Annotated in this window: 51 protein-coding genes and 2 riboswitches (1 of these 53 running past the window's edge); of the genes, 43 read left to right on the forward strand and 8 right to left on the reverse strand. The window is 51.1% G+C overall.

Going from position 1 to position 57,671, the window contains the following annotated elements; genetic code table 11:
• The 10 genes from A3844_RS24630 to A3844_RS24670 form a co-directional block, all read left to right on the forward strand.
• Nucleotides 1–773, forward strand: a 773-nt coding sequence (locus A3844_RS24630) for an agmatine deiminase family protein (RefSeq protein ID WP_074108747.1), incomplete at its 5' end; no start/stop codon positions are given.
• 149 nt (nucleotides 774–922) lie between these two features.
• Nucleotides 923–1,309 carry a GntR family transcriptional regulator gene (locus tag A3844_RS24635; protein ID WP_074108748.1) on the forward strand — a complete coding sequence of 129 codons (387 nt, stop codon included), beginning with the start codon at nucleotides 923–925 and terminating at the stop codon, nucleotides 1,307–1,309.
• Nucleotides 1,306–2,208, forward strand: a complete 903-nt coding sequence (locus tag A3844_RS24640; RefSeq protein WP_074101849.1) for an ABC transporter ATP-binding protein — start codon at nucleotides 1,306–1,308, stop codon at nucleotides 2,206–2,208. Before A3844_RS24635 ends, A3844_RS24640 begins: the two co-directional genes overlap by 4 nt.
• Nucleotides 2,183–4,240 (forward strand): DUF6449 domain-containing protein, encoded by a 2,058-nt coding sequence (locus A3844_RS24645; protein WP_074108749.1) that lies wholly within the window; start codon nucleotides 2,183–2,185, stop codon nucleotides 4,238–4,240. Before A3844_RS24640 ends, A3844_RS24645 begins: the two co-directional genes overlap by 26 nt.
• Before the next feature lie 118 nt (nucleotides 4,241–4,358).
• Complete coding sequence (locus tag A3844_RS32875; RefSeq protein ID WP_167374734.1) at nucleotides 4,359–4,499, forward strand: hypothetical protein; 141 nt, start codon at nucleotides 4,359–4,361, stop codon at nucleotides 4,497–4,499.
• A gap of 99 nt (nucleotides 4,500–4,598) precedes the next feature.
• Nucleotides 4,599–5,402, forward strand: a complete 804-nt coding sequence (locus A3844_RS24650) for a nucleotidyltransferase domain-containing protein (RefSeq protein ID WP_074108750.1) — start codon at nucleotides 4,599–4,601, stop codon at nucleotides 5,400–5,402.
• Nucleotides 5,403–5,440: 38 nt separating this feature from the next.
• Nucleotides 5,441–6,892 carry a 3' terminal RNA ribose 2'-O-methyltransferase Hen1 gene (locus A3844_RS24655; RefSeq protein ID WP_074101847.1) on the forward strand — a complete coding sequence of 484 codons (1,452 nt, stop codon included), beginning with the start codon at nucleotides 5,441–5,443 and terminating at the stop codon, nucleotides 6,890–6,892.
• Nucleotides 6,892–9,507, forward strand: coding sequence for a polynucleotide kinase-phosphatase (locus A3844_RS24660; protein WP_074108751.1), 2,616 nt, complete (start codon nucleotides 6,892–6,894; stop codon nucleotides 9,505–9,507). Before A3844_RS24655 ends, A3844_RS24660 begins: the two co-directional genes overlap by 1 nt.
• A 46-nt stretch (nucleotides 9,508–9,553) precedes the next feature.
• Nucleotides 9,554–10,111 (forward strand): RNA 2'-phosphotransferase, encoded by a 558-nt coding sequence (locus A3844_RS24665; protein WP_074108752.1) that lies wholly within the window; start codon nucleotides 9,554–9,556, stop codon nucleotides 10,109–10,111.
• Between the two features lie 40 nt (nucleotides 10,112–10,151).
• Nucleotides 10,152–10,670, forward strand: a complete 519-nt coding sequence (locus A3844_RS24670) for a mismatch-specific DNA-glycosylase (RefSeq protein WP_074082993.1) — start codon at nucleotides 10,152–10,154, stop codon at nucleotides 10,668–10,670.
• Between the two features lie 214 nt (nucleotides 10,671–10,884).
• Here the strand turns inward: A3844_RS24670 and A3844_RS24675 are convergent, their stop codons facing one another.
• Entirely contained in the window at nucleotides 10,885–11,844 is a 960-nt protein-coding gene (locus tag A3844_RS24675; protein WP_371916002.1) for an MraY family glycosyltransferase, read from the reverse strand.
• A gap of 102 nt (nucleotides 11,845–11,946) precedes the next feature.
• Between A3844_RS24675 and A3844_RS24680 the strand changes: the two genes are divergently transcribed.
• Nucleotides 11,947–12,630: a YjjG family noncanonical pyrimidine nucleotidase gene (locus A3844_RS24680; RefSeq protein ID WP_074108753.1), complete on the forward strand. Its 684-nt coding sequence runs from the start codon at nucleotides 11,947–11,949 to the stop codon at nucleotides 12,628–12,630.
• Nucleotides 12,631–12,732: 102 nt separating this feature from the next.
• On the forward strand, nucleotides 12,733–13,401 hold the full coding sequence (locus A3844_RS33190) for a hypothetical protein (protein ID WP_074101844.1): 669 nt from the start codon (nucleotides 12,733–12,735) through the stop codon (nucleotides 13,399–13,401).
• Between the two features lie 183 nt (nucleotides 13,402–13,584).
• On the opposite strand, the gene A3844_RS24690 is transcribed toward A3844_RS33190, so the two are convergent.
• Nucleotides 13,585–14,568, reverse strand: coding sequence for a ring-cleaving dioxygenase (locus tag A3844_RS24690; protein WP_074108754.1), 984 nt, complete (start codon nucleotides 14,566–14,568; stop codon nucleotides 13,585–13,587).
• A 262-nt stretch (nucleotides 14,569–14,830) separates the two neighbouring features.
• Here A3844_RS24690 and A3844_RS24695 point away from each other — a divergent pair, with 262 nt between their 5' ends.
• The 7 genes from A3844_RS24695 (at nucleotide 14,831) to A3844_RS24725 (ending at nucleotide 20,731) form a co-directional block, all read left to right on the forward strand.
• Nucleotides 14,831–15,640: an AAC(3) family N-acetyltransferase gene (locus A3844_RS24695; protein WP_074108755.1), complete on the forward strand. Its 810-nt coding sequence runs from the start codon at nucleotides 14,831–14,833 to the stop codon at nucleotides 15,638–15,640.
• A 131-nt stretch (nucleotides 15,641–15,771) separates the two neighbouring features.
• A complete protein-coding gene (locus A3844_RS24700; RefSeq protein ID WP_074101841.1) occupies nucleotides 15,772–16,704 on the forward strand; it encodes a manganese-dependent inorganic pyrophosphatase in 933 nt (310 codons plus the stop codon).
• Between the two features lie 329 nt (nucleotides 16,705–17,033).
• A complete protein-coding gene (locus A3844_RS24705; protein ID WP_074083005.1) occupies nucleotides 17,034–17,474 on the forward strand; it encodes an RrF2 family transcriptional regulator in 441 nt (146 codons plus the stop codon).
• A gap of 91 nt (nucleotides 17,475–17,565) precedes the next feature.
• Nucleotides 17,566–18,213 carry a nitroreductase family protein gene (locus tag A3844_RS24710; RefSeq protein ID WP_074101840.1) on the forward strand — a complete coding sequence of 216 codons (648 nt, stop codon included), beginning with the start codon at nucleotides 17,566–17,568 and terminating at the stop codon, nucleotides 18,211–18,213.
• Between the two features lie 250 nt (nucleotides 18,214–18,463).
• Nucleotides 18,464–19,165 (forward strand): pirin family protein, encoded by a 702-nt coding sequence (locus tag A3844_RS24715; protein WP_074101839.1) that lies wholly within the window; start codon nucleotides 18,464–18,466, stop codon nucleotides 19,163–19,165.
• Between the two features lie 32 nt (nucleotides 19,166–19,197).
• Nucleotides 19,198–19,524, forward strand: coding sequence for a hypothetical protein (locus A3844_RS24720; protein ID WP_074101838.1), 327 nt, complete (start codon nucleotides 19,198–19,200; stop codon nucleotides 19,522–19,524).
• A gap of 112 nt (nucleotides 19,525–19,636) precedes the next feature.
• The gene (locus A3844_RS24725) at nucleotides 19,637–20,731 is read left to right on the forward strand and encodes a Glu/Leu/Phe/Val family dehydrogenase (RefSeq protein WP_074083012.1); all 1,095 of its coding nucleotides are present in this window, start codon (nucleotides 19,637–19,639) and stop codon (nucleotides 20,729–20,731) included.
• Nucleotides 20,732–20,827: 96 nt separating this feature from the next.
• On the opposite strand, the gene A3844_RS24730 is transcribed toward A3844_RS24725, so the two are convergent.
• The gene (locus tag A3844_RS24730; RefSeq protein ID WP_074108830.1) at nucleotides 20,828–21,526 is read right to left on the reverse strand and encodes a peptidylprolyl isomerase; all 699 of its coding nucleotides are present in this window, start codon (nucleotides 21,524–21,526) and stop codon (nucleotides 20,828–20,830) included.
• Nucleotides 21,527–21,736: 210 nt separating this feature from the next.
• On the opposite strand from A3844_RS24730, the gene A3844_RS24735 reads away from it, so the two are divergent.
• Nucleotides 21,737–22,966 (forward strand): MFS transporter, encoded by a 1,230-nt coding sequence (locus tag A3844_RS24735; RefSeq protein ID WP_074101836.1) that lies wholly within the window; start codon nucleotides 21,737–21,739, stop codon nucleotides 22,964–22,966.
• A 72-nt stretch (nucleotides 22,967–23,038) separates the two neighbouring features.
• On the opposite strand, the gene A3844_RS24740 is transcribed toward A3844_RS24735, so the two are convergent.
• Nucleotides 23,039–24,373 (reverse strand): voltage-gated chloride channel family protein, encoded by a 1,335-nt coding sequence (locus A3844_RS24740; protein ID WP_074108756.1) that lies wholly within the window; start codon nucleotides 24,371–24,373, stop codon nucleotides 23,039–23,041.
• Nucleotides 24,374–24,448: 75 nt separating this feature from the next.
• A riboswitch (Fluoride riboswitch) is annotated at nucleotides 24,449–24,511 on the reverse strand.
• Nucleotides 24,512–24,565: 54 nt separating this feature from the next.
• Nucleotides 24,566–25,081, reverse strand: a complete 516-nt coding sequence (locus A3844_RS32880) for a hypothetical protein (protein ID WP_074108757.1) — start codon at nucleotides 25,079–25,081, stop codon at nucleotides 24,566–24,568.
• Nucleotides 25,082–25,369: 288 nt separating this feature from the next.
• Here A3844_RS32880 and A3844_RS24750 point away from each other — a divergent pair, with 288 nt between their 5' ends.
• On the forward strand, nucleotides 25,370–27,265 hold the full coding sequence (locus tag A3844_RS24750; RefSeq protein ID WP_074108758.1) for a sensor histidine kinase: 1,896 nt from the start codon (nucleotides 25,370–25,372) through the stop codon (nucleotides 27,263–27,265).
• A 108-nt stretch (nucleotides 27,266–27,373) separates the two neighbouring features.
• A complete protein-coding gene (locus A3844_RS24755; RefSeq protein WP_074108759.1) occupies nucleotides 27,374–29,308 on the forward strand; it encodes a sensor histidine kinase in 1,935 nt (644 codons plus the stop codon).
• 42 nt (nucleotides 29,309–29,350) lie between these two features.
• Here A3844_RS24755 and A3844_RS24760 read toward each other — a convergent pair whose 3' ends face one another.
• Entirely contained in the window at nucleotides 29,351–29,590 is a 240-nt protein-coding gene (locus A3844_RS24760; protein ID WP_371916000.1) for an NHLP leader peptide family RiPP precursor, read from the reverse strand.
• Between the two features lie 83 nt (nucleotides 29,591–29,673).
• Nucleotides 29,674–30,609 (reverse strand): hypothetical protein, encoded by a 936-nt coding sequence (locus tag A3844_RS24765; RefSeq protein ID WP_074108760.1) that lies wholly within the window; start codon nucleotides 30,607–30,609, stop codon nucleotides 29,674–29,676.
• Between the two features lie 131 nt (nucleotides 30,610–30,740).
• On the opposite strand from A3844_RS24765, the gene A3844_RS24770 reads away from it, so the two are divergent.
• The gene (locus A3844_RS24770) at nucleotides 30,741–31,055 is read left to right on the forward strand and encodes a hypothetical protein (protein WP_074108761.1); all 315 of its coding nucleotides are present in this window, start codon (nucleotides 30,741–30,743) and stop codon (nucleotides 31,053–31,055) included.
• Between the two features lie 49 nt (nucleotides 31,056–31,104).
• Entirely contained in the window at nucleotides 31,105–32,181 is a 1,077-nt protein-coding gene (locus A3844_RS24775; RefSeq protein ID WP_074108762.1) for a Gfo/Idh/MocA family protein, read from the forward strand.
• A gap of 169 nt (nucleotides 32,182–32,350) precedes the next feature.
• On the opposite strand, the gene A3844_RS24780 is transcribed toward A3844_RS24775, so the two are convergent.
• The gene (locus tag A3844_RS24780; RefSeq protein ID WP_074108763.1) at nucleotides 32,351–34,282 is read right to left on the reverse strand and encodes a beta-N-acetylhexosaminidase; all 1,932 of its coding nucleotides are present in this window, start codon (nucleotides 34,280–34,282) and stop codon (nucleotides 32,351–32,353) included.
• Between the two features lie 84 nt (nucleotides 34,283–34,366).
• Between A3844_RS24780 and A3844_RS24785 the strand changes: the two genes are divergently transcribed.
• The 19 genes from A3844_RS24785 to A3844_RS32040 form a co-directional block, all read left to right on the forward strand.
• Nucleotides 34,367–35,221, forward strand: a complete 855-nt coding sequence (locus A3844_RS24785) for a helix-turn-helix domain-containing protein (RefSeq protein ID WP_074108764.1) — start codon at nucleotides 34,367–34,369, stop codon at nucleotides 35,219–35,221.
• 638 nt (nucleotides 35,222–35,859) lie between these two features.
• Nucleotides 35,860–37,506 (forward strand): sensor histidine kinase, encoded by a 1,647-nt coding sequence (locus A3844_RS24790; protein ID WP_074101827.1) that lies wholly within the window; start codon nucleotides 35,860–35,862, stop codon nucleotides 37,504–37,506.
• Between the two features lie 23 nt (nucleotides 37,507–37,529).
• Entirely contained in the window at nucleotides 37,530–38,165 is a 636-nt protein-coding gene (locus A3844_RS24795) for a response regulator (protein WP_074083036.1), read from the forward strand.
• 382 nt (nucleotides 38,166–38,547) lie between these two features.
• Nucleotides 38,548–39,288 carry a YveK family protein gene (locus A3844_RS24800; protein ID WP_074083038.1) on the forward strand — a complete coding sequence of 247 codons (741 nt, stop codon included), beginning with the start codon at nucleotides 38,548–38,550 and terminating at the stop codon, nucleotides 39,286–39,288.
• Nucleotides 39,272–39,913 (forward strand): CpsD/CapB family tyrosine-protein kinase, encoded by a 642-nt coding sequence (locus tag A3844_RS24805; RefSeq protein WP_074083040.1) that lies wholly within the window; start codon nucleotides 39,272–39,274, stop codon nucleotides 39,911–39,913. Before A3844_RS24800 ends, A3844_RS24805 begins: the two co-directional genes overlap by 17 nt.
• Before the next feature lie 142 nt (nucleotides 39,914–40,055).
• Nucleotides 40,056–40,943: a UTP--glucose-1-phosphate uridylyltransferase GalU gene (galU, locus tag A3844_RS24810; protein WP_074083042.1), complete on the forward strand. Its 888-nt coding sequence runs from the start codon at nucleotides 40,056–40,058 to the stop codon at nucleotides 40,941–40,943.
• Between the two features lie 53 nt (nucleotides 40,944–40,996).
• Nucleotides 40,997–41,689: a sugar transferase gene (locus tag A3844_RS24815; protein WP_074083044.1), complete on the forward strand. Its 693-nt coding sequence runs from the start codon at nucleotides 40,997–40,999 to the stop codon at nucleotides 41,687–41,689.
• Nucleotides 41,690–41,708: 19 nt separating this feature from the next.
• Complete coding sequence (locus tag A3844_RS24820) at nucleotides 41,709–42,650, forward strand: glycosyltransferase (RefSeq protein WP_244169847.1); 942 nt, start codon at nucleotides 41,709–41,711, stop codon at nucleotides 42,648–42,650.
• 8 nt (nucleotides 42,651–42,658) lie between these two features.
• Nucleotides 42,659–44,005 carry an O-antigen ligase family protein gene (locus A3844_RS24825; RefSeq protein ID WP_074083046.1) on the forward strand — a complete coding sequence of 449 codons (1,347 nt, stop codon included), beginning with the start codon at nucleotides 42,659–42,661 and terminating at the stop codon, nucleotides 44,003–44,005.
• Entirely contained in the window at nucleotides 44,002–44,775 is a 774-nt protein-coding gene (locus A3844_RS24830; protein ID WP_074083048.1) for a WecB/TagA/CpsF family glycosyltransferase, read from the forward strand. Before A3844_RS24825 ends, A3844_RS24830 begins: the two co-directional genes overlap by 4 nt.
• A gap of 17 nt (nucleotides 44,776–44,792) precedes the next feature.
• Entirely contained in the window at nucleotides 44,793–46,238 is a 1,446-nt protein-coding gene (locus A3844_RS24835) for an O-antigen ligase family protein (RefSeq protein WP_371916073.1), read from the forward strand.
• The gene (locus A3844_RS24840; RefSeq protein ID WP_074083052.1) at nucleotides 46,204–47,583 is read left to right on the forward strand and encodes an oligosaccharide flippase family protein; all 1,380 of its coding nucleotides are present in this window, start codon (nucleotides 46,204–46,206) and stop codon (nucleotides 47,581–47,583) included. Before A3844_RS24835 ends, A3844_RS24840 begins: the two co-directional genes overlap by 35 nt.
• 232 nt (nucleotides 47,584–47,815) lie before the next feature.
• Complete coding sequence (locus A3844_RS24845; RefSeq protein WP_074083054.1) at nucleotides 47,816–48,670, forward strand: glycosyltransferase family 2 protein; 855 nt, start codon at nucleotides 47,816–47,818, stop codon at nucleotides 48,668–48,670.
• On the forward strand, nucleotides 48,657–49,850 hold the full coding sequence (locus A3844_RS24850) for a glycosyltransferase family 4 protein (protein ID WP_074083058.1): 1,194 nt from the start codon (nucleotides 48,657–48,659) through the stop codon (nucleotides 49,848–49,850). The genes A3844_RS24845 and A3844_RS24850 overlap by 14 nt, the downstream gene beginning before the upstream one ends.
• Nucleotides 49,844–50,983, forward strand: coding sequence for a glycosyltransferase family 4 protein (locus A3844_RS24855; RefSeq protein ID WP_074108765.1), 1,140 nt, complete (start codon nucleotides 49,844–49,846; stop codon nucleotides 50,981–50,983). The genes A3844_RS24850 and A3844_RS24855 overlap by 7 nt, the downstream gene beginning before the upstream one ends.
• Nucleotides 50,984–51,083: 100 nt before the next feature.
• Nucleotides 51,084–52,184 carry a glycosyltransferase gene (locus tag A3844_RS24860; protein WP_074083064.1) on the forward strand — a complete coding sequence of 367 codons (1,101 nt, stop codon included), beginning with the start codon at nucleotides 51,084–51,086 and terminating at the stop codon, nucleotides 52,182–52,184.
• A 4-nt stretch (nucleotides 52,185–52,188) separates the two neighbouring features.
• Nucleotides 52,189–53,529, forward strand: coding sequence for a UDP-glucose dehydrogenase family protein (locus A3844_RS24865; protein ID WP_074083066.1), 1,341 nt, complete (start codon nucleotides 52,189–52,191; stop codon nucleotides 53,527–53,529).
• A 445-nt stretch (nucleotides 53,530–53,974) separates the two neighbouring features.
• Nucleotides 53,975–55,348, forward strand: a complete 1,374-nt coding sequence (locus A3844_RS24870) for a sugar phosphate nucleotidyltransferase (protein ID WP_074083068.1) — start codon at nucleotides 53,975–53,977, stop codon at nucleotides 55,346–55,348.
• Nucleotides 55,349–55,560: 212 nt separating this feature from the next.
• A riboswitch (cyclic di-GMP riboswitch) is annotated at nucleotides 55,561–55,641 on the forward strand.
• 13 nt (nucleotides 55,642–55,654) lie between these two features.
• Nucleotides 55,655–57,671 carry the 5' portion of a glycosyl hydrolase gene (locus A3844_RS32040; protein WP_244169848.1) on the forward strand. Its footprint extends 368 nt past the window's final position, so only the first 2,017 of its 2,385 coding nucleotides appear in the window; the start codon lies at nucleotides 55,655–55,657; its stop codon lies beyond the right edge, outside the window.

Genomic DNA, 57,671 nt, shown 5'->3' on the forward strand with positions numbered 1-57,671 from the left:
GGATCGATTGGGGGTTCAATGCCTGGGGCGGCCTTCACGGGGGATTGTATTTTCCCTGGGATCTCGACATGCTGGTGAAACAAAAAGTGCTGGAGATCGAGCGTATGGACCGCTATGATCTTCAGCATTTTATTTTGGAGGGCGGTGCAGTCCATGTGGATGGTGAAGGCACACTGCTGACCACCAGTCAGTGCCTGCTGCACAAGAACCGCAATCCGCATCTGACGAAGCGGCAGATGGAGAAGCTTTTACGGGATCACCTGAATATTACAAAAATCATCTGGCTGCCCCAGGGCCTGCATAGCGACGAGACAGATGGTCATATTGATGAGGTGGCGGCTTTTGTGAAGCCTGGAGAAGTAGTGATGAGCTGGACGGATGACCCGGATGACCCGCAGTATGCGGTGCTGGGCAGGGCCTATGAAATGTTGAGCCGGGAGAGGGACGCCAGGGGCCGCAGACTGGAGATTCATCGGCTGCATCTCCCGGACCGGCTGATAATAACGGACGAAGAAGCGCGGCGGATTGACACGGCCCATCACAGCTACTACCGGGGAGCAGGCACTGTTTTTGCAGCAACCTATGTAAATTTCTATATCTGCAACGGCGGTGTGATCATTCCCGCTTTTGGCGACCCGAGGGATGCAGAGGCACTGCGTACACTCCGTGGTTTATTCAAGGACCGCAGGGTGGTGCAGATCAATACGCGGGAAATCGCCCTCGGCGGCGGCAATATTCACTGCATCACCCAGCAGCAGCCAAGAGGGTGGTGAAGCTCTGCTGCTTAGCTATAGTAGAACTCTGAACGGCCCTGTTGGCCGTTTCTTTGTGTTGACATCCCTATCTGACTGTATTAATAATAGTAGTACAGTTAATACACTGAGATGCTTGCCAGAAGACAGCATACGAAAGGAGGACTGTCATGTTCGAATTGGACGTCCGCAGCCGCAAGCCGATCTATGAGCAGTTGACCGATAAGGTCAAAGAGATGATCATGCACGGAATTCTGCGGGCAGATGACCAGCTTCCGTCCGTAAGAACCTTATCCTCACAGCTTACAGTGAACCCCAACACGATTCAAAAGGCCTACCGGGAGCTGGAGCGTGAAGGCTATATCTATTCTTTGCAGGGCAAAGGGAGCTTTATAACACCTTCGCAGCAAGGGCAGAACGAGAGCAAAAGAGCGGAGCTTCGGGAGGAATTGCTGCGCCTGATGGCGGAAGCAGTCTATCTGGGATTCACCGAAAGTGAGATAGGAGCGCTGTACCGCCAGGTGCTGGAGCAAAGAGAGGGAGGGGAGAAACCATGATCGAGATTCGCGGAGTCAGCAAGAGCTTTCAAGGTGAAAAGGCTGTGGACAGCCTGTCGCTGACTGTACATAAAGCAGCTATTTATGGACTGCTGGGCTCCAATGGTGCCGGAAAAACCACGCTGCTGAAGACACTTGCGGGCATCTACCGGCCTGACGAGGGAACGGTCCGCATTGGGAACAAACCGGTGTTTGAGAACCCGGAGGTGAAGCAAAGCCTAATCTTTATGCCGGACAGCCCTTACTTCTTCCCGCAGGCGTCGGTCAACAGCATGGCGGCCTACTACCGCTCGATTTATCCGGGGTGGAGTGACAAGCGTTTTGAGGAGCTGGGGACAGTGTTCCGGCTGGATACGGCACGCAAGCTAAGCCGCTTCTCGAAGGGGATGCAGCGCCAGGCGGCGTTCTGGCTCGCGCTAAGCTGTACACCTGATGTGCTCATCATGGATGAGCCGATTGACGGGCTGGACCCGGTGATGCGTCGGCAGATCAAAAATCTGCTGTTTCAGGAAGTCGCTGAGCGGGAGCTCACTGTGCTAATCTCTTCACATAATCTGCGGGAGATTGAGGATCTGTGCGATCATGTCGGCATTATGCACGGCGGCCGGATGCTGGTTGAGAAGGATCTCGATGACCTGAAGGCGGACACGCACAAGATTCAGGTGGCTTTCCGGGATGAGCGTCATGCGGCGGCACTGGCGGCCAAGCTGCAAATTCTCCATCAAGAGCAGCGGGGCAGCGTGAATCTCTATATCGTAAAAGGCGACCGGGAGCGGATTTCGCAAGCTTTTCATGTCTATGAGCCGTATGTGTTCGATCTGCTTCCCTTGACGCTGGAGGAAATCTTTATTTATGAAATGGGGGATGCCGGGTATGACGCACAGCCGATACTTCTTTAACAGCGGTGTAATCCGCCAGAATGTGCGCCAGCACGGCTGGATTGGAATCATCTATACCCTGGGCCTGTTATTTTCACTCCCGTTGCAGCTGTTCATGAGCGGTAATTCCGGTACACAGCCCCAGAAGGTGGATAATCTGTTCCGCGTAGCAGGAGATATTCAGGTGCTGTTCATCGTCGTTCTTCCTGTAGCTGCAGGCTTGTTCGTGTTCCGCTACCTGCAGTCCAAAATGGCCTCCGATCTGTGGCATAGCCTTCCGCTGCGGAGGGAGCATCTGCTTACTGCCCATATGGCGAGCGGACTCGGCCTTCTGCTGCTTCCGGTCTGGCTGACGGCAGCGGTTACCGCAATCGTGACTCCGCTGGGCGGCAATATGTACATCTATTCTGGTGCAGATATTTGGAATTGGTGCCTGATCGTCAGTGTTCTTACCCTGTTCCTTTTTGTGTTCAGCACCTTTGTTGGCATATGCACGGGGCAAACGGTGCTCCAGGGAATAATCATTTATATTCTGCTCATTCTTCCGGCAGCATTGTTTCAGCTGGTCAATTTACATTTGAGCACGTACCTGTATGGCTACCCGCAATGGTCCGGGTCCAGCGACAGTCTGTATATCTGGTCACCGCTGCTGCGTCTTATCACTTATACAAATGACATCTTTAGCGTAGCAGAGCTATGCATTTACGCGGCACTGTCGGTTGTATTCATCGCCTTATCCTTTGTGCTGTATCGAAATCGCCATGGGGAGAAGACAGGGCAGGCCATTGCCTTCGCCTATTTCAATCCACTGTTCAAAGCGGGTGTCATGCTCTGTGCCATGCTTCTCTCGGGAACTTATTTTACCTCAGTGAAACCTCATCAGCTGGGCTGGATGATCTTCGGTTATATTACCGGGGCTATACTGGGCTATATTGCTTCTGAGATGATTATCCGTAAAACCTGGCAGATCCTAACGCGTAAAGTGCCAATGGAGTTTGCAGTGTATGGTATTCTGCTGGGTTTGCTGCTCTACATTCCGGTATCCGGATTAACCGGATATGAGAACCGGGTGCCTGCGGGGGAACACGTCACGGGGGTGTATGCAGGGAGCAAATACCAGATGTACAATGACGATTCCTATCCGCGGATATACAGTTTCAGTGCAAGCGTAGATTCGTCCGGCGTGGATCAAGATCCTCCTTTGGCTAAGCCGGATTTCTACACTACCGATAAACAGTACATCGAAGCTGTCCGCAGCCTTCATCATGCGCTTGTAACGATGCGGCCAACGAATCAGGATTCAGTGAGACACGATTCTCCTGGAGCCAGAATGTTCACTCTTGCCTATCAACTGGACAACGGGCGCAAGCTGGTGCGGCAGTACTGGATTCCGGGTGAGGGATTTGAGCCGGAGATGAAGTCGGTGATGGAAAGCAAGGGCTTCAAACAGAATGAATATACGCTTTATCAACTGGATGAGGACATAGAAAGCATCCGCCTTGGCTCCAATTATACAAATAAAGCTGTTAGCATCTCTGATCCACAGGAGGTTAAGGAATTTACCGGGCTATTGAAGCAGGAAATTTTGAACATGAGCTATGAAGATCAGACTGGCGACCAGAAGTCGATCGCTACTATGCAGATGAACAGTAAGCCGAAGCATATAGGGTATGGTTTTTATTATGACTTCGATTGGAAGCCTTCCTTTCATGAGCTGGAGAACTGGCTCGTTCAGAAGGGATATGCGGATAAGGTCCGTTCTACAGCACAAGATGTCATCTCCGCTGAACTGATCCAAGATGATTATGCCGGCAAGCTCCCTGAAGAGACTAGGTTTGACGCTGAACAACATGTGAAGCTGGCACGCAGTGAGAACCGTGCTGTTATCGTTAAGGGTGCGACAGAGATTAACGATATTCTGAGCCGCCAGCGCAATTTTACAGGCAAGAATGGCGATTATATGGTAAAGCTGGTCTATAAAGGCGGATTCATAGATTATGCTTCGCTGCATGAAGAAGACTTAACGCCAGGCCTTAAAGCACTTATTCCCTAGAACTGGGTTGACAGAACCTGGAACCGTGGATTATGCTTTTGGAAATATTATGATGCCCACATCGCTAAGCGTATGCTTACGAAGTAATGCTAACCAAACTTTTAGGAGGTCAGGACAGATGAATGAACAAGGAAAACTATCGTACCCGAATCTTATCCATTTGCTTCCCATTTATCTGTCCGCCTCGTTCGGCAGGCTGGCCCTAGCAGCGGTTGATTCATTTCCGGCAGCAGCAAGTGATCTTGTTCACGGGAAGTAATTTGCCTGAATATGCATGAGGCGAAAGCATGGCCATGGACGATGGAGTCCATGGCCTTTTTTGACTTTTTATCTTGAAAAAGATTGGGGGAGATACATCATGTCTGAAATTCATGAATCCATTATCCGCGAGCTTCACGCCATCGAATCCGAGGAGGATGTCCGTATCCTGTACGCTTGTGAGTCCGGCAGCAGGGCCTGGGGCTTCCCCTCCAAAGACAGCGACTATGATGTGCGGTTCCTTTACCTGCGCCGCCCGGAAGCTTATCTCTCGATCTTCGGGCAGCGGGATGTCATTGAGCGTCCAATCAGTGACTTGCTGGATATTAACGGATGGGATCTGAAGAAAGGGCTGACCCTTTTCCGCAAATCCAACCCGCCGCTCCTGGAGTGGCTGCAATCCCCGATTCGTTATGAAGAGAACTATACCGTAGCAGACAGAATCCGTCGCTTGTCGCCGCTTGGATTTTCGCCCAAATCCTGCATTTACCATTATCTGAATATGGCCCGCGGGAATTACCGGACTTACCTTCAGGGCAGCGAGGTTAAGATCAAGAAGTATTTTTACGTTCTCCGGCCAATGCTGGCATGTGCATGGATTGAGAAGTATCAGGAGGTGCCCCCTCTGGAGTTCACAGTGCTGGTAAAAGACCTGATTCCGGAAGGAACGGAGCTGAGAGAAAAGGTCGATAGGCTGCTGGTCCGAAAAATGTCAGGCGATGAACTGAACCTGGAGCCTCGGCTTGAGTGTATTAACAAGTATCTGGAGCAGCAGATCAGCCATTTTGAAGAAGCGGCGGCCCGGTTTGGATCAGGAAACGGGGTAGAGGACCACGTGCTGGACGAACTGTTCCGTTCCGCACTGCTTGAGGTGTGGGGCGGAGAAAGCCGCTGGACCCCGTAGAGAGAAAATCAAGTAACGTAGAAGGAGAGATGGGCGCTATGCATTTAACAATCAGAGCAACGGGTGCGGGTGCGGGCATGCTGTCCCACCTGCTGGCCAAGAACCCCAGTAACCTGTATGAACGGATGGAAAAAGATTCGCGCGTGCGAATCGTCTTTACCGCCTCTTCCGAGGAGGAAGCCGAGGCAGTCATTTATGTCACGCCGGACCCGGTTGAGCTGGTAAAAGGCGATTCTTCGGCGCACAATGATATTACACAGTATATTAATGATCGTGAATTTGTGGTGAGCAGCCTGTTCTGTACTTACATCCGTTCCGCGCTGGGTACTGCACTGAACGGCAAGACGAAGGAAGCTTATGTGCCGTGGGTGGGACGGAAGCTGAATCTGGAGCTGGCCTTAGGCCCTGTAGCATCCAATTTACCGGACCGGACGCTTACGGAGCTGTTCACCGCTCTTGGCTATGAGGTGCTGCTGGAACGGGGCGATGCCGATTATGCCTTTGATCTGAAGAGCCGAAGCTCTGTCCGGTATATCCGGCTGAAAGGCATGCAGACGCTGCAAACAGCGCTCCGGCAGCTGTTCGTGCTGATCCCTGCGCTGGATGACTACAAGCATTACTATATCAGTGATGATGAGGTAGACAAAATCAGGCGCTACGGAGAGGGGTGGCTGGAGGATCACCCGCAGCGCGGGCTGATTCTGAAGCGCACTCTGCGCTTTGCCGGCGCGATCAAGCAGTATGAAGGATGGATGACCAGGGATGACAAGCAGATAGAGAATCGTACGCCGAACATAGCCTTAGCCGCGGGGACAGCGGGCGCCGGATTCCCGGTTGCCCTGGGATCAGACCCCTCTATGGAAACCGCAGAAGCGCCCAAAGTCAGACTGAATGATCTGCGTTATGCTGCGATCGCAGAGATCGTCGAGGGCCTTGTATCCAGGCGCAGAATCGTTGATTTCGGTTCCGGTGAAGGGAAGCTCTCGGCGAGGCTGGGAAGTGTGCCTGGGGTGCATGAGATCAAGGCGGTGGAGCCCTCTGCCTCAGCGCAGCTGCGGGCGATGGACCGCTTCGCCAAGATGGAAGGTAAGTCCGGTGTTACTGTGCCTGAGCCGGTGACAGGATCACTTTTTTATTACGATGAATCGCTGCGGGGCAAGGATGTGATGATTCTCTGCGAGGTCATCGAGCATATCGATGAATACCGGCTTGGCCGGGTGATGGATACGATTTTTCACGAATATGCCCCCGGTACATTGATTATTACTACACCGAACAAGGAATACAACGCAGTGTATGAGATGGATCAGGAGGAGATGCGCCATGGGGATCACCGCTTTGAGTGGAGCCGGGAGGCTTTTGCCGCTTGGTGTTCCCGCTGGACCCCGATCTATAATTATTCTGCAGAACTAAAGGGTATAGGCGAGTTCGATCCGAATTATGGTTACCCGACGCAGATGGCCATATTTACGAAGGGGGAAGCGTTGTAATGACGGACAGACAAGAAGGGCAGCGGGTGATTCCGTTCCCGCATGGAGGCATTGTTGTGCTCGTCGGGCCTTCAAACAGCGGCAAAACTACTCTGCTCCGCAGACTTGTGCAAGAAGACGTGCTACTGCAGACGGAGATCGTCTCTTCCGATGAATACCGGACACTTGTAGGTGATGTTGAATATATCGACTGGAAAGGACGCTCCCGGGAGGAGGCGGATATCCTCTACAATGATTACCAGCTGCTGTCGAAGCTGGCTTTTGAGGCGATGAATACTGTTGTGTCCATGCGCTCCCGCCTGGGCAAGCTGACAGTGGTGGATGCGACACATCTGCAGCCCGAATACCGCAGGAAATATATCGATTTGGCAGCAGCCTATGATATCCCTTGCGCCGCCTGGATTTTGGATCTTCCGGAGCAGACGCTGCTTGAGCGGGACCGAGATCGGGACCAGCCGCGCGGCAGACAGCGTGTGAAGCAGCAGTTCGTCCAGTTCAAACGTTCACTCCGGGGATTGCGTGATGAAGGCTTCGACTTCACTTATATGCTCAAAGAAACGGAAACTGTGCAGTTTACCCGCAAAACGAACCCGCTGGTCGCTGAAATTGGCAATGGGATCGATGTGATCGGAGATATTCACGGCTGTTATGACGAAATGATGGAGCTGCTGGGACAGCTGGGCTATGTACCGGATGATGCCGGACTCTACCGGCATCCTGATGGCAGGATGCTGATTTCCGTAGGGGATGTGATGAGCCGGGGGCCGAAATCGCTGGATACGATGAGATTCTGGAAAAGGCACTGCGATGCCGGAATCGCCCGCATGATCGACAGCAACCATGGCTGGAAGATTGCCCGCTACCTCAGCGGTCGTAATGTAACCCTGAGCCATGGTGATGAGAATGTTGCGGTGGAGCTTGCGCAGCTAGCAAGTGAATCCGGTGAAAAAGCAGCCGATATGCTGAGGGAAGAGCTGAAGCAATTTCTGCTGTCTGCACCGAGCCATCTGGTCTTGTGCCATGAGGGTGTACGTCGTGTAGTGGTTGCCCATGCCGGAATCCGGGATGAATATATCGGCAAGCAGTCCAGGCGGATACAGGATTTCTGCCGCTATGGAGATACTGACGGCATGGATGCTTCAGGCGCCCCTGTCCGCAAGGAGTGGTATGTAGAGCACAAGTCGGGAGAGCTAATTATCTGGGGACATGACCCAAGGCCATACCCGGCAGTGGTGAAAGATACGGTCAACATTGATCAAGGTGCGGTATTTGGAGGCTCTTTAACGGCCTACCGCTACCCTGAGCAGCAGTTTGTCGGCGTCAAGGCATATAGGGATTATGCGCAGGACCCGGACAGTCCCCTGATCCGCTGGGAACGCGGGAGATTCTCACCCCCTAATCTGCGCAAGCTTGTGGAAGGTTATTCTGTCATGACAGAGGCTTATGGCGAAATTTCTGTGCGCGGTGAATTTGTAAAAGCCGCAATAGACACGGTATCACATTTTACTGTTCCTATGGAGGAACTCATCTACATTCCGCCAACGATGAGTCCGTCACCGGCAGTGTCTGCCGATGAAGCTTACCTGGAGCACCCGCGTGAAGCGATCGCCTACTTCCGCTCGCAGGGCGTGGGGACAATGGTTGCCGAGAAAAAACACATGGGCAGCCGCGCAGTTCTGCTGCTGTTCCGGGATGAAGCCGCTGCTGTGCCTTATGTGGGACGTGAAGTACTCGGTACGATTTACACCCGTACCGGCAGGGCCTTCTTTGACAAGGATACCGAAGCGGTAGTACTGTCCCGGCTGAATGCAGATTTGCACCAAGCAGATTATTGGGCCTGCCATAATACGGACCTGCTGCTGCTCGATGCCGAAATTATCCCTTGGAATCTGAAGGCGCGTGAGCTGATCGCCACCCAGTATGCCCATGTCGCCGAAGCTGCTGCCATGGACCGCGAGCATGTTCTGGAGAAGCTGCGCGAAGCTGAGATTGCCGGACGTGATGTGTCAGGCTGGGTGCAGGAGATGGAGGGTAAGCTGAAGAACGCCCGTGTATTCCGCGAAGCTTTTCAGCAGTACTGCTGGGATACAAGCGGCCTTGCTGGCGTCCGGATTGCCCCGTTCCATACGCTGGCGCACAGCGGGCAGAGCTTTTTTGACCATAGCCATATCTGGCACATGGAGCATAGCCGCGAGCTTGCCGGGTTGTCGCCGCTTTTTATGGAGACGGAATACCGGACGATCACCAGTGAAGCAGACGAAGCAGACGTCATCCGCTGGTGGGAGGAGCTGACAGAGGATGGACATGAAGGCATCGTGATCAAGCCGGAGACCTTCATTGCCCGCAACGGCAGATCGATCATTCAGCCAGCCATCAAGGTCAGGGGCCGCAAATACCTGCACATTATCTATGGCATCGATTATCTGCAGCCGGACAATCTGTCCCGGCTCAAGCTGCGCAAAACCAGCAAAAAAGAGCGCCACGCCCTAATGGAATGTGCTCTGAGCGTAGAATCTGTGGAACGTTTCATCCGCAAGGAGCCGCTGGAGCGCGTGCATGAATGTGTGCTTGCCGCCCTTTCACTCGAATCCGATCCGGTGGACCCGCGGCTCTAAGCGTAGAACAGTGAAGATAGACCAAAGACCAAATGAGGTGTAACAAATGTTGAACCCAGCTGCTGAGGTTTCACTCAGCAAATTCATGACCAAGCTGCTTCGGCACACCCCGTCAGAGTATGGCCTGCTCCTTGATCCTGAGGACGGCTCCTGCCTGCTGGGGGATCTGCTGAGTGTCATCCATGCCGCCCCAAAATGGGCCGGCATCACTGTAGAGGACATCTGTCAGGTTGTCCGAAACAGCGAGAAGCAGCGCTTTGCCATTGAAGGTGAGCGTATAAAAGCGCGGTATGGGCACAGTCATGCCAAGCTTACATATGAGCCGGGAACCCCGCCTCCTGTGCTGTATCATGGCACTAATCAATCTGCATTGTCCGCGATCCTGAAAGAAGGGCTGAAGCCGATGGGGAGGCAGTATGTACACTTGTCAGAGGGGCTCCATTTTGCCAGCTTGGCCGGGAGCCGCAGAGGCAGGCTGGTTCTGCTGAGCGTGGATACGGTTAGGGCTGTGCATTTGGGAGTAACCTTCTATTATGCGGGTAATGAGGTATGGCTGGCGGAGCCGGTTCCACCTGCTTGTATTGCCTTACGGGAAGAAGAGTAGCCGGGTACCGCCAGCTTCCAGCTTACAGGAGGGATGTCCCATGGATGAAGTGCCGGATCACCTCGATCACGGCTTGCAGATTGTATTTATCGGCTTCAATCCCAGTCTCCGTTCCGGAGAGCTGGGGCATCATTACGCCAATCCGCGCAATCATTTCTGGCGCATTCTCGAACACTCCGGCCTGACGCCCCGCCTCTATGATGCCTCAGAGGACGGAGAACTGCTCCGGCTAGGCTTGGGCTTCACCAACATCGTTGCCCGCCCGACACGTGGAGCGGAGGACATTACCCGTGGGGAATATGCGGAGGGACGGCAGATTCTCCGGGACAAGCTTACCCGCTACCGCCCGGAGATCGCCTGTTTTGTAGGCAAGGGGGTCTATACGGAATTCACCCGCAGAGCAAAGGCGGACTGGGGGTTTCAGGAGGAGCAGCCCCCGATCGTAGATGGCGTGAGGGAATTCGTGGCTCCTTCGTCCAGCGGCTTGGTACGAATGCCGATGCCGGAGATCGTGGCTATTTACCACAGGCTGTATGAGTATATTCAGGAAAATACTTGATTCCGCCCCACTGGCCGGATACGGGGCTGTAGCTGTATAAGCAAAGTTTCATGGACTATAGCGGTCCGGTAAAATTGTGTTTGCACTACATAGGTCGCTTTTTCTACTGGTAGTGCTCATAGGGTAGGCCTACACTCAACGCAAAAACACCCTTGAACATCAAGGGTGTTTTGCTGTAATACTGTGCCCTTACCCCTACCATTCCCAGTCTGCGTCAGGTCTGGATCAGCAGCAGAATAATTGAGGAGAGCGACAGGCAGACGCTGGCCAGATAGAGGACGGCAACAACCTGCTTCTGGTTCAATCCGGCTTTGAGCAGACGGTAATGGACCTGGGTTGCATCGGCTTGATAAATCGACTTGCCTTGCACGAACCGTTTGATGACGACAAATAAATTGTCGAAGATCGGCACGCCCAGTGCGAGAATCGGGATGAACAGCGACAAGACCGTTGCCTGCTTGAATGCACCATCCAGTGCAATTACAGCCAGGATATAGCCGAGAAAGGTGGCGCCTGCATCACCCATGAAAATTTTGGCCGGGGCCTTGTTGTACCGCAGATAGGCAATGGTGACACCCACGAGAGTGATGGCCATCATGGCTGAGGCAGATTGACCTTTGGCCAAAGCGACCACAAATAGGGTTACTGCGGAAATGGCCGTCAGCCCTCCCGCCAGACCGTCCATACCGTCCGAGAAATTTATCACAGTCGTCACGCCGAAGATCCAGAGAATGGTAAGCACAAATTGCAGGATGACCGGCAGCGAGATATAATCCCCGGAGAAGGGGTTGAAGAATCCGGTGAACGCATTGCCCGACAGAAAGACCAGAATCGCAGCCGCGATCTGAACAATGAACTTCGGCAGCGCCGGGAAGTCCTTGCCCTTGGTTTTGTACCAGTCATCGATGGTGCCTATGGTCAGCAGGAGCACACCGCCAATGAACAGGGCGAGTGTACCCAGCGAGAGATCACGGGTAAACAGCAGGTATGTAATGAAAAATCCGATGAATATCGCATAGCTGGCTGTCAGCGGAATGGGCTCCCTATGTATTTTTCGCTCGACGTCCTGCCGGGGTTTGTCCACAAAATCGAGCCGGAAAGCAAGCCTGCCAAGCGGAGGAATAAGCAAATAGACGATGCAGAAGGACACCAGAAACGCTAGAACGTAAAAAATGACAATCACCGCCGTTACTTTTTTTGAAAGAGCCTCTCTGAATTATAACGCAGATGGCAGGTGATTGTCGACGAGACTCGAAATGGGAGGGAATATGGGAATATGAAATACGAAGTCATTTTATTTGATGCCGATGATACCCTGTTTGACTATGGAATGGCTGAGAGCAAGGCGCTGTACAATGCTTTTGTCCATTTTGGCTTGCCTACGGGCGCCGAGGATTATGCTGCAAGCTACCAAGAAATTAATAGGGCACTGTGGAAAGATCTGGAGCAAGGACGGACCACGTCTGCTGTGCTGCGGGTTGAACGGTTCAACCGGCTGTTTGCTGCGCATAAGCTCGAACTGAGTCCTGAAGCATTCAGTGAAGCCTATTTAAAGTTTCTGGGTGAAGGGACGTACCTGATTGAGGGGGCAATGGAGCTGTGTCAGGAACTGAGCGGATACAGACTTGCGGTTATCACCAATGGGATCAAGGATGTACAGCTGTCCAGAATTCAGGGCTCGCCGCTAAGTGATACCTTTGAGCAGATCATTATTTCCGAAGAGACAGGCTATCAGAAGCCGGAAGCGGGGATTTTTGATTATGCTTTTGACAAGCTGGGGATCTCTGACCGGAGCAAAGTGCTGATTGTCGGTGATTCGTTGACCTCGGATATTCAGGGTGGAATGGGCTATGGCATCGACACTTGCTGGTTCAACCCGCTGGGCAAAGAAGGCGCTCCGGGCATTCATCCAACCTATGAGATCCGGGAGCTGTCCGGGCTTTTGGAGATTATCCGATAGTCCGGCTATATGGCCCTGAGATTGAAAACTTTCCCAGGTGTTAAATATATTAAGATACAATACTCATACTCTATTATTTAATTCTAATGGGAGAGGATCAACTTGAACAAAAAGTGGCTAATTGCCGCTGTCGCTGCAGGCATGACAATCACCGGATCGGCAGGTGTCTATGCAGGAGCCAAGCTGGAGCAGATCAAGGCCTATCTGAATCACAGTATTGGTGTGGTGGTGGATGGCACCCCTTATTGGCTGAAAGATGGCAATGGTAAAACCTTAACACCGATCACCTACGAAGGTATTACGTATTTGCCGGTCCGTTCAGTCGCCGATGCCCTGAAAGTACCGATAACTTATGATGCCGCGAACTATAAAGTGAGAATTGGGAGCGGCGCCGAGACTGGAGGAGCCACGGGAACAGGCGCTGGGACAACAACCCCCCCGGTGGAGAGCACAGTGCGGCCGGTGAACCTGCCGAAGGATTTTCCGATTCCGGAGGATGCCCTGATTGCGACTACACTGGATACGGACGCCGATGGGGTGAAGAAGGTGGCTTTTACCTACTCCACGCAGGAGACGTTGGAAACGATGGGTTTTGTGTACAGTGAATATGTGCGGATCAAACGGCTGGAGAATGCTTCCCAGACCGTAAGCGCCACTACAGTCAAAATCTCAGGCAGACTGGGCGGGACTAGCCCGCTGTCCATCACCGCCAAAGCTTCAACTGCGCGTCCGGGCTTCAATATCTTCACCATCACTTTCTCGGAGAGCTGATTATCCCTATTGTTTACAAAAAACAGCTGCGCCTTCAAAAGGTCGCAGCTGTTCAGCAGTAATTCCCTTTGCTGAGTTGGTCTTCCAGAACCGCAGCGGAGTGCAGCCGCCTTGTAAGCTGTGCAGGTTCCAGCCCAATCACTGGATTATGCCTGCTGCCGTGCATCCGGCCGAATCACTGGATTAAGCTTGCTGCCGAGTATCCAGCGGCTTCAGGTGCGCTTCAATCTGCTCGCGCTTCGCTTCGAGGAAAGGCGGCAGGGCCAGGGACTCGCCCAGATGCTCAATATCCTCATCCGTGGCAAAGCCCGGGCCGTCCGTTGCCAGCTCGAACAGGATACCGCTCGGCTCACGGAAATACAGGGAGCGGAAATAAAAACGGTCCACGAAACCCGAGTTCGGGAGCTGGTAGCTGCCGATCCGCTCGATCCATTGCTTCAGCTCGTCGGCGTTGTCTACGCGGAAGGCCACGTGATGAACACCGCCGCGTCCGAGCCGTTCCTGAGGCAGATCTTTGCGTTCTTCCAGATGGATCTCCGAGCCGGAGCCGCCTTCGCCGGTCTCGAATACAATGACATCCGGCTGCCCGACAACCGGGGAAGGATAGCTGCCTTTACGGCGGAACCCGAGCAGATCCACAAGTACTTTTGCGGAAGACTCTGCCGTCTCAACGGTCAAATGGACCGGACCCAGACCGAGGATGCTGTAAGCCGCCGGAACCGGACTTTTAGCCCAAGGCTTGCCGCCTGCAACACCCTGATTATGCTCATCCGATACAAGAATCAGGCGCTGCCCCTCGTGATCCCGGAAGGATAGCGTTTGGCGTCCTCCGCGATCTGTGATCTCGTCATGCTCCACCTGGAACTGCTCGAACCGCTGGGTCCAATACTCAAGTGACTTATCGTCCGGCACCCGGAGCGACAGTGCGGAAATACTGTTATTACCGTCACGGTTGCGCCCTGCGTTCGGAATCTCGAAGAAGGTGACTTCCGTACCAGGATTGCCTACTTCGTCCCCGTAGAACAGATGGTAGACGGAGACGTCATCCTGGTTGACTGTTTTTTTGATCAGGCGCAGTCCAAGCACCTCCGTATAGAATTTGAAGTTTTCCGGGGCTCTGGCGGTCAGGGCTGATACATGGTGAAGACCTTTTAATGTTAAACTCATGATAGTTCCTCCTCAAAGGCATGGGATTGAAGTGCTGAAAAACAGGTTTATTATGAATGCGAAGTAAAGTATATAGTTATTATTAAGTTACTTACATTTTAATAGTAAAATGAATAATTGGCAAGTAAGAATTTCATTACCTTGAAATACAAGGATCTGCAGGGTTTCAACTATAAACGATCCTTCTATACTTGGAGATTAAGGAAGCTGCCTCTTTCAGGGACAGTTAACCCTTCTCTTCTTATCTGCAAAGGAGAGCGATATGATACATACACAAATTAGCTTGATGGAGCAGCTGAAAGGAATGGGGATTGATCCGCAGGGGACATTACTCGTCCATTCTTCGCTGAAGAGTATCGGGGAAGTCCAAGGAGGTGCAGACACGGTACTGGATGCGCTCTCTGCCTATATGCAACCAGGCCTTTTGGTCCTCCCTACGCATACCTGGTCTTATATCCATGCGGATAATCCGCGATTCTCCGTCCAAGAGTCCCCTTCTTGTGTCGGCATTCTGCCTGAGCTCTTCCGGAGACGGGCGGACGTTATCCGCTCGTGGCATCCGACCCATTCTGTAGCAGCATTAGGTAAGGATGCGGCTGCATTCACCGCCGGTGATGAGCGCTGGGACACGCCATGTGCCCGCGGTTCCGTCTATGGCAAACTTCTGGACCGCCAGGCGGACATTATGCTGCTTGGTGTAGATTTGCGGCGGAATACCTTCATCCACGGAATTGAAGAATGGCTCGATATTCCCGGCAGAATGACGGATGAGCCTGAGCAACTGTATACCGTGACACCTGGCGGGGAAGAGGTCCCAGTTCCTTCACGCAGGCACTGCAGCTCCTGGTCGCAGCATTTCTGGAAGGTAGAGCGGGTACTTGAGCAAGGCGGGGCATTGCGCAGAGGCCGTTTTGGAGATGCGCCTGTGATGATCTGCGGGACAGTGGCAACAACGGATATTCTAAGCCGTATGCTGCGCAGCAATCCGGATCTCTTCTCGGACAATGAACCATTGGATGGTTTAGAGGTGCCCGAGCCGCTGCCCAAGACCAAGCGGGCTGTTCCGGATTGACTGCGCACCAGATGTGCCTCCTTGGCTTAGTCAAATAGGTAATGAATTTCAGGTTCTTGTCCGCAATCTGGCGGGCAGCTATCAATGTATGGTATATTATTCTCACAAAAAACATAGTAAGGAGATTGGAAATGGAAAAAACTTTGATTTTTGGACACAAAAATCCGGATACGGATACTATCTGTTCGGCTATCGCTTATGCGGCATTGAAGAAGGAACTGGGCTGGGATGCTGAGCCGGTTCGTCTCGGCGAAGTCAGCGGCGAAACTCAGTATGCGCTGGACCACTTCGGCGTGCAGGCTCCGCGCCTGGTTGAGAATGTAGCAAGCGAAGCTAAACAGGTCATTCTGGTTGACCATAACGAACGCCAGCAAAGTGCGAATGATATCGATCAGGTCCGTGTGGTCGAGGTTATTGACCACCACCGGATCGCTAATTTTGAAACGGCTCATCCGCTGTACTACCGTGCTGAACCCGTAGGCTGCACAGCAACGATCCTTAACAAGCTGTACAAAGAAAACGGAGTAGCTGTTCCAAAGGATATCGCCGGTCTGATGCTGTCCGCCATCATTTCCGACTCCCTGCTGTTCAAATCGCCTACCTGCACCGAGCAGGATGTGGCGGCTGCGCGCGAGCTGGCGGCCATCGCCGGTGTTGACGCTGACAGCTACGGTCTTGCCATGCTCAAGGCGGGTGCCGATCTAAGCGACAAGAGTATCGCCCAACTGATCTCCCTGGATGCCAAGGAATTCAAAATGGGTGAATACAAAGTGGAGATTGCCCAGGTAAACGCTGTAGATGTGAACGATGTGCTCTCCAAACAAGCTGAACTGGAAGCAGCCTTGACTGCAATCATTGATGACAAAGGCCTGGATCTTTTCCTGTTCGTAGTTACAGATATCCTGAACAATGATTCCGTAGGTTTGGCCCTGGGCCGTGTGGCAGGTGCGGTTGAGCAGGCTTACAATGTGAAGCTGGACGACAACAAAGCTGTTCTGAAGGGTATCGTTTCCCGTAAATCACAGATCGTTCCAGTTCTGACTGAAACCATTGCCAAGCTGTAACAGACAGGCCCGGTAAGCGGAGTTATTCAGCAATTCATTGGATAGAGTTATGACACAGCCCGGCTGTGTGCCTTCTTTATGGGAGGCCCGCAGCCGGTTTTTGTATATATAGGCTATCTCAGCAACTTATTTCCGAAAAGAAGGGAAGCTTCTGGTTCAACTCCGTGGAATACTCCTATATGTTTAATGAGAAAGGTAATCGTTTCTAAAATGCAGATTTCCATGGTTTAGCGGACAGCATAATTACAGCAGAAGGTGAATCCTTTTGCCAAAAGGACCCGCAGACTCTATACTTAAGCTTACATCGAAGTGTAAAGGAGCGGAGGAATATGACTAGAACACGAAACAGCGGAGCTCTTCAATATAAATCGTTTGGTCTGGTTCTGCAGGCACTTGTGATTATGGCCCGTAAAGAGGGCAATACCTGTTCCAGCTGTGAAATTGCCGGGCATTTGTCGTCCGAACCCACCGTTCTGAGAAAAGCTCTGGCCAAGCTGACCAAGGAACACATTCTGGTGACCCGTGAAGGGCGGGATGGCGGCTACATGCTGAACCGTTCCCCGGAAGACCTGACGCTGGCTGAAATATACAGCGCCATGGAGGCCTGCGGGGTGCGCAGCAATACTGTGAATGAGACGATGTGCGAGAACGCTTTTGGGCGGCAGATGAAAGGCGCATGCGGAGACATTCTGGAAGAGATGGATCAGAGTGCAGTAGCTGTTCTGCAGAAGTATACCCTGGCAGATCTTGTGCGCCGAACGGAATGTTGACAGGGTGCTTTTTTATGAATTATACTGTGCTTATTAAATCACAGTTAAACGCATGACAATAAAACAGGGATAGGAAGAGGAGGAATAAGTTATGGCAGCAGAACTGAAAGTAGAACAGGAATTCAGCAAGGTGATTCGGGAACGGCGTTCGGTGCGGAAGTATGATCCTTCCTGGAAGATTTCAGATGAGGAGATCAAGGAGCTTCTTGCAGAGGCTACCCTGGCTCCATCTTCCTCCAATCTTCAGCCATGGCGGTTCATCGTCATTACTGATCAGGAAATTAAGGGGAAGTTACTGCCTGTCGCGTTCAATCAGGCGCAAGTAACGGAGGCTTCGGCGGTGATCGCTGTACTTGGAGATACGGAAGCTTACAGCAACGCGGAAGCAATCTATGGTCATGCCAGTGCTAACGGGCTTATGCCGGAGGATGTTGCTGCCGCTATGGCCAAACGCAGCCGTGAAGGCTATTCCAGCCTGCCGAAGGAAAAGCTGGAGGACATAGCCCTGGTAGACGGCGGGCTGGTATCCATGCAGCTGATGCTTGCAGCCAGAGCCAGAGGCTATGACACGGTGCCGATGGGTGGTTTTGACCCTGCGGGTCTCAAAGAGTTGTTCCAGATCTCTGACCGTTATATTCCGGTGATGCTGATTGCGCTTGGCAAGGCTTCAGTGGAAGGACGGCCAACAGGCCGCTTGCCGCTGGAAGAGATTGCTTACTGGAACGGCTTCCAGGCATAAGCCGGACGGACATCCTCTTATTTACGGATATCTCAGTTTTACTGCAAGACGCTCTAAACCCCGGTTTCGCTGTCCCTATGGGGATGGTGAGGCCGGTTCTTTTGGAGATCAGGTATCTTCCTTGATCGAGGACGATGCCTTTTTTGTTGGTCGGAATCTTGTGGGCTGCTGTTCATTTCTGGTTTCCGGCGCTTTCTGCTACACTAGGATTAGCTGGATTGATCCATGAATTATCTCAGGAGGGGATCACATGATACGAGTATACCCGGCGGAATCCGCCCATCATTTTGACCATGGCTGGCTGAAAGGGATGCACAGCTTTTCGTTCGGTGATTATTATGATCCTGCCAACACGGCTTTTGGGCCCATGCGCGTCTGCAATGATGATATCATCGCTCCGGGAAGAGGCTTTGGTGCTCACCCGCACAGCGATATGGAGATTGTCTCCATTGTGCTGTCCGGCACGCTCCGGCATGAGGACAACCTCGGCAATGTGGTTGAGACAACTTTTGGCGGCATCCAGCGGATGTCGGCAGGTACGGGGGCTATCCATACCGAGCATAATCCCTCGGAGTCGGAACCGGTAAGGCTGCTCCAGTTATGGTTCATGCCGCGTACCCGGGGTACAGCACCTTCCTACGGTACTGGCCGTTTTGATCCCGCGAAGCTTGAGGGAAAACTGCTGCCTGTAGTAGCGGCTGTGAGTACAGAAGAGGTTGTGGGGATCGCTCAGGATATGACGATCTATCTGGGCCGGGTGAAAGCCGGAGAGCAGCTGAAACATCAGCAAAATCCCGGACGGCGGATATATGTTTACTTAATAGAGGGGCAGATTGAGCTGGGCGGAAATGTGCTTCGTCATTCCGGAGATTCTGCTCGGATCGAAGAGGTTAGCGGGCTGAGTCTTGTCGCGAGTGAAGATGCTTTTGTCATGCTGATTGATCTGCCCTAATATTTGTATATTCGCACAAGGAGGGAACAGCGATGGAACAGGAGAGAGTTCTAATAAAACATTCTGTAACCGGACGTATGCTGGTCAACAGCACAGAAGGAGTGTCCTACACCTTTGACCAACAGGGAGGTCTGACCCTGATCACTCTGTGTGGGGTATCTGCCGAGAAAGGACAAGCGGTTGTGGAGCTGAAGAGCGAACTGAATGTTTTCCGTTTCGAAGAACCGGAAGCTGGCCCTGCCATCAAACATTGGTATTATGTCGGGGATAATCCAGTGAACTATGATAGCTCTTCCAGATGTCTGAAGATCACTGTGCAGTCGGAAATCGAATATCGTCCGGATCAATACTGGAAATAAGTTTATTTTCATGGGATGAAAAGGATAAAACACATTGACAATATTCTCTAAAAGTACTAGCTTTGTTATGAAACATAACATGAAAAAAGTAGAGATAGGAGTAATGAGACCAATGGAATTGTTTGCAGCAATGGAGCGGGACGATTACGAGGAACTGTTGTTTTGTCAGGACAAGGCATCGGGACTAAAAGCCATTATCGCCATTCATGATACAACACTGGGTCCCGCACTGGGTGGAACAAGAATGTGGACCTATGCTTCGGAGGAGGACGCGATTGTAGATGCGCTCCGGCTGTCCAAAGGAATGACCTACAAGAATGCTGTAGCCGGGCTCAATCTGGGCGGCGGCAAGACGGTAATCATCGGGGACCCCAAAAAAGACAAAAACGAGGCGATGTTCCGTGCCTTCGGCAGATACATACAAGGTTTGAACGGCCGCTATATTACAGCCGAGGATGTGGGCACCACGGAAGCGGACATGGATATCATCCATCAGGAAACGGATTATGTGACCGGGATTTCGGCAACCTATGGTTCTTCCGGCAATCCGTCCCCGGCCACAGCTTTTGGTGTATACCAAGGGATGAAGGCAGCGGCGAAGGCGGCTTTTGGCAGCGATTCTCTGGAAGGGAAGACCGTTGCAGTGCAAGGTGTCGGCAATGTATCCTTCACACTGTGTAAGTATTTGCATGAGGAAGGCGCGCAGCTGATCGTAACCGATATTAACAAAGAAGCGGTGAAGCGGGCGGTAGAGGCCTACGGGGCCAAAGCGGTTGATCCTGCAGACATCATCTCTGTCAAAAGTGATATTTATGCGCCCTGCGCCCTCGGCGCAACAATCAATGATGACTCGATTCCGCTTTTGCAGGCGAAGGTTGTCGCCGGTGCTGCCAACAATCAGCTGAAAGAACCGCGTCATGGAGACACCTTACATGAGATGGGAATCGTATACGCTCCTGACTACGTCATTAATGCGGGCGGTGTAATCAATGTGGCGGATGAATTGAACGGATACAACAAGGAACGCGCCTTCAAGCAGATTGCCAAAATCTATGACAGTATTTCGCGGGTGCTGGAAATCTCCTCTACCAGTGGAATACCTGCTTATGCGGCGGCAGATCATCTGGCGCAGGAGCGCATCAACCTGCTGCGGAACAGCCGCAGCACCTTTCTGCGTGACAGTCACCATGTGCTCAGCAGAAGATAACAGCTGCGGATATAGTAAAAAGCCTCTTTTCCGGGATAGGAAAAGAGGCTTTTTATATGTGCCGTAGATTCAAGAGTAGATCAGCCTGGAAAATGTCTACTTTACCTTTTCCGGTTCCGGATAAGTTACACCTAGCGTATCTACGGTAACCTTCTTCATGACCGGCGGTTGTTCCGGACGGTCTGAGCTGTCACGGGGCAGATTCACGATGGCATCTACCACATCCTGGCCTTCAGTAACCTTCCCGAAAGCAGCATATTGACCGTCCAGGCTTGGATACGCAGCAGCCATAATGAAGAACTGGGAGCCGCCGGAGTTCATATCCTGGCTTCTTGCCATGGACAGTACGCCCTGCGTATGCGCCAGATTGTTGGTGAAGCCGTTCGCTGTGAATTCACCTGGGATGCCGTAGCCTGGTCCACCCGTGCCCGTGCCATCCGGATCTCCGCCCTGAATCATGAAGCCTGGAATGACGCGGTGGAAGATTGTTCCGTCATAGAAGCCTTTTTGAATCAAAGAGATGAAGTTATTGACGGTATTAGGAGCGACCTCAGGGTACAGCTCGGCCTTAATGATGCCGCCGTTATCCATCTCTATCGTGACTACCGGATGGCTGGCGGTTGCCACAGGCACACCTTCAGTCGGTGCCGCAGCGCTCTCTTGAGGAGCAGGACTCGCTGCATTGCCCGATGTATTACCCGCTGCACTGCTGCTGTTTCCGCTATTGGCTGAACTGTTGTTATTCCCGGGCTTGTTACCGCAGCCAGTGGCAATCACCAGCAGGAGGCTCATCATCAGCAGCAGGATGACGGGATTTCTTCTTGTACGCTTCACGTTCTTAATCGCTCCTTTGATCTATAATTATCGTAGTTCATCTACCCTATCATACCCCGTTTGTCCTGCTCCTTGCAAAATGAAGGGACGGTATTGGTTGGCACATCCCTGTATGAGAGTTACAATGAAAGGATGATGCTTCCAAGAATACTCAGAAGGGACGTGTGCAGCATGCGTTTTTCATGGAAGCGGAACCTGATCGTGCTTTGGGTAGGGGTGTTTTTTTGCAGTACAGCATATTCGATCTCGATTCCGTTCCTCTCGATCTTTCTGAGCGACCAGCTGGGTGTTACGAATCATTTGGAAATCTGGTCAGGGTTCAGCTTTGGCATTACCTTTCTCGCCAGTGCGCTGATCTCACCTTACTGGGGGTCGCTCGCCGACAAATACGGGCGCAAGCCGATGCTGATCCGGTCGGGCTTCAGCCTGGCGGCGCTGTATTTGATCAATTTTTTCGTGCATGATCCATATGTGTTTATTATCGTGCGTATTTTTCAGGGACTTTTGGCGGGTTTTGTTCCGGCAGCCATTGCGATGGTCGCCACCAATACCCCGGAAGACAAGACAGGTTATGCGCTCAGTATTATGTCTACAGCGGGGGCTACCGGAAGCATTATTGGCCCGCTGATCGGCGGCGTAGTCAGCTATTATTCCAGCAACCGCAGCGCATTTCTGTTCTCGGCAGTGATTGTGCTGGTATCGGCGCTGATCGCCACCTTTTTTGCAAAGGAAGAGAATTATGACCGGTCGGCACCAAGATCGCATGTACGTGATGATATCCGGGAGGCGCGGGCGAATCCTGCGTTTATGACGCTGCTGCTGCTGGCAGGGCTGGCGACCTTTTCCGTGATGATCCTGGAACCGCTGCTGCCGATCTATCTGCTCGACATGGGGGTTTCAAGGAACAGCGCCACCCTAAGCTCCGGCATCGTCTTCTCTGCTGTAGGGATTGCCACAGTAATTATGGCTCCGCAGTGGGGGCGTATCGGCAGCCGCAAGGGCTTTGGATTCATTCTGTTCATCGGCCTGGTCGGCGGAGGTATCGGCAATATTCTGCAGTATTTTGTATCGGGCTATGTAGAGTTTGCCATCCTGCGATTTGCTTACGGCTTGTTCTATGCTGGTGTGCTACCTTCGGTGAACGCGATGATTGTGCAGGTGATAGACCCTGGCTTCCGCGGCCGGGCCTTCGGTCTGAATCAGGCAGCCACCCAGCTGGCAACCATGGCCGGACCGATTATCGGTGGACTGCTGGGTGCGTTTCTTCCAATCCGCTGGATATTTGTTATTAACGGTGTGATGCTCCTCATGGCGGCAGTGCTGGTCAAGACCCGCAAGCTGGAGGCGAAAGTCGCAGCCACCCACCACGGCACCGGACAAATGGTGATACTGGACAATTAATAACAGAAGCTGTTGACAGACGTCTGCCTGAAGGCAACTCTTCAGCGGACGGTGTTTTTGATGCTATCCTTTTTAAGGACCATCGTAGCCTTTTTTATTTGCCTGGCGCAGCTGCTTGACGGTTCCCAGTGTGGTACCTTCAGGAATGCGGACCCACTCACTTTTGGATATTCCTATCTGCTGGGACGTATAGATGCCTGAATGTCCGGAGAACAGGTAGCTTACCAGGCAAGCGATGAACATATAGACTGCCCCACCGGAGCCGAACAGTTCAATTCCCATTAGAAAACAGGCGATCGGTGTATTGGTCGCTCCGCAGAAGACGGCAATGAATCCCAGCGAGGCCAGAAAAGGCGCATATAGATGAAGAAACCCGGCTAAGCTGTTCCCCAACGTGGCACCTATGGCAAAGAGCGGAGTCACTTCTCCCCCCTGAAATCCGGTTCCCAGGGTAAATGAGGTGAAAATCAGCTTCCATAGAAAGGCGAAGGGGGCAACATCCGTCTGAAACGAATCCTGAATCAGAGGAATCCCGAGACCCAGATAATCTCTGGTGCCGGCAATATAGACCAGGGCAATGATGATGAACCCGCCGAGCGCGCTTTTGAACATAGGATTCTTCACTAATCGGGTGAAGGTTCTTTTCAGATAATGGGTCAGCTCACTGAATGCGATACTGGCAAGCCCGAACAGGACGGAGGCCAGGATGACTTTGAGCAGTACAATCATGGAAAGCGCCGGAAAGACATCTACCTGATAATGGATGTGATGTACGTTCCATAGACGGGTAGTCACGATATCTCCGACAAAGCTGGCTGTGAAGCAGGGGAGCAGTGCCTTATGGCTGATCAGACCGATGGCGATGACCTCCAGACCAAACAGTGTCCCAGCCAAAGGTGTTCCAAAAATGGAGCCGAACCCGCCGCTGATTCCGCACATAAGCAGAATTTGACGGTCAAGGGAATTGATGCGGATCAGCCTGCCGAAGGCTTCCGCCAGACTTCCGCCCATTTGCACAGCCGTTCCTTCCCGTCCCGCAGAACCTCCGAATAGATGGGTAACGAGTGTTCCGAACAGGACCAGGGGAGCCATCCGCAGCGGAATCGTCTCATTTCCTTGCTGAATCTGCTCAAGAATCAGATTATTCCCCTTACCGCTGTTTTTGCCGTACCGCATGTACAGATAGCTTACCAAAGCTCCGCCCAGCGGGAGCAAATACAGCAGCCAGGCGTGATTCAAGCGTACTTCTGTCACTGCATCCAAGCTCTTCAGGAAAATGGCTGAGGCTGTACCGGACAGCATACCGACAACGCCGCCAAGTACAATCCATTTCATAAAAGTACCCCATAGGGCCCAATAACTGCTCCTTTCTATAAGCTTCTGCCACCGTGCGTACACTGCTCTCATCTTCCTAGCCCCCAATAAATAATGATGCCACAACATGGTTCCCTAAAATCAAACAGACTCCTACCAGCGAATGGACTGCTGGTAGGAGTCATTAGTCTCTAGAGACGGTTAATGGCGAACTCCATCGCCGTATTGAATTACAACCAATATTAAGGACATCATGTGAAAAAGTCAATGCGAAAAATAACGGTGTTATTCATCCTCACCATTTGAGCCATTCAGAACATCTGTACCCGGCATGACATCGATTGGCGGGGAGACCGGATCAATGGCTGTTCCAGGTTCAATCTCATCGGCATCGGGAATATCTTCAAGCGGAAGCTCTTCATCATCGTCATCTATAAGCTCTTCATCATCGTCATAATCAATCGCATTGCCGGCCAGTCCGGTAGCTTCAGCAGCAAATATGGCATCCGATTCCAGCACCTCGTCCCGCTCGGATGGCGGAGGAGAAGTCATGCTGGTGACTCTGTCTGCCCGGCGTCCAAGTGCGGGTTCAGGAGCATTGAGGTCGATATCGGCAGCAAGAATAGGATCACCCTCCAAGACGGGATCGGAGCCGTCATCTACCACACCATCCCAATCGACAGGCTTCTCGTGGACCGGGGGTTCCTCAAGCGGGATATCCTGCTCGGATGAAGCTCCGCCCATTTTACTATAACGCTCATATACAAAGTCGGCTTCAGTCTTATTAAATTCATTACCCATCGCAGTTCAGCTCCTTTTGGCGTGATTACTTTTGGCCTCATGTACTATAGTAATTCTATACCCTAATCTCTTGCGGCGAATCTTCATGCCTTCCCCTGCCTATGCTTAATATAATCATTCTGCTGATGGATTAACCATTATTGAAGGGCGCGTTCATTTTATAAGCTGAGATATAACGTCTTTTTTCGAGGTTTTTTGCAAGAATAGGCAGGTAAAATGCGAAGGTTGTCGAAAATAAGAGTTGTATGGACTACATAAATCCAACTAAAGATTTACTGAGGTGCCACAATGAAGTTTTCATCAACAAAGGCAGCGGCAGTTATTCTCACAATGCTGCTGCTGATTGTTATAGTGCCTACGGCTATTGCCTCACAGTGGAGCGGCAAGGCGGGAACCTTATTGCCAGGCTGGGAGTTGAAATGGGAAGACTCAGCTGTGTGCAATCCTGCTGCAGCAGCTTCGGCCCCTGACAGGGATTGGATCTCAATTGCCGGGCAATCTGCCAGACCCCTGGCTCCAGCAGGGGCTACAGCCGTCTGGCTTCGCTTTTCTCTCCCGGAGACCGGGGCAAACCCGGCCCTTTTGATTGATAAGGTCTATGGGAATAATCTCAGGGCTTATATGGATAATAAGCTCATTTATGATTCTCAGGATGTAGTGAATTATAATGGGAGCAAGGTGTTGATCCCTTTGTCTGGCGCCGGGGAGCCTTCCCGGCTTTATCTGTGGAGCAGCGGAACCGGTCAGGACTTTGGGGTTGATGGCACAATCACAGCAGGAAGCTACGGCAAACTGCTGGCTGTTTATGTGAAGCAGGATTTGGCGGATATTGTAATTGGTGTTGCTTTTTTATTTATGGGTGCGGCATTGATGGTTTGTTTGCTGTTTCTCAAGCTGGATTTCTTCAAGGGCGGTTTTTTTCTGGTTCTGGTCATTGTTTGCTTTGGCATACTGTTCATCACCTATTCGCCGTTTTTGCCGATTATTTTGCACACCCGGGGACATTGGATAGAGATCTGCTTCGATCTGGCGTTATTGACACTGTTGCCGTCGTTTACATTTTACTTTGAGCAAATCTTTGGTCCAGGCCGGCATGGACTGATTATGCGGCTGCGTCAATTTCAGCTGGGCTACTCTCTAATCTGTGTACTATTTCTGGTTATCAACGCTCTGATGTCTTACCGGTTAGACGGAATCTATAGAATCTTCACCGTAAATATTCTGGGTCTATTGATGATGATGCAAGTGATCTATTTGTTGTACGTGGCTGTTCTGGCTGCATTCCGGGGGAATAGCGATGCGGTGATCTTCTCGGTCGGGTTCTCGGTATTTGCTCTATTGACACTAACGGAGCTGGTTCTGTACTATGCCAACGGCAGCTATCACTTGCAATGGTGGAAGTGGGGGGTTATTGTGTTTGTCCTTTCGCTTATTATCATTCTGGGCAGAAGATTCGCCAGCAATCATGAACAAGCACTGGAATATTCCCGGGAGCTGGAGAGATTCAATGATGATCTGCAGCGGTCGGAGAAAATGGAGATTATTAGCGAACTCGCGGCCTCGGTGGCTCATGAGGTACGTAACCCCCTGCAGGTTACCCGCGGATTTTTGCAGATTCTGGGGGAACGCTCCGGCAAGAAGGAGAAGGAATACCTGCAAATGGCCTTAGAAGAGCTGGACAGAGCTTCGCTTATCATCACGGACTTTCTGACCTTTGCCAAGCCTGGACCTGATTCACTGGACAGCTTTGAAGTAGCGGAGGAGCTTAAGCATATCTCGGGCATTCTGGTACCGCTGGCCAACATGCAGGGAGGGGCCATCAAGCTTCAGCTGCAGAGCGGACTCCAGGTACTGGGCAGTACCTCCAAGTTCAAGCAGGCTTTTATCAATCTGATCAAAAACGCCATTGAATCCCTTGAGGAAGATGGGCTGATTACTATTGCTGCATGGAAGTCTGGCGAGCATGTCATTATCAGTGTGCAGGACAACGGGGAAGGGATGAAAGTGAGCGAGCTGGCGCATCTGGGTGAACCGTATTATTCGAATAAAAAGAAGGGGACCGGGCTTGGCCTAATGGTGACGTTCCGGATTATTGAAGCTATGAACGGCTCCATTCAATTTGAGAGCCGTAAAGGTGAAGGCACCCAGGTGATTGTTAAATTACCATCGTCCGCAAATAAATAGGAATTATTTTGGTTAATTCCGTTTTTTTGAAGGGATGGACTGTAGATGGGGCGAAGTACTAACAATAACAGAACAATAGCTTCTGAAATTTACTTCTGAGGTGCTCGCATGCGCTTGTTCGCTAGAATTCTACATCTATCGGTAGTTCTATTCGTACTTTGTATGGCTTGTGGTGTGCTTCAGGCATCGGCAGAAGGTCGGTATGGCTCCACAGAAATCACAAACTGGCAGATGAAATGGGGAAGCCCGGACGGGGAGACAGGACGGGAGGTTCCGCTTGCGGACGAGCAGGGATGGATGGAGGTCCACGCTCTGCAAGGTACACCTGAGCTTCCCAAGGGAATTTCCTCCGCGTGGACGCGGATAACGTTACCGGAGAACGGGTATACTTCGCCTGCGGTCTACATTAATACGTTATACGCGCTGCATGTTAAGGTGTATGCAGGGGACCGTCTCATTCTGGAGGGCGACCGCAGCTTCATCCATGACAATTATTCATTGCTTATCCCCCTTAGTACCCAAGACAACGGCAAAACCTTATACATATGGACGGAGACCCTGCAAGACCGCATCGGAATCAAAGATAAAGTGCTGCTGGGTGAGCATAGTCTCCTGATTAAGGATTATTCAAAAAACGGACTGGTCGATGTAGTCTTGGGCGGCGCTTTTCTGTTCGTGGCTATCGTTCTTTTTGTTTGCTCATTTTACTTGAACAAGGAATATTTCCCTATCGCGGCTTCCCTGTCCATAGTTATCGCCTCCACCGGGATTCTATCCATTACTTATTCTCCCTTTACCTACACCTTCTTCAGTTATTTAGGCCCGCTTAGCGTCGTGCTTTTCGATTTGGCACTGCTGTCGCTTCTGCCTGCATTAACCTTTTTATTCGAGAAAATTTTTGGCAGCGGCAAGCGTGGAATCATCCGCCGTTTTCGTAAATTTCAGGTGGTGTACTCCATGTTCTGCATGGTCTGTCTGATTGTGAATTACCTGTCGGGCAACCGGCTGGTGGAATTTTATTATTTTGTGTCTGCCTCCGTGATCGGCATTATCATGATTCTGCAGTTTATCCTTCTGACCGCCTGTGTCGTCCTGTTCTCTCTGCGGGGGAACAAGGATGCAATCACCTTTGCCGTCGGGTTTGGTACTGCTGCCGTGACCGGGGCGGGTGAGCTGGTGTGGTATTACATCCGGCAGGGCAATTATGATCTGATCTACTGGAAGTGGGCGCTGGTGGTGTTCATTCTCTCACTGATCATCATCCTTGGGCGCCGTCTCGCTTTGAACCATCAACAGGTTGTCAAATATTCACGGGAGCTGGAGCTGTTCAACAACGAATTGCAGCGGTCCGAAAAAATGGAGATTATCAGCGAGCTGGCTGCATCGGTAGCGCATGAGGTGCGCAATCCCCTGCAGGTGACAAGAGGGTTTCTGCAGCTTCTAAGCGAAAAGTCGAGCGGTGATGAGAGACGGTATTTATTCATGGCCCTCAGCGAGCTGGATCGCGCATCCAATATCATTACGGATTTTCTTACATTTGCCAAACCCGAATTCGAGAAGATCTCCCTGCTCAGTGTCCAGGATGAATGTAAGCATATCGAGAGTATCCTGCTGCCGCTATGCCATTTGAACGGAGGCAAGATGGTACTTGAGGTCGCCGGCAATTTATGGGTGAAGGGCAATTCCTCCAAGTTCAAGCAGGCATTCATTAATATTATCAAGAACAGTATTGAGTCACTGGGAGAGGATGGGAGCATTCATATTACGGCCTATGCCAAAGGGGATAAAGCATTCATTCATATCAAGGACAACGGGTCGGGGATGGATCCATGGGTTCTGAGCCGGTTGGGAGAGCCTTATTTCTCTTCTAACAAGACCAAAGGAACGGGACTCGGACTGATGGTGACGTTCCGGATTATTGAGGCGATGGGGGGCGAAGTCCGCTTCATAAGCACAAAAGGAGCCGGAACCGAATCCATTACCACTCTGCCTTTGGCAGAAGCGCCGGATGGTTCTGGCTCCTATGAAGCTAAGCTTGTTTAGGCTTACCAGGTGCTGTGTAGGCTTACCAGGTGCTGTGTAGTATTACCAGGTGCTAAGTGTGTTAAAGTCCGTTTTCATTACACCTGATGCCGGACTAGGCGGGATAACCAGGTAGAACTCGTTGGATCCTTCTTCAACGGTCTTAAGTGTAATATCATCGGGAAGTTGAATGCCTAGCGCTTCTTGGAGGGCTGCTTTTGGATCTGTGAGTAATCTTTGCTTGAAACCCGGATCTTCCCATGCCTTCTGAATCACTTGATTTCGGAGAATTGCTTCTGACAAAATAATCACCCTTCCCAAAATGGTTATATTTTCCTGATCAGTATAGCATAGCCCAATCTATTATTCTACATCCTATTTCCTATTTACAGATTAATATGTTTGGATAACCAGTAGCTGAGACCCCCGTGCTGCAAAAGCTGTTTTTCGGCTTCAATGGCTGCGGCCATGTGCTGCAGATTCTTAACCATCATCTGGTGGAAGGATATGAGATGAGGGGCGTTGAGCTGGCAATGCTCCAGCTTTCTGTGATTGGATAATGCCGTCTCGGCATACTCGGCAAGTCCGCCTGTGGTATAAATATAATCCTTGACCTGTGTTTTGGTAAGCGCTTCCCTTTGGGTGTTGAAATGACAGCAGACCAGTGACAGCAGACAGTTGTAGCTCCCCCCGGCAAGATCCTGCTCCCAATCCTCGTAGTCGTCCAGCATTTGCAGCGTCAGCAGTATCGTGTGGAGTACATCTTCCGCTTCCGTAATCAATGAAGCATTGCCGGAATACAACAGGACAGCTGTACTGGTAAGCTTCAGCGGACTGGCTTTGTGAGAAATCTTCAGGCGGTCATTCAGAAAATAATCCCCATGCGCCTCACCGGCCATACTGTCAGCCCACTCCAGGATATAACGGTTGAAGCAGAGCCAGAAGAGTGAGTCCGACGGGAATAGCGGTCTGTATCTGTTGAGAAATTCAACATACAGCAGATTGGCAAGCGGGAGCTTGCGGGCTGCACTGTCCTCGCTGCTGTCAATCAAGTCATCCTGAATGAAGAAATACAGCATACAAAAGACATTGCCCACCGACAGTTGCCGGACTTCCGCATCCGTAAGACCATAGCCGTCCCTAAGCCAGAAGGGAAGCAGATAACAGATGTAATTTTTGTGGCTTCCTGTACTAAACACGTTAAACTGTTCGAGATAGGATAGTCCTTGGGCACGAATCGGTTCAGGGAATCCTGAAATAATGATGCTGCAGTCCTTAAATACCAAACGGAGCTCTTCATCGAAATCATGCAGCCAATCCATAGTTTTGTCTCCTGTCATCAGCTTTTTTGAAAGATTTATGGTTCGCATTTACAGGTAATAAATGGTTATTTAAGATGATTATAGTCTTCCCGTCAGGTGTTTTCAATCTAAATTCGAGGGGGAATTCTACTATGGAATGGTATACGTTCGGGCAAATGCTGATGCATATCCGCTTGGGACAAAAGGCGGCCACTCCTGATGGGCGTATAGTGCTTCGGACCTCTGCCGGATTGCTCTGGCAAGGGGGAAGGATGGATGGGGTTTTCGTAGAAATTAAGGATTATCTGTTCTCCGATCTATGGAGGATTTACGAGGATGAAGCGAGCTTGAAGGAGAGCCATAACCGGGATTTTTTGGAGCGGAGAGAGCGGGAAATGTTGGAGAACCAATATGAAGAACAGCGCTGGAATCATATGAAGGAACAAGGAGGGAAGAGAGGAGAATAATTCTACTGCGTGGGTTGACCAAGATATTAAGGGTGAAGGGGAATTAGGTATGGATAAAGTAGTATTTGGACTGGTGGGCGGGGGCTGGCGTGCGGAGTTCTATTTAAGGATCGCCCGAGAACTGCCGGAGCGGTTTACCGTTGGGGCCATGTTTGTCAGGAATAAGGAAAAGGCAGCAGCTCTTAGCAGAACTTGGGGTGTAAAGGTGTTCACCACCATCGAGGAATATATCTCATCGGGAGCTTTTTCATTCACCGTAGTGAGTTTGAAAAAAGATATCAGTACAGCCTACGTGATCCGATTGGCCGAGGATGGGATTCCGGTGCTGGCTGAGACGCCTCCCGCTTCAGACCTGGCACAGCTCAAGGAGCTATGGAACCGAGTGGGCCGCTCCGCGAAGATTCAGATTGCTGAGCAGTACTTGTTCCAGCCGATGCACGCCGCAAGAATTAGACTCGCTGCATCAGGCAGGCTTGGAGCCGTCAGCCAGGCTCAGGTATCCGCTGCGCATGGTTATCACGGAATCAGTCTGATCCGCCAACTGCTCGGCATGGGCTTCGAGGATGTCAGAATCCGTGCTCAGAATTTCCGCTCCCCGATCATTCAAGGACCGCAGCGGAGCGGTCCACCTTCCGCCGAAGTACCGGTGCAGGCTGTCCAGACCCTGGCAACGCTGGATTTTGGGGATATGCTGGGTGTATTCGATTTCACCGGTGAGCAGTATTTTTCCTGGATCCGCGGCAACCGTGTCCTCGTTCGCGGGGAGCGTGGGGAGATAAGGGATCATGACGTATCCTGGCTGCAGGCCTATGACACGCCGCTGTACAGCAAGCTCCGCCGGATCGATGCTGGGCATGGCGGGAATCTGGAGGGCTTTTACCTCAAGGGAATTATGGCCGATGGAGAATGGCTGTACAAGAATCCATATGGACCTGCGCGTCTGTCGGATGATGAGCTTGCCATCGCAGAGAGCCTTACCCGGATGCAGCAATATATCCAAGGCGGGCCATCATTCTATAGCCTGGCTGAAGGAAGCCAGGACCAATATTTGGCGCTGCTGCTGGAACAGGCAGCCGGGAGCGGCGAGACGGTAGTCTCGCAGCGTCAGCCTTGGGCGGTGGAATGAGCCTGCGCCGCGGGGAACCGGGTTTGGCCCATTTAACTACGGCAGCAATGCCGTTGTTTGCCCAAAAAAGCTGCCCGTTCGCAGTAATACATGCGGCAGGGCAGCTTTTCGGCTTTTTAACGGTTAGTTTCTTTTTACAGTTACTTGTTCTTACAGGTTAGATGAGGAGTTATAATGCTGCCGAACCGGTTAACTCAGCAGCCAGCCCGATGTACTCGGAGCGGAGCCGGACCAGCTTCGAGACACTTTGCTCCAAACCGCCGGGCCGGTTACGCTGAATCCACAGCTGGCGGTAGTGGTGAAGCAGAAGGTCAAGGTCTTTGATCTGCCGGTGGATCAGGGACGGGTCTAATGTGCCGGCACCCTGTGCCAGATGTTTCTTAATTCGGGCCAGCTGCACTGCATGCTGTACAAAATGAATGCCATTCCGCAGCTCCTCCAGGACAAGACGGGCATCGCCGCATCCAAGCTCCAACTGCTCAAGCTGTGCTTCTATTCCTTCTATATAATGCTCCAATTGATCGAAGTGCCCGTCCGTCAGGTTGGTGACAAGCTGCACCTGATGCAACGGGGTACGCATCAGCATGGACATTTCCGTATCATTGGGACGGACAACCCCAGATTCATACTTGTAATAGTTGCCCAGATCAAGCAGCAGCTGACCGATTTTGCCCGAGCGGTCATGGAAGACAGCTGTATTCAGATAAGCGGCAACATCTGCTTCAAGATTATTCTCCACGTTCCAGGCTACTGCCGCACCATAGGCGAATCCGGCATAGCTGACGGGCAGGTGCTGCCAATGTCCGAAATCACCCCAGTCGGTGATCAGGTAGCCGATGGCACCATTATTTTTGCCATGCACTGCAGCGCTGCGCAGATTGGCCAGCATGTTATCGCTGCGGCCCGTGAGTGAATTCCAGGAGCTGGTTCCGGGGCATACGTAGAACGGAATCCCCGCTTCCCGGAATTTCAGCGTATCTGCCTCAAACGGGTGGGCTGCGCTGTAGCCCCATTCCATAGCAATGATATCTTTGGGCAGCTGGGGGATAAGCTCGGGGTGCTGGATGATAATATCTCCCCAGAACTGCATCGTTTTGCCGCGCTCCAGGACAAGCTTATGAATCTTCTGTAGGAAAGACAAATACAGCTGACCTTTGCCTGCGGCCCCGGCCGACGCTTTGCTTTTGCCAAGACCCAGTTCATACGTCTCATCACAGCCTACATTGAACTGCTTCGATGTGAAATAAGGAAGGAGGTCGTCATACATGGTTCCTAACAGTTCGAGGACTTCGGGATCTTCGGTATGGAAGGTACCGGGGTGCATGAACAGTCCTTCCGGGTACATTTCGCTGTCGTACATATTCTCCGGGAGCATGAAGCCTTCCGGAATTTCGGCCAGGGTATTGAACTCCGGACGGGTCAGCCAGCCTTCCATGTGCCCGAAGCTGTTTTGATTCGGAACCAGCTCGATATAACGTTCCTTGCAATAGGCGTCCAGCAGCAGAATTTCCTCCCCGGTGATGGGCGTTTCCAGCTCCCAGACCTGTGGAAAGGACTCGTAAGCGAATGGAGAACCTTCTATATATAACTGTAGCTGGTTCAGCTTCAGATCCGCCATGAAATCAATAATGTGGTAAAGGGTTTCGAGCCTCGGGATTTTGTTGCGGCTGATATCGATCATCAGTCCTCTGGCGGCAAAGTCAGGCTGGTCCATAATCTGCAGATACGGGATGCTCCTGCCGAATTGCTGCAAAATTTGTTTTAGCGTGGCTGTAGCGTAATAGGCTCCTTCTGGAGAACCGTAAATGACGGCAATTCCGCTCGAATCGATGCGGATTTCATAGCCCTGTGCGGGTAGCAGGGGACTATAACTAAAGTGATAGACGGAACGGGTAGCTGAACGTGTGCCTACAGACAAGGAAAGACTGAGCTGCAGGACCTGCGACAGGATGAGCTGAAGCCTGCGCGCGGCAGGAAGAACGGAACCCTCTGCTTCTCCCGCAAGAACTATGCTTCCTGCGGAGGGATGCTGGAACCGGCCTTCGGACCTGACCAGCACATGTGGCTTAGGAAACAGCTGCAATGGATGATTATCAGACATAGCGTGGACACCTCTTGTTCATGTAGAATATGATCATCTTCAGATTAACCATATCACTCCTGGATAGAGGGAGGAATGCACATCATGTCCGAGGTCATGGATTATATGATCAGTCCATACCCCATAAGGATTATTGATCCCAAAGTAGAGTCTTCCAGGCTCAGGCTGAAGGCGATACAGATAGGTCAAGCGGGTCATCTTCCGGGAAGAATATTGTTTCGTACAAACGTTGTATTCGAACATTGGGCACTTGTATATATTTTATCCGGGAACGGTACCTATAGGGAGAACGGCGGCAAGATACAGCAGGTGCGTGTCGGAAGCCTGTTTTTCTTCCGTCCGGGCTGCAATTACAGCTTCGGACCTCCGCAGGGAGGAAGCTGGGACGAATACTATGTTAATTTCACAGGTACCCGTGTGACCGAATGGCTGGAAGCGGGACTTATTGAAGGGGGGACGGTATTCGAGGCTGCTGCATTTCAGGGGCTCACTTCCCTATTCGAGCAGGTGCTCGGACTGATGGAAGGCGGTGTACCTGCAGATGCGGACAGAGCGGCAGCTATGCTGGAGGGGATATTGCTGGAGTGCTCGCTAATCACTCAAGGCTTTGCCTGGACACGGGAGGCCGACATTATGCCCCAAATCCGCGAAGCGTTGAACGCCTGCATCTACGGAACGCCGGATCTTTCGGACATTGCTGCCAGACATCATATTTCCATGTCAACCCTTCGCCGCCTTGTGCGGCACAGCAGCGGATACCCTTTGCATGAGTATATCCACCGGCTCAAAATGGCTGAAGCGAAGCATCTGCTGCTTAACACCTCCCTTCAGGTAAAAGCGATAGCCGGGATGCTGCATTACGCCGATTGTTTTTATTTTTCAAGGTTATTCAAGAAATATATGGGCATGTCTCCGCTCAACTGCCGCAAAAGCTTATAATTACCGACAAATTTCTACTTCATATGACGTAGATATGTCGGAATTTGCGGTTTTTTCATTGACATCGGCAAAAATTAAATGTTATTATTTAGGGAATATTTGCAGAATCACGATAGTTCTTATAGACTATGCCGGAGATGAAGCCATGAAGGAATTTTACTGCATCAGCTGCCGCAGTCTCCATAAGGTGGATATACACAACCACACCGTACGTATTTTATCCACTGGTTATCATATCGTTGGCGAACAACGCTATCAGATTTGCATTTGTAATTCATCCAAGTTGCCCAAAGCTTTGCCGTCGGTGACCGAGTAGACTTCGAAAGACTGGAACGATTACCACAACCATAGATTTCAGCTGACAAAACAGTCTGTCCCATTTTTAAGGGCAGGCTGTTTTTAGTTAAATGCATGCTGGAATATATTACTTATTAATGAATTCGCTATCATTAGAAAAGATGGATTGGATTTGATGATCCTTTGAAAAAAAAAGCCCTATTTAATGCAAAAATCATCAAATGTAAACGTTATCAACGAAAACAGGAACTTGTTATTGTGATTTTTCTCATGTATGATGCTTTTAAACAAAGCTTAGAAAAAGCTCGCATTTTCCAAAAACTGGAGAATAGGGTGGTGGGATGAAAATTAAAGCAACCGCGGAAGACAGAATGATTACACTTTACAGAAACATTTCTTTGTCCCTCACATCATTGATGTACCTCCTGGATCATACGGGACCTTCCGTCTTTTATAAATCCCTATTAATCATGCTGTTATTTTTATTTGCCCTAGTATTCACTGTTTATTACCGGAGGCTGCGTAAATGGCCGCGTGTTCTTATGCTTGCAGTGAGCATTGAGATCGCTGGAATCATTGTACTGGCGTTGTGTACTGGCGGATATGACAGTCCGTTTAAACTATACGTGCTTAATCCAGTACTCATCGCAGCAGGTTCCCTGTCCTTTTACTTCAGTTGGAGCCTGTTGTTTGGATATTTTGGGATATTCGCTGTATTTTGTTACTTTTTCATGAACTCATCCGGTAAAACATTTGCAGAAGCAGTGCTTGATAACGGCAACCTGTTTCTAGTCCTGGTACTTACGGTTATAATTATGCAAATGGTCAATCGGATCAAGCGGCAGCGGGAAGCGGCAAACGCACGGACGAACGAAACCATGGAGCATATTAAATCGCTCTATCACATTGTAGAGACTTCAAGTCAGCATGATTTTATGAACATCGGGCAAGTCATTACGGATTATGTGGTGAAGCTTACTAAGCTGGACAAAGCATTGTTCTGGTTTGCAAAGAAGAGTGGGGAGCCTGCCCCTGAGAGCCGTCAGACCGGCTGGCAGCAGGAGGAGGAATGGTTCCTGTTTGCAGAGCTGGAAAAGCATGAGCATGAATGGAGATTGCAGCGCGAACCTGTATTTAAAAGCCTACCCGGACTCGGAGACTTTCTGCTCATGCCTGTGAGAATGAGTACACGTTTTGTGGGCATGATTGGCGTCAAGCTGGAAGCATCGGAGGGGCTGGAAGGCCGCAGATGGTACATCCAGCAGTTAATGTTTCTTTCGGAGCTGAGCGCCATTATTCTGGAGCGTCATGAGCTTGGCGTTATTGAGAACCGGCTGATCATCACCAATGAGCAGAACCGGATTGCCGATGAAATGCATGATAGCGTGTCGCAGAGCCTTTTCGGCATTGTCTACGCTACTCATTCTCTGAAGCAGGCCTGGCGGAAGATGTCCGAATCCGAGCTGGAGGAGCAAATCGAGTTGATCCATGATTCAGCTACCAAGGTTGCAAAGGAGCTACGCATTACCATTTACAGCCTCAGCTCCAAAAAGAGCGGCGGTCCTACATGGCTGGGCATGGTTAGATCACATTTAAAAAGCTTATCCAGGTTGAATGATGTGGAAATTGAGTTAAAAATAACGGGGGATGATTTCAGTCTTCCTTATCCTTACCACAAGGCGCTCTTCCGGATTATATCCGAAGCGACAGGCAATGCCATACGTCATGGTGCTGCCAGCCGGGTGGATGTCGAACTGTCACTTAAGCCGAAATGGATCAGACTTTCGATAAGCGACGATGGCGTTGGTTTCGATACTGATCTGCTCTGGACCGAATCCGAGGATAATACCGGCGGACTAGGCATGAAGAATATGCAGTATCTGGCACAATCCCTAGGCGGTGACTTCCAGTTGTCCAGCAGTGAGAATGCAGGCACCAGAATATTAATTTCGATACCTGTCGGCGTGGCTGAACTAAAAAATGCATAAACTTTAGGCAGGAGGTCGTTCTAGTGAAAATCGTCATTGTTGATGATCACCCATTGGTTAGAAGAGGACTCGCGGCGGTCATTTCCATGCAGTCGAATCTGCATTTCGCCGGCGAAGCAACGAATGGCCAAGAAGCTCTTCTGATCATAGAAGAGACGCAGCCTGATCTTGTGCTTATTGATCTCAAGCTGGCCGATGAATCAGGTCTGGATGTCATCAAAGCAGCGCGTTCACGTGGGGTGATCAGCAAGTTCATCCTATTGACCTCATCGGCGAGCCGGGAGGATTTCCTGAAGGCGGAAGAAGTACTGGTTGACGGGTATGTTCTCAAAGAAGCGCTGCCTGAGGAACTGCTGTTTGCCATTCAGCTGGTTCACAAAGGCCGAAAGTATTATGACCCCGGACTGATGGAAGATAAGATGCGGATGAACGGCAACAGTCCAACAGACGAATTGACTCCGAAAGAAAAAGAGGTGCTCATTGAGCTTGGACAGGGGGCAAGCAACCGGGAAATCGCCTCAAGGCTGTTCATCAGTGAGTTCACGGTGAAAAAGCATGTTAGCCAGATTCTGGCGAAGCTTCAAGTGGCTGACCGGACACAGGCAGCACTATACGCGAACGCGGTGGGGCTCACCAAGTATGAAATGTCATACGATTAACTTCCATTAAATTTAAATTATGTAAGAACACGGACGTAATAGTCTGTGTTTTTTTTTGCCTTCAGGAGGTTTTTTCGTACGATTTTTGTATTTCCTCTGATGTTAGAAAAGCCATCTGAACAGAATCTGAACAGGATGTACATGCCCATATGCCTGCGGACGTAGCTATTCATGCCACGGCTTGTCAGGCTTTTCCAGTCTTATGGTACTAAAGTATACCATGCGGTCCCTCTTTTGTAGTAAACCTCCTCACACGAAAGTGAAGATTAAAGTGATGGTATGACCCATGTGGGGATTCCCGGAGATTGATAAAATAAAAGCAAGATATCTGAAACTTTCATGATTGCTTTCAGAATGCAACGAATGCGGAAGGAGGGTTACTGTGGAAAAGACGATTTTAGATTACATTAACCTGATAAAGAAGAGGTTATGGTTAATCACACTGTTTGTATTAATCTCCTGTGCCACCACCTTCTATGTCAGCAAGAACTTCGTCGTGCCTGTCTACTCAGCCTCCGGACAGCTGCTCGTCAACAACGCCGCGAATGTCCCCGAGAGCAACAATCTTAATAATCTGAACTTCAGTCTCAACCTCATCGAGAGCTATAAGGAAATTATGAAGTCGCCAACGATTATGAAGAGCGTAGTAGCAGAACATCCGGAGTTCAATCTGACAGAACAGCAATTGGCTGGTAAGCTGCAGATTAAGTCTTCGGAAAAAAGCCAGGTGATCAACCTGAGCGTACAGGATGAGAGCTACACCAAAGCGGCTACGATAGTCAACGCGGTCTCACAAACATTCATCCGCAGTTTGCCGGCACTGATGAATCTGGACAATGTGGCATTCCTGACACCGGCAGATCCTACTGATGTTCCTGGACCCGTTAACGGCGGATCCACAATGAACATTATCATCAGTTTTGTAGTCTCGCTGATGGCAGCAATCGGAATTATTCTGCTGATGGAAACTCTCAACGGTACACTCCGGACAGAGAAGGAAGCAGAGTTCGATCTCGGACTTCCGGTGATCGCCAGCATTCCTGCGATCCGCAAACGGGACTTAGGAAAGTCGGCAAACGCTAAAGCAAGAGTAGGGGAGGGTGCTTATGTTACGGCTGAATAAAAGTCTGATTGCGGACATCAATCCATCCTCGCATATCTCCGAATCCTTCCGCTCGCTGCGCACTTACATTAGGCAGCTTGGGCTGCTGAAGGGCAGTGGAGGGCAAGTGCTCCTCTTCACTTCTGCTGAACGCGGGGAAGGCAAGACGACGATATTGTCGAATCTTGCAGTTTCCTTTGTACAGGACGGTAAAAAGGTGGCGGTTGTAGACTGCAACCTGAGACGTCCGGGGCTGCACAATGTGTTCGAGGTTGAAGGCAGTCAAGGACTTGCCGCATATCTCGGGGGCATGGAAGAAGCGAAGGACATTGCCGTTTACGGCAATCTGGCCAATCTGGCTGTAATCCCGGCGGGAATTACCAGCGTGAGTCCTCCGGACCTGTTGGGCAGTGAGAGAATGGCAGCCTTGCTGGAGGAACTGAAGGCGAACTTTGATCTGGTGCTGCTTGATTCGCCACAGGCGGTTGAATTCAGCGATGCACGCATCCTGGCTCCCCTGTCTGATGGACTGATTATCGTTGCCAGACACGGCAAGACCAAACGCGAGTCGCTCAAAAAGCTGAAAGGCCTGATGGAGCAGACAGGCGTGAAAATTCTCGGAATTGCTATGAATCAGACCAGATAGTACTTCCAAGCGGGTTTTGTTCTAAAGAGAAAATGAGTGGAGCTAATACTTACAAAACCTGGTGTATGCTTCCGAAGCAAGTTTTGTACGAAGAATATTCGGATGAGGCATATGCTTACAAAACTCTTAGGAGGTAAGTGCGATGAAGAAGGTAAAAAAGGTGATTATCCCCGCAGCAGGACTAGGAACGCGCTTCCTTCCGGCGACGAAAGCAATGCCTAAGGAAATGCTGCCAATCATTAACAAACCCACTATTCAGTACATTGTGGAAGAAGCGATCGCTTCCGGCATCGAAGACATCATCATCGTTACAGGTAAAGGGAAACGCGCAATTGAGGATCACTTCGACAACGCTTTTGAACTAGAGTCCAGACTGCTGGAAGACGGCAAGCTGGAGCTGCTGAAAGAGGTTCAGCGTTCATCGAAAGTTGAAATTCACTATATTCGTCAAAAAGAACCCAAAGGTCTGGGTCATGCAGTATGGTGCGCTAGACGCTTCATCGGAGACGAGCCCTTTGGCGTAATGCTGGGTGACGACATCGTAACCGGCAAAGTTCCCTGCCTGAAGCAGCTGATCGACCAATACGAGGAAACGCAGAATTCAGTCATCGGAGTCCAGGAAATTCCTGATGAATTCACCAACCGTTACGGCATCATTGAACCCGATTTGCAGGATGGACGATTGTACCGGGTTAATAATTTTGTCGAAAAACCGGCGATTGGCACCGCGCCATCCAATCTGGCGATCATGGGACGTTACGTGTTCACTCCAAAGATCTTCAAATACCTGGACCTTCAGGAAAAAGGCGCAGGCGGTGAAATTCAGCTCACGGATGCCATTCAGAAGCTGAATCAGAGCGAGCGGGTATATGCTTATAACTTTGATGGTACGAGATACGATGTCGGTGAACGGCTGGGATATATTTTGACTACACTTGAATTTGCACTGCAAAGCGAGGATCTGCGGTATCCGGTGATGGATGCGATGGCTGAATGGCTCAGCAAAGAGGGATTAACTCTGAATAGTTGAAAGCCAAGTTTATACTTTCGAAAAGAGCAAACTTTTAGGAGGAATGAGGAGAAATGAGCATGCAAAAACTGCCGGAAGACTATGAGGCCGTCCTGCCGAAACTTTACATGCTACATGCCAAAGAAGGAAGTAAAGAAATGGATTCCTATCTGGTGATGAAGCGGATTATCGACATTTTTTTCTCCGCTCTTGGCCTTCTCGTGCTGCTGCCGCTGTTCATCGTGGTGGCGATCCTGATTAAGCTGGAAGATCCGAAAGGAAAAGTGTTCTTCCGTCAGAACCGGGTTGGCAAGGATGAGAAGCTGTTTCCAATGTATAAATTCAGATCCATGGTCTCCAATGCCGAGGAGCTGAAAGCGAATCTTTTGGCCTACAACGAGGTCAGCGGCGCGATGTTCAAGATCAAAAATGATCCCCGCATTACCCGTACAGGAAGATTCCTGCGCAAGACCAGCATTGATGAATTGCCACAGCTCTGGAATGTGCTGATGGGTCATATGAGTCTGGTGGGTCCCCGTCCTCCGCTAGTGGAGGAAGTTGCCCAATACACGGAATATGACAAGCAGCGGTTAATGGTTACACCAGGCTGCACGGGCTATTGGCAGGTAAATGCGAGAAACAGTGTCGGGTTTGATGAAATGGTTCAGCTGGATCTGACCTACATCCATATCCGCAGCACGATGCTGGATCTCAAAATCATCTTCAAGACAGGCCTGATGCTGCTCGGCTCTAAAGATGCGTATTAATAAAATGGGAATTGGGTGAATGCCGATGCTTGTATACGGAGACGTTCCTAAGATTTCCATAATCATCTGTACCTACAACCGGGCAGCTTTGCTGCTTAAGACGCTTCAGTCGCTGTTGCCGCTGGAGAATCTGGATCAGGCCGAAGTCATTCTGGTGGATAACAGCTCCAAGGATGATACGGCAGCAGTGGTCAAGCGGTTTATGGATACGGAAGGTACAGATATGGATATCCGTTACATTCTGGAGCCGGTACAAGGGTTATCGGCGGCCCGGAATACAGGGATTCTGGCTTCCAAATCGCCGCTCATCGCTTTTCTGGATGATGATGCGATTCCTTGCCGGAATTGGATAACGACAATTGTAGACACGTTTGATCAAAAGCCTGAGGTCATGGCCATGGGCGGCAAGATTGCTCCGATCTTCGAAAGCAAGCGTCCGGATTGGCTGATCAAGCCGTTCGAGCTGCCTTACACCATCGTCGATTTGGGCAACCGCATTAAGGAATATCCGAAACGGCTTCATCCCTGCGGCGCGAATATGGCGATGCGCAAGGTGGCCTTTGATATCAGCTTGTTTCCACTGGAGCTCGGAAGAAAAGGAGATTCACTTCTCTCCGGTGAAGAGACCTGGCTATTCAATCAGATTGAAAGTCAGGGACATTCGATTCTTTATCATCCGCAGATGGCTGTCGATCATTTCGTACCGGCCAACCGTTTGACGGAGGATTGGATAATGAAAAGATATTACAGTCAAGGCATATCCAACGCGATGAAAAGCGCTGGTGTGAAGGATAATCTGCTCCTGCTGGGTAAGACGGCCGCCAAAATCATCTATGTGATGGCTGACTCGATCCTCTCCAGAAGCCAGGGAAGAAAACTTCTGAACAAATGCCGGTTGGAGAGTATTCGCGGAACTCTTCATATGATCTGGAACCGGAAGAGGGAATCTGCAGCGGGGTGAGGGAGACAATGACGAATTTTGAGTGGGGCTCCAAAATAAATGCTTTACCATACGGAATGCTCTATCTCATGTCCGCACTGTTCCTAGGAACAGCGGTCATCTATCAGCCGGTAATAGCGATAGCAGCCGTACTCCTGATTATATTGCTGGTTGTCTCGATCACTCGTCCTGAACTCATCAGCTATTTCGTCCTGCTCACGACAGCGGTCTCCATCAACTTTCTGTATCCCGGCAGCATGTTCGGCGTTGAGATTCTCTCGCTTTACAAGCTGGTGATCCTGATGCTGCTGGTACCCTGCATTCTGGTGAACGGATTGAAGTTCCGTTTGAGCCCGCCCCTTTGGGCGATGGTGGGGCTGCTATTCATCACCTTTGGCACCTCCATATGGCTGCCGGAGATGAACGGGTCCATTGCAATCAAGGCATTTATCGGTTTGTCCCTTCCTTTTGTCTTCCTCCTGATTAACTGGAAGAGGGAAGTAGCTGAACGGCAAATCCGTATTATCGCTTCGCTCCCACTAATGAGTGTGCTGGCCGGAATCGCCCTGCAAGTCGCACATCTTCACTCATTCCTCGATGTGGAGTTCACAGGCGCTGTACGGGTTCAGGGAGCGAACATTCCGGCGCATCTGGCGATGCTGGCCTTCATGGGCGTGGGAATTGCCTTCATTGAGATCAAGCGCAGTCCGCAGCATGCACGTTATTTCTATACCATGCTGGCGCTGAACTTCCTGATTCTCATCGGAACTGGGACACGCGGACCGATATTGGCACTGGTGTTAATGGCTCTGTACTATTTCTACGATATTTCGCGGCAGTACCTGAAGGGCAGAACACAATTTCTGATTCCGCTCCTGTGCTCGGTTATTCTGATCTTCTCGGCGGTATATCTGCAGCTCGACAACATCAAGAAGCGTTCCTTCGAACGCACGACGGAGACGACGGTTGACTTATCGGGACGTGCAGAAGCCTGGGAGTACTTCCTGAACAAGGCGGCAGATTCTCCGTGGTCGGGCAGAGGACTTGGAGCCGTTACGGTGGCGAACGACGGGACACTGTATAAAGGATTCGTGGTTCCCCACAACGAGTATATCCGCTTTTACTTTGATGGAGGGTATATCGGAGCCATACTGCTTCTCATTTCATTATTGGCTGTGTTTACTCTGGTGTACAGAGCTTTGGCAAAGCCAGTCAAACCATATTATCTGTTCTTCATAGCAGGGTTTATGATTTATTCGTTTTCCGACAACACGCTGTCGACGGTCCAATCGATTATTCCATTTTGTTGGTACCTGAACTGCCTGTATCGATCTTCACAGCCAACCGATTCCCCACAAAAAGAAGTGATACGATGAACCAAGTGAACATGTTCGATGTCAATTTCGATAACTATGATTTCATGGACCTGCTTGATTACATTGATAAGACTATTCAGGAGCGGTCACAATCGTACATCCTGACCTGCAATGTCGATCATGTGATCAAGCTTCGCAAGGACAAAGAGTTCCAGACCGTCTATTCCGAAGCAGGTGCTGTAGTGGCAGACGGAATGCCGCTCATCTGGGCCTCAAAAATGCTTGGTAAGCCGCTGAAGCAAAAGGTATCGGGAGCAGACCTTTTCAGCCGCCTAGGCAATGCCTTTGAGCAAAGGAAGTACCGGCTGTTCTTCCTCGGCTCTGCACAAGGTGTGCCGGAGCAGGCAACCAAGAATCTTAAAGCGGCCTATCCCGGCATGAATATTGTCGGCTGCTATTCTCCTTCCTACGGCTTTGAGCACAACGATGAAGAGAACCAGCGTATTATCGAAATGCTGACAGAGAGTCAGCCGGATATTGTGTTCGTAGGCGTGGGAGCGCCGAAGCAGGAGAAGTGGATTTACCGGCATTACAACTCTTACGGGGCGCCGATCTCCATTGGCGTGGGAGCGACCTTTGACTTTTTGTCAGGATCGGTGAAGCGGGCGCCGGATTTCATGCAGAAAACAGGGCTCGAATGGTTCTGGAGACTCAGCCAGGAACCGGGCCGGCTCTGGAAAAGATATCTTGTCGATGACGCTCAATTCCTGGTTCTGCTGCTCAAGGAGCTGCGCAAACGGGATAAAGCAAAGGGAGGCAGGCTGGAATGAATGTAAGTCTTCCGTCCATGAAGTCAGCAGGAACGCTGCTGCTGATCTGCGGTATATGTCTTGGGCTTCCGCTGATGATCGGGTTTGCCAGTGCGAAGCTCAGCTCTTCCAATAGTCTTCAGGGGATTATCCTGGCGGGAATCCTGTTTCCGGCCTTCCTGCTGGCATTGCTGAAGCCGAAGGCGCTAATCGCCTATACCTTGCTGGTCTGGGCGGTTGCTCCAGAGCTGCGGCGGATCGCTGATTGGTCGGAGGGAGTCTATCATTCTGTATCACTGCTCAGTCTGGCGCCGCTGCTCACAGGTGCTACCCTGGCAATTCCGGTGCTGGGGGAGATTCACCGCATCCGCAAATCCTCCACCCGGATTATCCTGTTGTTCTCGGTGGCACTCGCTTACGGAGCGCTGATTGGCCTGGCGAAGAACGGCATAGGCTCAGTGTACGATCTGGCCAATTATATCGTACCCTTGCTGCTGATTCCCTTCTTCGCGGTAACCCGCTTTAGACCGAAAGACATTGACCGGTTGCTGTATGCTTTTGCGAACATCGCTGTTCTCGTAGCCATTTACGGAATCGTCCAGTATTTGACCGTTCCGCCTTGGGACGCCTTCTGGATGAAGAATGCCGATATGATGTCCATTGGCACACCGTATCCTTTGGAAATCCGGGTTTTCTCCACGCTGAATTCACCCGGACCTGCAGCGACCTTCCTGGTCTTTGCCCTGGTACCGATGATTCTGGAGAAAAGATGGCAGGGTACCCTGCGCTGGATTGGCGTTATGCTCGTTGTCGTCTGCCTCCTGACCACATTGGTGCGTTCAGCCTGGCTGGTCATGCTGGTCATGCTGCTGGTATACATCGCTTCCTCCCCGTCAAAGGGCAAATGGAAGGCGCTGCTCCAACTGGTCTTCGTCGCTGCCGTACTGTTCTGGATTGTCCCTAAGCTTCCGGGCGCGGAAGGGCTGGTCGCCCGTATGGAGACACTGACCTCTGTGCAGGAAGACCACTCCTATAATGAACGCCTGAGTCTATGGCAGAACATGCTTCCGATGGTGGCGTCCAATCCGATCGGCCAAGGCATAGGCAGTGTAGGCCAGGGTACCAAGATCGGCAACGGTGGAGAACTTGGCGAATACGGAAATATGGACAACGGTGTGATCGCCTTACTGCTCACCTTCGGGGTCCTGGGCGCATTGTTCTTCTTTGGTGCCCTGGGCGCAGTCATTAAACAAATTATAGTCAGAGTGACCAGCAGAGACAGTCTTCAGCCATATGCCCGGTTATCACTGGCAGCATGGATGGGAGCAGTGGTCAGTCTGGTATCGGACAACGGTTTTCCCGGACTCAAGGGCTACCTGATCTGGATGCTGATCGGACTAGGGCTTGGGGCCAAAGAGATTATTGATAGCAGAAAGAAGGGAACACCACATGCAGCCATTGAACGCGAAATCACTTCCCACTAGCACCGTCTGGTCCTCGCTTCGGCGGTTTACCAAGAGCAAGGACAACAGCTCCGCAGCTGTGAAGACTATGTTCGTCAGCGTGCTGATCCTGCTGGTGAATATGCTGACCGGTGTGCTGACCGCCCGCTACCTGGGTCCTACAGGACGCGGAGAACAGACAGCTATGGTGAACTGGTCACAGTTTCTGGCGTTCAGCATGAGCTTCGGGATTCCTTCGGCGCTGATCTACAACGCCAAGAAGAATCCGGATGAAGCAGGCGTACTCTATCGGGTGGCCTTGCTAATCGCACTGGCATTCGGGACAGCAGCCATGATTGTGGGGATTGTGATCCTTCCATATTGGCTGAAATCCTTCAGCCCGAATGTCGTACTGTTTGCGCAATGGTCAATGATCCTGTGCCCGCTGATCGTGGTCTCACAGATCAACAATGCAGCTTTCCAGTTCAGAGGTGATTACAAGACCTTCAACTGGCTGCGGTATCTGCTCCCGCTGTTGACGCTGGTAGCCATCGGAATTCTGATCCTCACCCATTCGATGAATCCTTTTACAACTGCAGTTGCATATCTGGTACCTTCAGTGCCGGTCTTCATCTGGATGACGGTTACCCTGCTCCGTACCTACAGAGTGAAGATGAAGGATGCTTACAAGAATTTCAAAAGACTGTTCACCTATGGACTCGGTTCCTACGGAAATGATCTGCTCGGACAGTTCTCCTTCTATATCGACCAGATCATTATCGCCGGCCTGCTGCGGCCAGCCGATCTGGGATTATATGCGGTAGCGGTAAGCCTCTCGCGGATGGTCAACTTCTTCTCGAATTCGATCACCGTGGTGCTCTTTCCAAAAGCTTCCGAGCTGTCCAAGGATGAGGCCATTTCCCTTACCTTCAAAGCCTTTCGGATCAGCACAACGTTCACCCTGCTGGGCTCCCTGTTCCTGATGCTGGTTGCACCATTCGTGATTCCGCTGCTGTACGGCAAAGATTTCAACACAGCTCTGACAGTGTTCCGGCTGCTGCTGCTGGAAGTTACGATCAGCGGAGGCACATTGATACTGGCCCAGGTGTTTATGGCGCTCGGCAAACCGAAGTTCGTATCGATCCTGCAAGGGGTCGGATTGATCCTGGTGATTCCGCTGCTGTTCCTGCTGGTGCCGAAATTCGGATTGTTCGGGGCAGGGGTAGCGATGCTCTCCTCGGCAGTGCTGCGGTTCTTATTTATTATCCTGAATATCAAATACAACCTGAAGGTCAAGCTGCCCCGCCTTATCATTAACGGGGATGACATTCAGTGGATGAAGACGACGATGAATTCCTATATTCGCAAAAAACCTATGGATACCTAAGCAAGCGAGCAGAGGCACTAAGCGAGCCGCTTCTCTGCTTAAATAATAATGGACGGTGTTGAGAGGAAAGTAGAGAAAGTTTGGAGCTGTAGAAGCGTAGCGTTCGCCTTTGTCTTCTGATTTCAACCGCAGCTGCGGCCTTAAATAAAGAAATCAGAAGACAACAGCGATCGGAAGCCCAAACATTTCTCGAATTGACGACAAACACCGGACTGAAAAGGAGGATACCTTCATGGATTCAGTGAAAAGCGTGCTTGGCAGCCCGGGCAGTTACCCGATATCCGCTGTCATCATTGCTCAGGATGACGAAGTTCGAATATCCAAAGCAATTCAGTCCTGCCGACTATTCGCCGATGAGGTGGTTGTAATCGACGGAGGGAGCAAAGACGGGACGGTGCAACTCGCCGAAAGCTTGGACTGCCGGGTGTTCGTTAACCCATGGCCCGGATACGCGAAACAAAGGGAATTCGGAGTGGAACGCGCCGTCCATGATTGGGTCTTCCTGATTGATACCGACGAAGTGGTCAGCGATGAGCTGGCGCAGGACATTCTGGACCGCAAGCCGGGACTTACAGACAGGGAAGTAGCGTTCTCGCTGTACCGGATCGGTGATTTTCTGGGCAAGTGGCTGGATAAAGGTGAATACCTGGTGCGTCTCTATAACCGCACGGCATATGCCATCCGCAACAGTCTGGTGCATGAAATACCTGAGGTACCAGAGGAAAAGACGGTCAAGCTGAACGGAATACTCTGGCATCAGGGCTTCCGCAGCATCAATGACCATGTCGCCCGCTTTAACAAATATACCGATCTGGAAGCACAAACGGCTTATGCCAGCGGCAAGCCCTTTAAGATCAGCCGCTTGCTGATTCGCCCGCCGGCTCGCTTTTTACAGAAATATTTCCTGCATGGTCTGTACAAAAAAGGGATTTCAGGGTTTGCAGTATCCATATTCTGGGTGATGTATGAATTCATGGTCGGCTTCAAGCATTACGAACTGAACAGCTCCGGCAAGCTGGCCCGGCATAATGCACTGGGTCAGGCGGAAAAAGAGAAAAAAGGGGAGAGAAGCTATGCCGTACAGTGACGGATTGAACATTATGACTACTGGCCTTAGCTGGCCCTCTTTACAGCCAGGCGGACTCAACACGTATTTCAAATCCGTCTGTGAGCAGCTCTCTTCACGCAACAAGGTGCACGCGCTGATCTGCAGTCAAGAGACGCCTGCCACCGCCAAAGAGCTGATTATCCACAACGCCGGCGACCCCAAGCAGACCATTTGGAAGCGCAAGGATGCGTTCCAGCGTAAGGCAGCGGATCTGATGGGGAATGGAAGCGGACGTATAGATATTCTCTATTCCCACTTTGCACCTTATGGAATTGGCCCGGCGCTCGAAGCCAAGAAACGCGGCATTCCTGTGGTGATGACCTTCCATGGTCCGTGGAATGAAGAGATGAAGATCGAAGGTCAAGGAATCAAACACCGGGTCAAAACAACCATTGCCAAATCGATTGAACATAAAGCCTATAAGCTTGCGGACAGATTCATCGTACTCAGCGAATACTTCCGCGACATGCTGCACAGCCTGCACGGGGTGCCGCTGCATAAGATCACAGTGATCCCTGGTGCTGCTAATGTAGACCGCTTCATCCCTGCTACGAACCGGCTGGCGATCCGGCGGACACTGAATCTTCCAGAGGGAGCAACCACCGTTCTAACGGTGAGACGCCTGATGAACCGGATGGGGCTTTTACAGCTGCTGGAGGCCTGGAAGCAGGTCGCCGAGCGTTTCCCGAATGCAATTCTGCTGATTGGCGGCAAAGGCCCGCTGCGCGGAGAGCTGGAGGAGAAAATTGCAGACTACGGACTCGGCAACAAAGTAAGGCTGCTGGGATATATTCCTGACCATGAACTAGCCTCTTATTATCAGGCAGCGGACATGTTCGTGGTTCCATCCCAGGCACTGGAAGGGTTCGGACTCATCACCGTCGAGTCATTGTCCTCCGGACTTCCCGTTATGGCGACTCCTGTAGGCGGCAACAAAGAAATTCTGCAGGGCTTCCGGCCGGAGCTGCTGTTCAAGGGTTCATCCAGTGATGATATGGCGGAAGGCATGATTCACATGCTGAGTAACCGTAAGCTGCTGCCGGGCCGTGACGAATGCAGAAACCATGTGCTCGAGAAGTATACCTGGCAGCATGTAGGCGACCAAGTAGAATCCGTATTCCTTGAAACGTTGGGAAAGGGTGTGGCTGCAGGATGCTAAAAGTCGCTTATATCGATCACACCGCCAAATGGAGCGGCGGAGAGGTTGCGCTGTTCAACATCCTCACCAATATCGGTGAAGAGATTGAACCGCTCGTGATCCTCGCTGAAGAAGGAACACTTGCCGAACGTCTCCGGGAGAAAGGCATTGATGTGCGCGTCATCCCGATGGATGAAAGCATCCGCAACCGCGGACGGAATGCCGTCAATCTCGGTGCACCTGCTGCCGCGCTTGGACTACTGTCCTATGGCCGCAAGCTGGCTCCCATCCTCAAGCAGGAGAAAGTGGATTGTGTGCATACCAATTCCCTGAAATCGGCATTCTACGGAGCCGTTGCCGCCAAAAAAGCCGGTGTGCCGCTGGTCTGGCATATCCGGGATCACATCGGCGCCCCTTACCTCAAGCCGGTTGTCGCCAAGGCGATCCGGCTGATGTCGCGCCTGCTGCCGAACGGTGTCATTGCGAATTCGCATTCCACGTTAAATGCGCTGGAGCTACCCCGTACGAAGAAGACACTGGTTGTCTATTCCGCTTTTGCCAAAGCAATTGGTGAAGGCATCGGCAAAAGGGACCAGAAGGATTTCAACGTTCTGCTGGTAGGCCGGCTCGCGAACTGGAAAGGCCAGCATATCGTCCTGGAAGCGGCTAAGGCTTTTAAGAACGATAGCCGGGTGAAATTCTGGCTGGCCGGGGATGCCCTGTTCGGTGAAGAAGAATACAAAAATGAGTTAATTCAGAAGATGCAGCAGGATCAACTGACTAATGTCAGCCTGCTGGGTCATGTGGAAGATATACAAGGCCTAATGAACAAAGCCGATTTGCTGATCCACACCTCGATTACACCTGAACCGTTTGGCCAGGTGATTGTCGAAGGCATGGCGGCTGGACTTCCGGTCATTGCCTCCAATGAAGGCGGGCCGGTAGAGATTGTGGTTCCCGGTGTCACGGGAATGCTGATCCAGCCTGGAGACCCAGTCGTACTTGCAGACTCCATCACCTGGATGCTGAACCATCCCGAAGAGCGAAAACGGATGGCGGATAGTGGAATGAAACGGGTGAAAGAGCATTTTGTCATCGAAAATACGGTCAAGGATATCGTCGATTACTACAAAGGCTTGCTGGCAGCGACCTGACCTTATGTAAGACAAGAGCTTGTAGCTCGATCAGGAACTAATACATCCATGCGTTCACTACTTGATGATGCTGCTCCATAAAACTTTGAGGATGATTCACATGAAAATTGCGATAGCGCACGATTACTTAATCCAAATGGGCGGGGCGGAAAGAGTAGTGGAGGTATTCCACCACATGTATCCGGATGCTCCGATCTTCACGACGGTTTTTAACGGAAGCCGGCTGACCGACAACCTCAAAGACGCGGATATCCGGGCCTCCTGGCTGCAAAAAATCCCGGGAGTGAAGACCAATTTTAAAGGGGTGCTGCCGCTTTATCCCATGGCCATCCGTGATTTGGACTTTCGCGGGTATGATATCGTCCTGAGTTCCAGCAGTGCTTTCATGAAAAGCATACAGGTGCCCGAGTCTACGTTTCATCTTTGCTACTGTCATACTCCGATGCGGTTCGCCTGGGACTATGACACCTACATGGAGCGGCAATCGAATTCCGGATTGTTCAAAAGACTGCTCAAGGTCTACATGCAGCGCCTTAAGAACTGGGACCAGCGGACTTCGAAGAATGTAAACCAGTTCGTTGCCAATTCGTCCGTAGTAAAAACGCGGATTCAGAATTATTACCACCGGGATGCGGATGTGATTTTTCCACCGATCAACACGGCACGCTTCAGCAGTTCGTCCTCTATAGGCGATTACTACCTGATTGTATCCCGGCTTGTATCCTACAAGCGGATTGATCTGGCGGTGGAAGCCTTCAACCGCAACGGTCTGAAGCTCTATATCGTCGGTGACGGGCCGGACCGCAAGCGTCTGGAGGGCATGGCCAAAGACAATGTATCGTTTCTGGGCCGGCTTGAGGATACGGAGGTTACGGGCCTGATGTCGAAGTGCCGGGCGTTCATTTTTCCCGGAGAAGAGGATTTTGGCATCACGCCACTTGAGGCGAATGCCGCAGGAAGACCAGTGATTGCCTATCAGGCCGGAGGGGCACTGGATACCATCGTCCCCTATGTCAACGGCGTATTCTTCCAGCATCAGGAAGTTGATGATTTGCTTAAGGCCATTTACGAAGTGGAGTCCTACGCGTGGGACATTGGGCAGATTATGGGTCATGCGCGTAAATTCGATGAACAGGCGTTTATGGTTCAGTTCAAGCAGTATGTAGAACAGGCCTACGTCAATTTTCTAAAAGGAGGATGAGTGTATGAAGCTGACAGTAATCGGTACCGGCTATGTCGGTCTTGTATCTGGCGTATGTTTTACACTGAATGGGAACCATGTGATTTGCGTGGATAAGGATGAGGAAAAGATTGAAAAGCTGGGCCGGATGGAATCCCCCATCTATGAGCCGGGTATCGAAGCGCTGATAGAAATGAATTTGCGTGAAGGCCGGCTTTCTTTCTCCTCCGATCTTCAGGAATCGGTAAGACGCTCCGATATCGTCATTCTGGCTGTAGGGACACCTTCACTACCGGGCGGCGAAGCGGATCTGAGATATATCGAAGGTGCAGCCATAGAAGTCGCTCAAGCGATGGAAGGCTACAAAATTATCATGACCAAGTCAACTGTTCCTGTTGGCACGAACGAGAAAATCCGTGGTATCATCGCTTCCCATACGAGTCATCCCTTCGATATCGTCTCCGCTCCGGAATTCCTGCGTGAAGGCTCAGCCATCCGCGATACGCTCCATCCTGACCGGATTGTCATCGGACTTGATAACCCGGAGCTTGAGCCTACGATGCGCCAGCTTCATCAGGGCTTCACGGAAAATGTGTTCGTAACGGATATCCGCAGTGCGGAAATGATCAAATATGCATCCAATGCTTTTCTGGCAACCAAGATCTCCTTTATTAACGAGATTGCCAACATTTGCGAAAAAGTGGGAGCTGATGTAACCCTGGTGGCGGAAGGCATGGGGATGGACCGTAGAATCGGCTCCTCGTTCCTGCAGGCCGGCATCGGTTATGGAGGCTCCTGTTTCCCGAAAGATACCAATGCGCTGATCCAGATTGCGGGCAACGTGGATTACGAGTTCAAGCTGCTGAAATCCGTAGTCGAGGTGAACAAGGGGCAGCGGTTCATGATTATCTCCAAGCTGCATGAATCCCTTGGCAACCTGCGTGGCGCAGTGATCGGTGTATGGGGCCTGGCCTTCAAACCGAACACCGATGATGTACGCGAAGCACCCGCCCTTGAAATTGTTGAGGTACTGGTGGCCGAAGGCGCTATAGTGAAGCTGTATGATCCGATTGCTGCAGATAACTTCAGACAGCAGTACGATCATCCGCAGCTCCGCTGGTGCGGTCTGCCGGAAGAAGCGGCAGAAGGCAGTGATGCAGTATGCCTGCTGACCGACTGGAGCATGTTCAAGGATATTGATCTGCATAAGCTTGCGGAGAGCATGCGCCGCCAGGTGCTGATCGATGGCCGCAACGTGTACTCCAAGGAGCAGATCGAGGGCACCGGCCTTGAATACCATTCCGTCGGCCGCCCGCAAATGGGGGGCCTGAGCGGCTACTCCCCCAGCGTAGCCGGAGCGGTCTAATCCTTTGATCTTATCTGCTCTTGCTTGCTCTTGCCTGCCGCGTAAACAAGCGGCAATGCCGGATCTTTAGCAGGGCGCTTCGCCTGCGGGTGAAGCGAGCTGAATGTCAAAGGAATTCACTGTAGCCGTGCTACGGTGAAAATGCTGCCTGGGAAGCTGTCTAGGAATGGAACGGAGAGGAATTTTGGAACTGTAGGAGCGTAGCGTCCGCCTTTGTCTGCGGATTTCCACCGCCAATAGTGGTTTAAATCAAGAAATCTGCAGACAACAGCGGCCGAAAGTCCAAACATTCCTTGCAGAGACTTCCGTAACAGTTGACCTTAAGGATTGTCACATAGCAGATAGCGCCAGTGACATTCCTGTCCACCTGCTCCAAAACCCAGCGGCAGCGCACAATAACAATCCGATATTTTCGCGACAACACATAAATGAGGAGGGTTCACTTATGAAACTGGTACTTCTATCTGGCGGTTCTGGTAAACGTCTCTGGCCTTTATCCAATGATTCACGTTCCAAGCAATTTCTGAAGGTACTGCAAAGTCCGGCAGGTGAGCCGGAATCCATGGTACAACGTGTATGGAGACAACTGCAGGAGACAGGGATGGCGGAATCCTCGTACCTTGCGACCGGCCGCAGCCAAGTGGAGATGATACAGAGCCAGCTCGGCGCAGAGGTGCCTATCATTGTGGAGCCGGAACGCCGGGATACCTTCCCTGCCATCGCTTTGACTGCAGCTTATCTGTATTCCGTGGCAGGAGTGTCTCCCAGCGAGACAGTGGCCATTTTGCCGGTCGATCCTTATGTGGAGGCATCATTTTTTGACACCGTCGTCCAGCTTGAAGCAACGATGGAACAAAGCGGCGCAAACCTGGCGCTGATGGGGGTTGTTCCTGAGCTGGCTTCCGAGAAATACGGCTATATTATTCCTACCAGTGACGAGGCAGCGGCAAGCGGCTATCTGCAGGTGAGCCATTTCCAGGAGAAGCCGGACCGTGTACAGGCTGAAGAACTGATCAGCAAGGGCGCGTTGTGGAACTGCGGAGTATTTGCATTCCGTTTGGGTTATTTGCTGGATATTTTGCAGCGTAAAGGTCTGCCTTTGAACTATGAGGAGCTGCAGAAGCAATATAAATTGCTGGCTTCCATCAGTTTTGACTACGAAGTGGTAGAAAAAGAGGAGAAGATCGTCGTTCAGCCTTACGCCGGTTTCTGGAAGGATCTTGGCACATGGAATACCCTCACAGAAGAAATGAGCAGCAACCACGTGGGTAAAGGGTTCGTGACTGCCGATTCTGAAGGAACCTGCCTGATCAACGAACTGGATATTCCGATTACAGTCATCGGTGCGAAAGATTTAATCATCGCAGCCAGCCCGGATGGCATTCTGGTCACTCACAAAGCCGAAAGCCCGCGGATTAAGGAAGTGCTGAAGTCTTTTGAACAAAGACCCATGTACGAGGAACGCCGCTGGGGCCACTATAAGGTTATTGATTATGTGAAATATGATGAGGGCAACGAGGTGCTGACCAAGCGGATTTTCATAGCCGAAGGTAAAAACATCAGCTACCAGCTGCATCACAAACGCAGTGAAATCTGGACGATTGTCAGCGGGGAAGCCAGCATTGTGCTGAATGAGAAGATGCATAATGTGAAAGCGGGAGATGTAGTGCGCATACCGGAAGGCACAAAACATGCAATCCTGGCGCTAACCGATGTAGAGTTCATTGAGGTGCAGACCGGTTCAGAGCTGGTGGAAGAGGATAATATCCGCATCACACTGGACTGGAAGGATATTGCTCTTCATCAATTCATTTCTTAAAATAGGAACGCTGATCGCGCTGTAAAATTCGACTGAATCGTCCCGGTTGATGTATAGGATGGGCCTAAACCTAGGGCTAAATTATCTATTTACCCAATTGTGTCAAATCCAAAACAGGTATTAAGAACCATTTATTAAGAAAAATTCATTAATGCTCTAAACTAAAAAATTAATAGAGACGATACTTACGGTAAGAGGGATAAATCCTTCCAAAACGAAAAAGGCAAACCTAATCGAAAGATAGGGACGCAAAGCTATAGGGCCTTCGAAAGAGTGGCAGCCTAGCTACCGAAAGGAAGATGAATTTTGACAACTTACCGTAAGTCGCGTCTGCTGTGCACCATTGTAACTATTGCCCTGTTGTTGACCGTTGTACCACTGGGTTTGGGGGCTGCGCCTTCCACCGTAGCTGCTTCGAGTTCTTCAGCACCGGTTAATCCGGATGCTTCAGCTGAAGCTGTCAAGCTGCTTGACAATCTGTACTCCATTTCCGGAAAAGGCATTATCACAGGCCAGCATGACTACCTGGAGAGCCCGGATGAGTTCAGCAACAAACTGAAGGGAACCAGCGGACAATTCGCTGCCCTCCATGGCTTCGAGCTTGGTGTGATCAGCGGCCAGTCGGAAAGTACTGCAGCAACTCAGCGCAAAAATGTAGTGAACAGTGCGATCAACTGGTATAAAAATGGCGGCATTGTCGCTATGACCTTCCATGAGCAACTGCCAGGGACTTCTTATCTGTGGTCCAATGTGCAGAAGACACTCAGCCAAGAGGACTTCAATAAGTATGTAACACCTGGAACAGCCCAATACAACAGCCTCATCGCCGATCTGGACAAAGTGGCGGTTTCACTCAAAAGCTTGCGGGACGCGGGCGTTCCTGTACTTTGGAGACCTTACCATGAAATGAACGGCAACTGGTTCTGGTGGGGGAAGAAAAACAATTTTGCAGAACTTTGGAATATTATGTATGACCGCTTTGTGGGCGTTCATCAATTAAACAACCTGCTGTGGGTATGGAATCCGAATGCTCCCAACGCCTGGTCTGATCCATATGAACTGACCTATCCGGGAGCGGATAAGGTAGACATCCTTGCAGCAGATATATATAACAATGATTATATGAACAAGTATTATGACGACCTGTTGAGTCTCGCCAACGGCAAACCCATTGCTATCGGTGAAAATGGTGAGATGCCAAGTACAGCCAAGCTCCAGCTTTCCCAGAGAAAATGGGTATACATGATGAACTGGGGAAAAATGCTCTATGAGAATAACAGTACAGATACCATCAAAAATTTCATGAGTGACAGCTATACAGTATCGCTTAATGAATATAAAGCGGAGGTAGTGCAGACACCTGCTCCGACTGCCACACCAACGGCAACGCCAACTGCAACACCGACTGCAAAGCCGACTGCAACAGCAACGCCAACGCCAACGCCGACTGCTACACCAGTACCTTTACCTACAGCAACGGTAAAGCCAATAACCACTCCGGCGTCCGGTGATAATGTACAAACGCCTGTTGTGAATGGCCTTCACGGAGAGTATTACAATAACATGACGCTTTCAGGCACACCTGCAAAGGTACGTGACGACGCGCTGCTTAATTTCAACTGGCGTCAAGGCTCACCGGACAGCTCCATAAAGGTAGATGGGGTCTCGGCCCGCTGGACAGGGAAAATCAAGCCTTTATACAGCGAGACCTACCAGATTATCACTACTTCTGACGATGGTATCCGTGTCTGGATTAACGGCACAGCCGTAATCGACAGCTGGACCAAGCAGAGCGGAACTGAACGTATCGGAAGTATCGCTATGACGGCTGGACAGCTCTATGATATCAGAGTGGAATATTATGAGAATGCAGGCGATGCCAACATCCGTCTGATGTGGCAAAGCGCAAGCCAGGTCAAAGCGACCGTCCCAACAAGCGCATTATTTGTAAATACGTCAGCAACCAGCGTTAGCAAAACATCGTTGGCGCTTGTAGAAGCATCAACGCCGGTGCCAACGCCGGTGCCAACACCGACACCAACGCCGGTGTCAACACCGACACCAACGCCGGTGCCAACGCCGGTGCCGACACCAACGCCGGTGCCAACACCAACACCAACACCGGTGTCAACACCGACACCAACGCCGGTGCCAACACCGACACCAACGCCGGTGCCAACACCGACACCAACGCCAGTGCCAACACCGGCACCAACACCGATACCAACGCCGGCTCTAACAGCGGCGGCTCCTGCTGCAAACGGACTGCAGGCGGAATATTTTAATAACATGCAGTTGACCGGTGCTCCGGCAGTTGTACGCA

The organism is Paenibacillus helianthi (assembly GCF_001909055.1).
In the GTDB taxonomy this organism is placed as follows: Bacteria; Bacillota; Bacilli; order Paenibacillales; family Paenibacillaceae; genus Paenibacillus_AQ; species Paenibacillus_AQ helianthi.

Bases quoted from the DNA above. Each gene is read 5' to 3' on its own strand.
- A3844_RS24635 (WP_074108748.1), top strand. From the start codon at position 923: ATGTTCGAATTGGACGTCCGCAGCCGCAAGCCGATCTATGAGCAGTTG.
- A3844_RS24640 (WP_074101849.1), top strand. From the start codon at position 1,306: ATGATCGAGATTCGCGGAGTCAGCAAGAGCTTTCAAGGTGAAAAGGCT.
- A3844_RS24645 (WP_074108749.1), top strand. From the start codon at position 2,183: ATGACGCACAGCCGATACTTCTTTAACAGCGGTGTAATCCGCCAGAAT.
- A3844_RS32875 (WP_167374734.1), top strand. From the start codon at position 4,359: ATGAATGAACAAGGAAAACTATCGTACCCGAATCTTATCCATTTGCTT.
- A3844_RS24650 (WP_074108750.1), top strand. From the start codon at position 4,599: ATGTCTGAAATTCATGAATCCATTATCCGCGAGCTTCACGCCATCGAA.
- A3844_RS24655 (WP_074101847.1), top strand. From the start codon at position 5,441: ATGCATTTAACAATCAGAGCAACGGGTGCGGGTGCGGGCATGCTGTCC.
- A3844_RS24660 (WP_074108751.1), top strand. From the start codon at position 6,892: ATGACGGACAGACAAGAAGGGCAGCGGGTGATTCCGTTCCCGCATGGA.
- A3844_RS24665 (WP_074108752.1), top strand. From the start codon at position 9,554: ATGTTGAACCCAGCTGCTGAGGTTTCACTCAGCAAATTCATGACCAAG.
- A3844_RS24670 (WP_074082993.1), top strand. From the start codon at position 10,152: ATGGATGAAGTGCCGGATCACCTCGATCACGGCTTGCAGATTGTATTT.
- A3844_RS24680 (WP_074108753.1), top strand. From the start codon at position 11,947: ATGAAATACGAAGTCATTTTATTTGATGCCGATGATACCCTGTTTGAC.
- A3844_RS24690 (WP_074108754.1), bottom strand. From the start codon at position 14,568: ATGAGTTTAACATTAAAAGGTCTTCACCATGTATCAGCCCTGACCGCC.
- A3844_RS24695 (WP_074108755.1), top strand. From the start codon at position 14,831: ATGATACATACACAAATTAGCTTGATGGAGCAGCTGAAAGGAATGGGG.
- A3844_RS24700 (WP_074101841.1), top strand. From the start codon at position 15,772: ATGGAAAAAACTTTGATTTTTGGACACAAAAATCCGGATACGGATACT.
- A3844_RS24705 (WP_074083005.1), top strand. From the start codon at position 17,034: ATGACTAGAACACGAAACAGCGGAGCTCTTCAATATAAATCGTTTGGT.
- A3844_RS24710 (WP_074101840.1), top strand. From the start codon at position 17,566: ATGGCAGCAGAACTGAAAGTAGAACAGGAATTCAGCAAGGTGATTCGG.
- A3844_RS24715 (WP_074101839.1), top strand. From the start codon at position 18,464: ATGATACGAGTATACCCGGCGGAATCCGCCCATCATTTTGACCATGGC.
- A3844_RS24720 (WP_074101838.1), top strand. From the start codon at position 19,198: ATGGAACAGGAGAGAGTTCTAATAAAACATTCTGTAACCGGACGTATG.
- A3844_RS24725 (WP_074083012.1), top strand. From the start codon at position 19,637: ATGGAATTGTTTGCAGCAATGGAGCGGGACGATTACGAGGAACTGTTG.
- A3844_RS24730 (WP_074108830.1), bottom strand. From the start codon at position 21,526: ATGATGAGCCTCCTGCTGGTGATTGCCACTGGCTGCGGTAACAAGCCC.
- A3844_RS24735 (WP_074101836.1), top strand. From the start codon at position 21,737: ATGCGTTTTTCATGGAAGCGGAACCTGATCGTGCTTTGGGTAGGGGTG.
- A3844_RS24740 (WP_074108756.1), bottom strand. From the start codon at position 24,373: ATGAGAGCAGTGTACGCACGGTGGCAGAAGCTTATAGAAAGGAGCAGT.
- A3844_RS32880 (WP_074108757.1), bottom strand. From the start codon at position 25,081: ATGGGTAATGAATTTAATAAGACTGAAGCCGACTTTGTATATGAGCGT.
- A3844_RS24750 (WP_074108758.1), top strand. From the start codon at position 25,370: ATGAAGTTTTCATCAACAAAGGCAGCGGCAGTTATTCTCACAATGCTG.
- A3844_RS24755 (WP_074108759.1), top strand. From the start codon at position 27,374: ATGCGCTTGTTCGCTAGAATTCTACATCTATCGGTAGTTCTATTCGTA.
- A3844_RS24765 (WP_074108760.1), bottom strand. From the start codon at position 30,609: ATGGATTGGCTGCATGATTTCGATGAAGAGCTCCGTTTGGTATTTAAG.
- A3844_RS24770 (WP_074108761.1), top strand. From the start codon at position 30,741: ATGGAATGGTATACGTTCGGGCAAATGCTGATGCATATCCGCTTGGGA.
- A3844_RS24775 (WP_074108762.1), top strand. From the start codon at position 31,105: ATGGATAAAGTAGTATTTGGACTGGTGGGCGGGGGCTGGCGTGCGGAG.
- A3844_RS24780 (WP_074108763.1), bottom strand. From the start codon at position 34,282: ATGTCTGATAATCATCCATTGCAGCTGTTTCCTAAGCCACATGTGCTG.
- A3844_RS24785 (WP_074108764.1), top strand. From the start codon at position 34,367: ATGTCCGAGGTCATGGATTATATGATCAGTCCATACCCCATAAGGATT.
- A3844_RS24790 (WP_074101827.1), top strand. From the start codon at position 35,860: ATGAAAATTAAAGCAACCGCGGAAGACAGAATGATTACACTTTACAGA.
- A3844_RS24805 (WP_074083040.1), top strand. From the start codon at position 39,272: ATGTTACGGCTGAATAAAAGTCTGATTGCGGACATCAATCCATCCTCG.
- galU (WP_074083042.1), top strand. From the start codon at position 40,056: ATGAAGAAGGTAAAAAAGGTGATTATCCCCGCAGCAGGACTAGGAACG.
- A3844_RS24815 (WP_074083044.1), top strand. From the start codon at position 40,997: ATGAGCATGCAAAAACTGCCGGAAGACTATGAGGCCGTCCTGCCGAAA.
- A3844_RS24820 (WP_244169847.1), top strand. From the start codon at position 41,709: ATGCCGATGCTTGTATACGGAGACGTTCCTAAGATTTCCATAATCATC.
- A3844_RS24825 (WP_074083046.1), top strand. From the start codon at position 42,659: ATGACGAATTTTGAGTGGGGCTCCAAAATAAATGCTTTACCATACGGA.
- A3844_RS24830 (WP_074083048.1), top strand. From the start codon at position 44,002: ATGAACCAAGTGAACATGTTCGATGTCAATTTCGATAACTATGATTTC.
- A3844_RS24835 (WP_371916073.1), top strand. From the start codon at position 44,793: ATGAAGTCAGCAGGAACGCTGCTGCTGATCTGCGGTATATGTCTTGGG.
- A3844_RS24840 (WP_074083052.1), top strand. From the start codon at position 46,204: ATGCAGCCATTGAACGCGAAATCACTTCCCACTAGCACCGTCTGGTCC.
- A3844_RS24845 (WP_074083054.1), top strand. From the start codon at position 47,816: ATGGATTCAGTGAAAAGCGTGCTTGGCAGCCCGGGCAGTTACCCGATA.
- A3844_RS24850 (WP_074083058.1), top strand. From the start codon at position 48,657: ATGCCGTACAGTGACGGATTGAACATTATGACTACTGGCCTTAGCTGG.
- A3844_RS24855 (WP_074108765.1), top strand. From the start codon at position 49,844: ATGCTAAAAGTCGCTTATATCGATCACACCGCCAAATGGAGCGGCGGA.
- A3844_RS24860 (WP_074083064.1), top strand. From the start codon at position 51,084: ATGAAAATTGCGATAGCGCACGATTACTTAATCCAAATGGGCGGGGCG.
- A3844_RS24865 (WP_074083066.1), top strand. From the start codon at position 52,189: ATGAAGCTGACAGTAATCGGTACCGGCTATGTCGGTCTTGTATCTGGC.
- A3844_RS24870 (WP_074083068.1), top strand. From the start codon at position 53,975: ATGAAACTGGTACTTCTATCTGGCGGTTCTGGTAAACGTCTCTGGCCT.